A 53,938-nucleotide genomic window follows, 5' to 3' on the forward strand; every position below is an offset into this window, starting at 1 on the left:
CGGGGGGGGGCCGCTGGCTTCTTCTAGTCCTTGGACTGGCCCAAGCCAGGAACTGCTAATGCATGTGGCTGCCACCGTTGATGTCAATGGTGGTGCCGGTCAGGTAGGAAGCACCTTCTGAGGCTAGGAAGCCAATGACCGATGCGACTTCCCCGGTGGCTGCGGTGCGCCCAATGGGGATGCCCGCGGCAATGGCCGCCTCCTGCTCGTCGGTGCTGCCAACACGGATGTTGGTATCCACAGCGCCCGGCGCAATCGCATTGACGGTGACGCCGCTGGCCGAGATTTCGCGGGCCAGCGCCTTGGTGAACCCGAGGATTGCCGCTTTCGCCGAGGAATAGGGGACTTTGCCGAAGACTCCGCCGCCCCGCTGGGCAGAAACAGAGGACATGTTGATCACACGTCCCCATCCGCTCTCGATCATTTCCGGCAGGAATGCCTTAGTCACCAGGTACGTGCCCGTGGCGTTGACGTTCATGATCTTGTTCCAGATCTCCAAAGTCGTATCCAGGAAATCCACCGGGGAGGTAATCCCCGCGATGTTCACGACGGCACCGGTAGGAGGCAATTCCCCCGCGGCGACGCGGGCTGCCACCGCCGCCTGGGCCGCGGCGACCGAGGATTCGTCGGCAACGTCGATCTGGTGGCCGAATGCCGGCACGCCAAATTCCTCTGCAATCTCCGTGGCTACGCGCTCGGATGCGGAGTGGTCCAGATCCAGAATTGCTATGCCCCAGCCTTCCCGGGCCAGGTGCCGGGCGGTTTCGATGCCGATCCCCTGTGTCGAGGTGGCACCGGTTAGTACTGCAGTGCGCTGGGTTTGATTCATCGGATTCCTGCTTTCAATACGGCCCGCCCGAACAACGATGAGGCGAACTTGGTGGTTGCGGTGCTCAGCCTTGGACAAACGCACCAGAAGTTTGTGGTGCACACCACGATAGTTTTGTTTACTGTTGACAGTCAACTGTTAAATTTTCTCTTGACAGAACTTGTGCCGTCGCTCACACTTCTATTAGTGTTGACTGTCAACAATGAAAATTGCCCGCATCCCACAACTCACGAAGGGAGCCACTCATGAGCAGCGAAGCTCTAGAAATGCGTGGCCCGATCCACGGCACCAAGGACGCCAAGCGCGTCGCGATAGGCTCCAGCGTTGGAGCCACCATTGAAACCTACGATTTCATCGGCTTCGGCACCGCGGCCGCCCTGTATTTCGGACATGCATTCTTCCCCGGCGCTGACCCGCTCACGGGAACGCTTGCATCCTTCGCCACCTTGGGCGTAGGTTTCGCTGCCCGTCCCTTGGGCGGGATCATCGGCGGCCATCTCGGTGACAAGATCGGGCGCAAGCCGGTGCTTGTCACTTCGCTGATCGTCATGGGTCTTGCCACATTCTTCATCGGCGTGCTGCCCACCTACGAGCAGGTCGGCGTGCTGGCTCCAGCGCTTCTGGTCTTCGTGCGCATCGTCCAGGGCCTGGCCTTCGGCGCCGAATGGGGCGGGGCAATCCTGATGACCTACGAACACGCGCCATGGAAGCACAAGGGCAGGTTCACCGGGATTGTCCAGTCCGGATTCCCGGTAGGGCTGCTGCTGGCCAATCTGGTGTTCCTGGTCAGCGTGCAGTTGCCTGGCGACTGGGGATGGCGTGTTCCGTTCCTGGCCAGCCTGCTGCTGGTGATCGTGGGACTGGTCATCCGTTCGAAGGTCCCGGAGTCCCCGGTCTTCGATGACGTGAAGAAATCAGGGCAGATCGTCAAGTCGCCGATCAAGGATGTCATTCGCACCGACTGGCGCAATATCCTGCGCGGCATCGGGCTTCGCATTGCCGAGACCGCGGGCTACGCGGTCTCCATCACCTACATGATCTCCTACCTGCACACCACTGGCTTGGCCGCGAACTGGCAGACGCTGACCGCCTTGAGCATCGCCTCGGCCATCGGCATCTACGCGACCTACCGCTGGGGCCGGCTCACCGACCGCGTTGGACGTCGCACCGTCTACCTCTTCGCTTGCGCCTTTGCCGCGCTCTTCGGCATTCCGATGTTCCTCATGGTCAACACCGGCTCGTTCCTGATGATCATCGCCACGATCGTGATCTCCTATGCCATCTGCCAGAACTCCATGGCAGGTGCCCAGGGGGCCTGGTTCCCGGAGCTCTTCCAGGCCAAGACCCGCTCCTCCGGCGCCTCACTGGCTTACCAGATTTCGGCCATGGTTTCCGGTTTCACCCCGTTCATCACCACCTTGCTTTTCATGCAGTTCGGCTGGATGGGCCCGGCCGCGCTCTTCATCGGCTACGCGCTAATCGGCTTGTGGGCGGCTCTGGTAACCAAGGAAACCTGGGGCCCTCGCGAACGCCACCTTGCTGACCAAGCCATCGCCGAGAATCCGCAGAAAAGCTGCGTCTGACTCGGTTAGCCAACCCGAACCCCGACCCGTTGAATTCCTGAAAGGACTTCCCATGGCAATTGCAGCCACCGACAACCAAACGCTGACTTTGGGCCAGCGCACCGAAAGGGTCCGCGACGCCGCGTACCGCATCCGCCACCACTCGCTGAATATGGGCGAGGTGCAGGGCCAAGGCTATGTAGGGCAGGCATTGGGCGCCGCGGACATGTTCGCCGCCGTCTACGCGGACCAGCTGGACTTCCGTCCGGCAGAACCGGACTGGGAAGACCGCGACCGCTTCCTGCTTTCCACCGGCCACTACGCCATCGGCTTCTATGCCGCATTGGCCGAAGCGGGCATCATCCCGGTGGAAGAGCTGGAAACCTACGGGTCGGACGATTCGAGGCTTCCGATGTCCGGAATGTCCACCTACACCCCGGGCATGGAAATCTCCGGCGGCTCGCTGGGCCACGGCCTGTCCATCGCTGTGGGCATGACCCTGGGGCTGCGCCACCAGAACAGGACGCAGCGGGTGATCAATTTCCTCTCAGATGGCGAACTGGATGAAGGCTCCACGTGGGAAGCGGCCATGGGTGCCGCCCACCACCAGCTGGGCCAGCTGACGGCCATGGTGGACATCAATGCCCTGCAGGCCGATGGCGCGACCGCCGGGGTCCTGCGCACCGAACCGGTCGCCGAAAAGTGGGAGGCCTTCGGCTGGTATGCCCAGCGGATCAACGGCAATGACCCGCGAGCGCTGCTGCAGGCCTTCGACAACATCGCGGCCCAAGCGGCCCTCGCCTCGCGCCCCTCGGTCATCCTGTGCGACACCAAGGTAGGCCGCGGCGTTCCGCTGCTGGAAAACCGCGAGAAAGCCCACTTCATGCGCATTGAAGACAACGAATGGCAGATCTGCCGCGACCAACTCACCGAAGGCTTCGAAGGGAGCAACTCCTAAATGTCTGCCACCGCCAAACCACGCTTGAAAACCTCGGCCATGATTGCCTCCTTCGCGGAGCCGGGCCAGAAGACCGCACCAGCTCCTTTCGGCCATGCCCTGGCCAAGGCGGCCGACCAGGATCCGCGCATCGTGGGCCTGACTGCCGATCTGGGCAAGTACACGGATATGCACATCTTCGCCCAGCAGCATCCCGAGCGCTTCTTCCAGATGGGCATGGCCGAGCAGCTGCTGTTCGGGGCCGCCGCGGGATTTGCCGAAACGGGCATGATTCCCTTTGCTTCCACCTATTCGGTGTTCGCGGCCCGGCGGGCCTATGACTTCCTGTGCCTGGATATCGCCGAGCCGAACCTCAATGTGAATATCGTGGGCGGCCTGCCCGGGCTGACCACCGGCTATGGCCCGAGCCACCAGGCCACCGAGGACATTGCCATCTTCCGCGGGATGCCGAACCTGACCATCGTGGATCCCTGCGATTCGGTGGACATCGAGCAATCGGTGCCGCAGCTAGCGGCTTCTGAAGGGCCAACCTACCTGCGCCTGCTGCGCGGCAAGGTGCCTACCGTCCTGGATGAATACGACTACAGCTTCGAATTGGGCAAGGCAAAAGTACTACGCGGTGGACGTGACGTCGTCTTCGTCTCCAGCGGCCTGATGACCATGCGCGCACTGGATGCCGCGAAGGAACTGTCCAAGCACAACGTGGACGTTTCCGTGGTCCACTCCCCCACCATCAAGCCCTTCGACTCGGAAACAGTTCTGAAGGAGGTGGCCGGGGACCGTCTGGTAGTCACGCTGGAAAACCACTCGGTCATCGGCGGGTTGTTCGAAACTCTGGCTTCCACCATGATCCGCGGCGGTGTTTCCTCTAAGGTCGTTCCCATCGGCCTGCCCGATGAGTTCTTGGATGCGGGCGCGTTGCCAACACTCCATGACCGCTATGGGTTGTCGATCAGCGCGATTGTGTCCAAGGTCCTCTCCGAACTCGGCTAGCTCGCCGGGTAATCCACCAGAACGATCGCCTTTGGCGGGTGCGTTGCTCTCGACGCACCCGCCAAAGGCGCTAAAATCAACAGTTAACAATCAACAGTTGATCTCCAAGATTGAGGGGCGCTTTATGGCTATGGCCGATTCTTCCTTGGTGGGGCTTCGGAAAAAGAGCCTGCGCGAGCAGGCTCTGATCGCCCTGCGCCGCGCCATCACGACCGGTGAACTGGAGCAAGGCACCCATCTGGTGGAAACAGAGCTGTCTGCCTCCATGCAGATCAGCCGCGGCACCTTGCGCGAAGCCTTGCGCCAGCTGGAGCAGGAAGGCCTGGTCTCCGCAGGCGAACGCGGCCGGTTGTCAGTTCGCCACCTGGACAACAAGGAAATCCAGGACATCTTCGCGGTGCGTGCCTCGCTGGAAACCCTGGCGGCAACGACGTTGCTGCAGCGCGAAGACCTTTCAGACGCTCTCGCGCAACTGCGCTCCGCGGTCAGCACCATGGAGCAACTCGAGGGCCATGAAATCGAGGAGCGGATCGAAGCGGATCTCGAGTTCCACCGCACTCTGTGCCGGCTGTCCGAGAATGACACCTTGCTGCATGCCTGGGAGCAGCTTGAGGGCTCCATCCGCATGTCCATCATGTTCGGCGGCTACGAACGCGGGGTGCGCAATATGGATGTCGCACGGCATTTCAAGCTGGTGGACACCATCGAAGCTGGCGACAGGGCCGCGGTCAGCGCGGAAATCTCCGAGCATATGCGCATTGCCGCCGAAACCCTGATGGGCTCATAGGAATCTTCTGCGGTCTGCCCATCTCGCTCCTCGAGGTGTTTGTGCTACGCCTCGATGCGGCGGGGCCCAACCGGACTTGTACCGGTTACGGTAATACGGTCCGGAAAGCCGGACGTTCATCGAACAAAGCGTTCAGTCGCCCCTGACAATGGTGCCGGACGGGATCGTTGATCCGCTCCTTTTTCCACGTGCTGCTCCTCGACTGGTTACGTCGCCACCACGAACCACCAAGCGGATAGTGATAGCAACACGGATCCTTACTATCATTTTCTAAGAAAGTGATAGTAAGGGGAATTCATACCATCGCTTTGGAGGGACCCATAGCCGGCTCCCTTTACGCCTGGCCTGCGTTCAGCTCCCCTATTTTGAGGTACCAAGAGCACTTCTGACTGCCGAAAATCCTCATACTCTTTTCCGGTGCTGAAGTTCGGCGATCGAGATGACCTGGACTTTGCGCAAATGAAAAAGCTCATCAAGAGCGATTTGACGCAAAAGCTTTCGCTATTGAAACCTCCCTGTTGCCCAGTGACCTAAGCCTACGCGCACGTTCATTCACATTAATCAATGTGAACAAACGTATACTTTCGTAAAAGTGTACGTATATTCACCTTCTTGATTGTGCACGTACGTTCACTTATAATAATGTGTATATACGTGCACAACAGGAGGTTTCATGAATCGCGACGTTTCGACCCAAAAGGAACTCGGAGCATTCGTGCATGATGCCCGGATGAAACTCGGCCTCACTCAAGAAGCCCTAGCCGACCGCGCAGGCGTTTCGCGCAAATGGCTTATAGGCCTGGAGCAGGGTGTACGCACGAGAGCTGAACTCGGCAAGGTGTTAGATACCTTTGAAGCACTCGGGATATCAATAAATCTTTCTTTCAATGCTGAACCCGAAATCGAGTCATCAGATGAAGACCGCTACCATTCGATAGCTCGTATCTCTCCGGCCGCGTCGGAAGCAATTAGAAAAGCCTCGAGTTTGGATCAGTCCTCTTTCCCAAGATTGGCACCCTCGAACATAGGTCAATCGGCCTTCCGAAAACTAGCCGCATCGGGGCTCGGCGAATCCTCATTCCAAAAGTTCGCCAAAGAACTGCGCAACCAAACAGGCATCCGAAACCTAGCCGCCTCCGATCTCGGTCAATCGGCGTTGCAACAGTCACTTAGAAAAGGGTTGCCTAGTTCAGATGCTTCGACTTTCGATCGCAACTCAAGCACCGCGAACGACGTAGAAAGCGAGCAGGATCAAGCACTTCTTGATAATGACGAATGCAATGAACCGGACAATAAAGATGAGAACAACGAACAGGGCCCGCGATGAAAGAACTCGTGACCTTTTTATACGGGCAGCCTGTCGGAATCCTTCAACAAGATCATTCCGGTAACAGAAAATTTCAATTCGTCCCACAAGATTCTAGACAAGCCAGATTATCCCTGGCAATGCCCTATCGAGAGACCCCTTACCAGCGCTCTATTACTGATCCGTTCATCGAGGGGCTAATTCCGGAAGGCGAAGCTGTCCGCCAGTCGTTCGCTGATGACTTTGGCATTTCGGCAAAGAATCCCTTCGCCTTACTTGAGCATATTGGGTTTGAATGTGCAGGAGCAGTGCAGTTCGTACGGCCGGATGAAATTGACGAGTTAACGCGTTCCGCAGGTGAACTCGTGGCTTGCAACGACAATGAAATCGGTCAACGCATCAGGGTTTTATCTTCGTCTCCGAAAGGATCGTGGACTGTCGGTCGTGAAAGGTGGTCACTAGCTGGAGCTCAAAGCAAATTCGCTTTGAGATGGCAGGACGGATGGCATGAAGCCACTGGCAGCGAACCGACAACCCACATTTTCAAGCCCGGCATCCAAGATTTTCGAGATCAAGCACTCAATGAGCACCTATGCCTGAAGACTTTGGGACGCATGGGATTACAAGTTGCCGAAACCAACTTCACGCAGTTTGACGGGCAATCGACAATCGTGGTGAAACGGTACGATCGGCTTATTGAGGGAAACAACGTCTATCGGGTCCATCAAGAAGACTTCTGCCAGGCCACTTCGACCTTACCTACAAACAAGTACGAGTCGAACCGAGGACCCAGCGCACTCAAGATCATTAAGACCCTTCGAGAAGCTCGTGCTCCTGAAACTGAAGTTCAAAAATTCATTGAAGGCCTAATAGGAAATTACCTTTTGGGAGCTCCCGACGCACACGGCAAGAACTACTCGATACTCCATCTCCCTGATGGCCGTGTGCAGCTTGCGCCATTTTATGACATCGCATCTGGCTTGCCCTACGAACACGTTAGTAACGACGGTTTTCCGAAGAAAAACGATGGATTGCGGAAGGCCGCCATGTCCATCGGGGGCGAGCGACAGTTCGGGAGAGTCTCATCAAAGCATTGGTCAAGATTTGCTCGTGAAGCAAAAATAGATGAAGAGTGGTTGCGGATGACAGTGAGTGCGATGACGTACGCTCTGCCTATCGCCATGGCAGAAGTTTTCGAAAACGAATCCGAGGCCATAGGCAACAGCGAACTACCGAGCAAGCTTTATCCAAAGGTCGAACATCTCTGTGCGACAACTCAAACTCTTCTAGAGCATGACGTGTAGCTCGCTGGATCTGGAGAAGCCACCGCTTCCGTTTACGAACGGAAGCGGTGGCTTCATCTAAACTAAGTCAGAAGTTTTAGAGGCTAGTTCTCCCAGAAGGGGTAGTCGATGTAGCCCTTGGGACCTTCAGTGTAGAAGGTCGCGAAATCTGGTTCGTTCAGCGGCAGCTGTTCCTTCCAGCGGCGCACCAGATCCGGGTTGGCAATCGCAGGGCGGCCCACAACAACCGCTTCGCCCCAACCTTCGGCAGCCACGCGAGCGGCTTCCTCATAAGTGGTGATCTCCGCGAAGCCGGTGTTCAGCAGCACCGGTCCGCCAAAGGCCTTGCGCAGCGACTGGACCAGCTCGCCGGCTGGGTCATGGTGCAGGATGCTCAGGTTGGCCAGCCCCAGTGGCGCGATGCCCTGGACCAGCGCGGTGTAGGTAGCCAGCACATCCGCACGATCATTTTCTACCGCGCCCTGGACATTGTGTTCCGGCGAAATGCGCAGGCCGGTCTTGCCAGCGCCAATTGCTTCAGCGACAGCGGTAACTACCTCGATGACGAAGCGGGCCCGGTTCTCCGGGGAGCCACCGTAGTTGTCGGTGCGGGTGTTGGCCGAAGGCGCCAGGAACTCGTGCAGCAGGTAGCCGTTGGCCCCGTGAAGCTCCACGCCGTCGAATCCGGCGGCGATGGCGTTGCGCGAAGCGGCAACAAATTCCTCGATGATCCTTGGGAGTTCTTCGGTGTCCAGGGCATGCGGAACCGGGTACGCATGCTTTCCGGTATAGGTGCGTGACTCGCCTTCAACCGCGATGGCGCTTGGTGCCTCGACGTAGTCTGCACCGGTGGTTTCCGGGTGGGTGACCCGTCCGGCGTGCATGACCTGGGCAACGATGAGGCCACCTTCGGCGTGCACCGCGTCGGTAACCTTCTTCCAGCCGGCAATCTGCTCCTCGGTGACCAGGCCCGGCTGGCGGACAAAGCCCTGGCCAGCAAAGCTCGGGTAGGTGCCCTCGCTGACGATCAGGCCCAGGGACGCGCGCTGGCGGTAGTACTCGACGACATCTGCGTTGGGCACGCCGTCCTTGCCAGAGCGAGAGCGGGTGAGCGGTGCCATGACCAGGCGGTTGGACAGCTTGAGGTCGCCGAGGGCGAGAGGGGAAAACAGATCCATGGGGCGGGACTCCTGAATTGGAAATTGTAGTTGCACAGCGTAACTACCTCCGCAAGCAACTTATTCCGTTTCGGCTAAAAACATGAGCTGGCTAACGGCTCCAAGGCATTGGAATCGCCTGAGGCTCATTGCTTGGATTCGCGGGCTCGCCAGGAGCAATAAACCAGCGGATGCGGCACAGCTCCGCACCGCATCCGCTTGATCCGACGGGCTATACGGCGGTGTAGCCGCCGTCGACCAGGTGGTAGCTGCCGGTCACGAAGGACGCGGCATCGCTGGCCAGGAAGGCCACTAGCGCCGCCACTTCTTCCGGCTTGCCCAAGCGGGCAATCGGGTGCTTGTCGACCAGCGCGTCATAGGCTTTCTTGGGCATCTGCTGCAGCAGCGGGGTGTCGATGAAGCCCGGGGCCACGCTGTTCACGCGTACCCCTGAGGTGGCATACTCCACGGCGGCCGTCTTGCTCAGGCCCACCACGGCATGCTTCGTGGAAACGTAGGCGGAGCTGCCGGCGAAGCCCACCGAGCCGAGGATCGAGGCCATGTTCACGATGGACCCTCCCCCGTTCTCGCTCATGGCGTTGGCCTGGGCGCGGGTTCCGCGGAAGACGGCGTTGAGGTTCACGGAGATGACCTTGTCCCAGTCCTCGTCGGTCAGCTCGCCCACCTTGGCGGCGCGGCCGCCGATGCCTGCGTTGTTGACGCCGATCTTCAATGGAGCCATGGCGTTGGCGGCCTTGATGGTTTCGTCGATGACAGCCGAAGTGCTGGCATCTCCTGCAACAGCTACAGCTTCTCCGCCTGCGGCCTTGATGGTTTCCACGGTAGCGTCAGCGGCCTCGGCATTGAGGTCCTGGACCACCACTTTGGTTCCGTTGGCGGCTAAGAGGATGGCGATAGCCTGGCCGATGCCCGAACCGGCGCCGGTGACTACTGCCGAACGATCTGCTACATCATACTGAGCCATGATGGACCCACTTTCCGTTTCAAGATGGTCACGGGATTTCCGTTGGCCTCATACCTTGGACGCTACTCCGATCCATCTCGAAAGTCGATGACGTGTCAATCAAAGGTCTATGAGCTCAGTCACTGCTCCGCAGAGCCAACCAGGCGACGCAGGTTGCTGCACGCCAGCATTTCCCGGACCTATTCCCCGGTCATCGAAACGATGCGTCGGCGGACCATCTTGGCGCCTTCAAGCAGGCCCTCGATCTTCTGCACTTCCAGCTTTTCGGTGTCCACGCGGTGGCGCGGCGCCATGTAGGCGAGCATTCCGATGAGATCGTTGCCAGCGCCGCGGATCGGGACGGCCACGGAAATGATTCCCACTTCCAATTCATCAATGGTGCTTGCCCAGCCGCGTTCGCGAATCTGATCCAGCTCGGCATCCAAGGCTTTCCATGTGGTGATCGTCTGGCCCGTCAGCTTTTCCAGTTTGCTGCCGGTAGCAATGCGGATCGATTCCTTATCCAATTCGGAGAGGAGCAGCTTTCCAGTAGCCGAGGCGTGCAATGGCCAGCGCTGGCCCTGCAGCTCGGTCATCGACATGCCAATGGCGCGGGGAGACGCTTGCTGCACGAGATCCAGGTCGTACTTCCCGTGGCGCACGCTCAGCGTTACCGTTTCGTTGAGCATCTCGGCGATCTCCACCACCACGTCGCTGACTCGGGATAGCAGTCCAGGGGTGGGATCAACGTCCTGGGCAATGCGGGCCAGATCCCACCCAAGGGTGTAGTGCGTGTCCTGGCGGTCGACGAACCCTTCTTCTTCCAGGGTCAGCAAGAGGCGGAAGACCGTGGCCCGGGCCAAGCCGATCCGCTTGGCGATCTCCGTGACCGTCAAGGGTTCCCCCCTGGCGGCAAGGGCGCGCAGCACCGCGATTGCCCGTGAAACCGACCGGTTTGCCGCCATGCCGCCAGAGGATTTTCCACTTGTTTCTCCCATGGAGGGGAACCAGCCTTTCGAATAGTCTTCTATTCAGCCTAGCCGGTTGACCGCAGGGTGAACACTCTGCCCATAAATCGAGCCAAGGCCCGATTACCCTTCGAGTGCGGCGCGCACCTCACGGGATACCCGCAACCCGCTCTCGATAGCACCGTCGAAGAAGCCGGCCCAAAGGTTGGCCAGGTCGCTGCCGGCCAGGTGCACTGCCCCTTCGGCACGCTGCAGCTCGGCTTGGCCCGTGGTGTAGGCCTGCGGCCGGTGGATGAGCCAGGTTTCCTTGGCGTAGGGATCCGCGTTCCAGTCGTGGGCCGCGATTTCCAGGACTTCCAGGTCATCGCGCCAGGCACGCAGCGCTTCCTGCACGTCCTCGATACTGGTGATGTCCAAGCGTGAGGCGTCGGCGCCGAAGGAGACCAGTACTGCATCCTCTTCGCCCACGAATTCCGTGCGTACCACCGAGAGCGGGTGCTCCTGCGTGGAGTACGCGAAGAATGGCTTGATCGGACCCTTCACCCGGATCCAGAGCTTGAGCCCCTGTGATGCGGTACCTGCCTGGCTCACCTCGCGCTTGACCGGCGACAGCGCAGGCTGGATATCCAGCTCGTGCAGGATGTTCAGCGGAACGGTGACAATGACCCGGCGAGCGCGCAAGCTCTCGCCGCTTGCCAGTACCACGGTGGCGCCCTGCTCATCGTGGGCAATCGAGGCCACTGGCGCATTCAGGCGGATCTCTCCGGGAACGTCGGATGCAATGGCCTTGACCAGCTGGTCATTGCCATCTTCCAGCCGGTAGACGGCGCTGGCCTCATGCATGACGCGCCATGCTCCGGAGGTGGCCGCGGTCCAGCGGATCGCTGCGCTGAAGCCGACCTGGTCCAGCGGCCCATTGCAATGCCCCACCCAGGCCGCTTCATTGGCCTGCCGCTCGTCATCGCTCAGATCCAGGCGGTCAAGGGCCTGCTGCAAGGTCAACTGGTCAGCCTGCGCGAACTCCACGTCAGTGGAGACCAGGTCGGGGCGCGGCAGGAGCTTCCCGCTCTCGCCTACCAGGGCGTGCATGCCGTGGTCGATCAGGTCCATGAAGCCGGCCAGGTCCCCGCGCTGCACCTTGCCATCGGCATACCAGAAGGTCTCCTCGGACTTCGGGCCGCGGCCCGCGCGCAGGCCGTAGCGGGTGACCTCGGCCCACACATGCGGCTGGGTCCAATGCAGCCAGTTTCCGCCCAGCTCCAGGTGCTTGCCCAGGCGGTCCTCGGTGTAGAGACGGCCGCCCATGCGGTCGCGTGCTTCGAGCACGGTGACCGAGTAGTCGGCTGCGCCCAGTTCGCGGGCGGCGGTCAATCCGGCCAGGCCCGAGCCGATGATGATGACGTCTGAGTCGTAGGTGTTGTCCATGGTGTTCCGATCCCTTGGTGTGTGCCAGTCGTGTACTGGTAGCCACTGTATGGTGCAATGTCTTGTAGATCACTTATGCAGATGTATGATATTCATACTGTTTTCATCACTGTGCACAAAAGGCTGGGGGCAAGATGGCGGAACTGCTCACCATCGCCAAACTCATTTCCGATCCGGCCCTGGACACCAAGGTGATTGCCGGCCAGACAGGGCTTGGCCGCATCGTGCGCTGGGCGCAGACCAGCGAATCCGCCGAGCCGTGGCGCTGGCTGGGCAACGATGAACTGCTGATGGCCTTGGGCCTGAATATCCCCGCCGATGCCCAAGACCAGGCCGATTTCATCCGCCAAGCGGACGCCGCGGGGATTGCGGGACTGATCATCGGCCAGGACGGACTCGCGCCCGAACTCACGACCCAAATGCTGCAGGCGGCCGATGAACTGGCCTTCCCGGTGCTGTCCACCGGCCCGCAAACCCCCTTCGTGGTGATCGCCCGGACAGTGGCCGCCGTGACCACCAACCAGCTGAACCGCTCGGTCCTGCTGCTCTCCCGGATGTACCAGGAAGCCGGATCGCAGAACCGGAAGGGCAAGCGCAGCGGCGACTGGGTGGAGAAGCTGTGCTCGGTGGGCATCGCGGTCCAGGACACGATGACCGGATGCCCGGTGATCGGCAGGCTGCCCAAGAAGGCGCATCGCCGCCATTCGCTGTCCACCATCCGCCCCACCCAATTGCTTGTCCCGGCCGACGCGCAACTGGATGCCCTGCTGCTGTTGCACCTCAAGCAGATCCTGGCGGTCGATGCCAATTCGCTGCTCCAGGATGCCGGCAATGCCGTCGCAGCGGCCGAAACTTCCCTGCGGCTGGGCCTGGCCGGCAAGCTGGGCGAACAGGATATCGATGGCGGTGCATGGATCGCTGGGGAGCCCGGATTCCGGGTCGCCTGCGCCCCGGGAAAGCTGCTCGATGCCGTGGCGATGTCCCTGTCCTTGCACGGGTTGATGCCGCTAGCCACGTCGTGGAAGAACAACTCCATCGCCGTAGTGCGCGAGAAGGATCTTCCGGTGCTACGGGCGATCGCCAGCGAATTGCAGGCCACTTTCGGACTAAGCTCACCGCAGCAGCGCTTCGCGGACCTCGAAGGCGCGGCGCAAGAAGCGCAGGGGGCGATTCCTTCTGAACCCCGGCCCGGAGAACTCGTTGAATTCTCCGGACTGCAGGTGTCACTGCTGGCCCGATCCGCCTCGGAAGCCGAGCGAATCGTCAGCATGGTGCTCGGCCCGCTGGCAGGCTCCAGCAACCAGGTAGCCGTGTACCGGGATTCCCTTTTCGCCTTGCTGGACCGCGACCTGCAATGGCAGCACACCGCGAATTTCTTGGGCATCCACCGGCAGACCTTGGCTTACCGCATCAAGCAAGCCGAATTGCTGACCGGGCGCAGCGTACGCAAAGTAGTGGATATCTCGGACTTCTACCTCGCGCGCAAGGCCTGGCCCGTGGTGCAGGCCTAGCCAGTACGCACCGGCTCCAGCGGATAATTCCCGCAATGCAAACCGCCCGGTGCGCGTTCCCTCCATCGGGAACGCCCACCGGGCGGTTGCTGCGAGGCATATCGAAGCTAGCTGCTTGTTTCCGGAGCACGCGCTGGCACTGGGGCGAGAAGCATGGTGGAGGTATCCAGCAGCTCATTTTCATCCTGTCCCTTGGCCAGGGCCAGCGCTTCTTCGCGCGTGCGCACCACGGGCACCGAACCTAGCAGCGGACGAGATGCCGTCTCGCGCAGCTTGAAGGTGGCAAAAAGCGCGATGACCGAGAAGAACATGATGTAGTAGGCCGGCGCGAAGTGGTTGCCGGTGGTGTTCACCAGGATCTGGCTGACCAGCGGCGTGGTTCCGCCGAATATGGAAATCGACAGGTTGTGCGTGACGCCCATGCCGCCGTACCGCGAAGCGGTGGGGAACAGCTCGGACATGACCGAGCCGGTCAGGGCCAGGAAGAAGGCGCTGGGCAGGGCCACCATGAACAGCGAGAGGTACAGCGACCACATGGTTCCCACATGCATCAGCGCGAAGGCGGGCACCAGCAGAACCAGGTTGCCGATGGTTGCCATCATGTAGATCGGGCGCCGCCCGATCTTGTCGGACCAGATGGCCACCAGCGGGATCAGCGCTGCCTGCAGGACCAGCACAATTACCGCAGCCACTGCGGTGTGGACCGCCGGCGACTCGATTTCCGCTTCGAGGTAGGTGGGCATGTAGCTGGTGAGCATGTAGGAGGAGGTGCCATCCGCGGCGATCAGCGCGCAGCCGATGAGAATCTGTGGCCAGTAGTGGCGGAAGATGTTCGGCAGATTGTGGCGGACGAACATTGGATGGACCTTGCCGACCTCGGCAGCCTCGCGGGCCGCTTCGAAGGTCGGGGATTCCGGGATCTTGCTGCGCAGCGAAATCGCCACGATTCCCAGCGGCAGTGCCACCAGGAACGGGATGCGCCAGCCGCCGGCGAGCATCGCATTCTCGCCCCACGCCGAGGTGGTGATCGCGGAGGTGGCAGCGACAACTGCCGCACCGGCAGCGAAGCCGAGCATCGATCCCGAGTTCAGCAGGGAGGTCATGAATCCGCGGCGGTCATCCGGGGAGAACTCAGCCACGTAGGTTGCGGCGCCGGAGTACTCGCCGCCGGTGGAGAAGCCCTGCAGCATCTTGAGCAGGTACAGCGGGACGATCACCCACAGGCCAACCTTCCCAGCGGTGGGAAGCAAGCCAATCAGCGTGGTGGCTCCGGCCATCAGGGCGATGGTGAAGAACATGACCTTGCGCCGGCCGATCTTGTCCCCGAGCGGGCCCAGGATCATTCCGCCCAGCGGGCGGACAATGAAGGATACGGCGAAACCGAACAGCGTTACCAGCAGGCCCATGCTCTGGTCCATGCCTTCGGTGAAGACCGCGGTCATGGTCACTGCCAGATAGCCGTAGACCCCGATGTCATACCATTCGATGAAATTGCCAATGCCCGCGCCGATCTGTGCGCGGCGCAATTCCTTCTTGTCGACGACAATGCAGTCATCGGCGCGGAGCCTGCGCGATACCTTGGGCAACGCGGGGCGCTGCATTCTCGATGATTCGCTCATCGTATTCTCTTTCCTGCCGGGAATTGGTTTCGAGATCTGATGCTCTCGCTGCGCATGAACTGCTGTGGAATTTTCACTTGCAATAGCGAAACAAGAACTTCATAACGTTCACCAGATGATCATGCTAGTTATCTAGTGAACACGACACTCCGGTGATGCACAACACATTCAGCAAAACATTTCATCGTCGGACCCAGCTCCGGGGCCCGGAAATTCAATGAGTTCAGCTGCACGAACGGAGCTGACAAGGAGACTGAGATGATTTTTGCCGCCCTGGGCGTTGCGCAGAAATGTCCCGGATTAAACCCGCGATGGCGCAGGAGCATTGCCCATATGACCGGGCCCATAGCGGCACGAGGGCACCAAGGCAGCGCCACAAAGCCGCGCGAGACAGCGGGATGATCCCGCGGAGATTCGCGCGGCTTAGTTGGAGAAGGTACCAAGAATTTTGCCGACGGCGCGTCAGTGCCGCGGCGTCCAGCGCCTGGGAGCCAGGGGCCCACTCCAGCGCGCCCGGTCGCTGCAGGAAGCTACTTCCCGCTGTCCATGTAGTGGATGCAACGGCGGGCCAGGCTCTTGCTCACCCCGGCTTTTTGCGCGATGCGCTTGGCATCGCGGATCGGCACCGGGATGCCCTGGCGTTCAATGACGGTCGCCACCCGCTGCACCGCCCAGGACGGCGGCGCAGCCGGGGGCGCCATTGCGATCCCGCTCATGCAAGGACGCTTTCCCGCAGCTGTGCCGCGCGTCGCGTCTCGGCCACATCCCGATGCAGCTGCTCCACCAGGGTTCCAGCATCCGCATATTCAACTTGCGGGCGCTGGAATTCCAGTAGGCGCACCATCAGGTGCTGGCCGTAGAGGTCCCCGGAGAAGTCGAGCAGATGCGCTTCGAGCAGCACCTGCCCGCCGGTGCGGTAGAACGTGGCGCGCCGGCCGATGGACACGCAGGCAGGCACCTGGCGCCCATCGGGCAGCAGCACTTCGGCACCCCACACGCCATCGAGCTGGTCATCTTGCAGCATGGGGATATTCGCGGTGCGGAAGCCGAGTTCTCGCCCGCGGGCGTCTCCGTGCTCGACGATTCCTTCAATGGCATGCATGGGCTATTCCCTCGTGTTGGTACTTCGCGGTTCCGCTCAGCGGCCGCGCGGCTGGCCGTTGACCAGCTGCGGAACGCTATCCGGGTTGGCATCCTGCAGCTGTGCCGGGAGCAGATGCTGCGGGAAGTTCTGGTAGGCCACCGGGCGCACGAACCGCTCGATGGCGGCGGCACCGACCGAGGTGGTCCCCACCGCGGTGGTGGCCGGGTAGGGGCCGCCATGCTGCTGGGCGTAGGTCACCGAAACCCCGGTGGGCCACTGGTTCCACAGCACGCGTCCGGCCTTGTTCGCCAGCACCGCGACCAGCTCTTGGACCTGGTCGCCGTCTTCGCCGTGGATGGTTGCGGTCAGCTGGCCCTCGAAGGTGCGCGCCGCAGCCACCAGCTGCTGCTCGGAGTCGTATTCTACGACCAGTGCGGTCGGTCCGAAGCACTCGGCCTGCAAGGCCCGCGGATCTGCCAGCAGCTCGTCGATGCCGGTGATCAGCAAGGTGGGCGATGGCTGCTCGCCCAGCGGTTCGCCGCCCTGCGAGAGCACCTCGACACCGGGGTGCGCGGACAGCTGGTCCAGCACCTGCCCGTAGCCTTCGTGGATACGTTGGTTCAGCAGCCCGGCCCCGGCCGGGAGCACGGCCGCTGACAGCAACGGGCGCAAGCCCGAGCCGCGCGGGATGAACAGTGTTCCGGGCTTGGTGCACAGCTGGCCGGCGCTGGTGGTGAAGGAGCCGATGAACTCGGTGAGGAGCTGCTCCCCGCGCACGCTGGCAGCCTGCTCGGTGACGAACACCGGGTTATTGCTGCCCAGCTCCCCGTAGAAGGGAATAGGTTCATCGCGGGAAACAGCCAGGTCCATCAGGGCCCGGCCCCCGGGGATGGAACCGGTGAATCCTGCGGCCTTGATCCGCGGATCCAGCAGGACGGCGCGCCCGGCTTCGGTTCCGAAGACGACCTGGAATAGCCCGTCCGGCGCGCCAGCCCCGGCCAAGGCCTCGTTGACCACCTGGGCGGTAAGTCGCGAGAGTTCCAGATGCCCATGGTGCGCCTTGACGATGACCGGGTTGCCCGCCGCCAGCGCCGAGGCGCTGTCGCCGCCGGCCACCGAGAAGGCGAAGGGGAAGTTGCTGGCCGCGAAGACCACGACCGGACCGAGCGGAATGCGGGTGCGCCGCAAATCCGGGCGGGCGGCACCCATGGGCCACTGCGCATCGGCATGGTCGATGCGCGCGTCGAGGTATCCGCCATCGCGCAGCAGGTCCCCGAAGAAGCGCAGCTGGAAGGTGGTTCGCTTCAGTTCCCCGCGAAGGCGCGGCTCGGGCAGGTTGGTCTCGGCCATGGCTACCGGAACCAGCTGGTCCGCGGCGGCATCCAGCGCGTTGCCCACGGCGTCCAGGATATCGGCTCGCTGAGCCGGGCTGGTTGCGGCCCAGGTGCCGAAGCTGTCCTGCGCAGCGGCCAGATAGGCTTCCAGCTGCTCGGTGCTGGTGTTTTCGGTAGTTGGCGCAATGCTCACGGCCATTTTCAAGCTCTTTTCTGCTCTGTGGAGCGGTTCAGGAATGCGTTACGGAACTGGATTCCGGCGTGTAGTCGAAGGAGATTTCTCCCCAGCCTTCGAAGCGGCCGGTGATCGATGTGCCGGGAACCATCTTCTCGGCGGCCAGGCAGCTGCCGGGCAGGATGAATTGGCCGGCCTTCAGGGTGATGCCGTATTCGGCGATGCGCCGGCAGAGCCAGGCGATGGCCGACATAGGATTGCCGTGGATGGCATTGGTGTTCCCGCGGGCCACTTCTTGGCCATCGAATTCAATGCAACCGGGCTGGTTGGCGAGATTGAGCTCGGACAGCTTGCGCGGCTGCCCGCCGAGAATCACTCCGCCCACCGATCCGTTATCGGCCAGGGTATCGAACAGCCCGATCTTCCAGTCCTTGATGCGCGAGTCGATGATTTCCAGTGCGGGCACCACGAAGTCGGTGGCCGCCATGACGTCTGCCGCGGTGACATGCCTGCCACCCAGGTCCTTTTTCAGCACGAAGCCCGGTTCCAGCTCGATGAACGGCTCGATGAATCCGGCGGCGCTGATCGGCAGGTTCTCCGGGTAGAACTGGCTGGCCAGCAGGTAGCCGTAGTCCGGTTCATCCACCCCGAACTTGCTCTGCATGGCCTTGGCGATGTTGCCCAGCTTGAAGCCGGAGATGCTGTCTCCCGCTTCGACATTCAGCCGGATGATCTCCTGCTGCACGCGGAAGGCATCGGCCACCGTGGGGCCTGCGGAATGATCGATCAGGCTTTCCAATGGCTGGCGTGATTCCTTGGCGGAAATCAGGCGCTGGGCAGTCTGGGTAATGTTGATTGGCAAAGGGATCTCCATCCTCACCTCGGGCGGCGCGGGCCGCCGGAATGTCTCGGGCAGACGGGGCGGCGGCTTGCCTGCCGCCCCGTCGCTGCTGCTCGCTACTTCTTGATCCGCTGGTCGCCCAGGTGCCAGATGCTCATGGCCGAAAGCATTTCGCGTGGATCCCAGACCACCGATTCGTCGGTGACCTTGCCATCGCAGTGGCTGATGAAGGTCGCGCCGGTCACGGTCACCGTGCGGCCGGTCGGCGGGACGCCCATGAATTCGCCGGTGTGCACCCCGGTGCTGCGCCAGTGGATTGCTGCCAGGTTGTCGTCCTCGATGGCCCGCAGGATTTCCATGTTGAAGTCGCTGAAGGCCTGGTGGGATTCGGTGATCTGGTTCAACAGGTCATCGATGCGCTCTTCGCCGGTCTTGGAGTAGCGCACGTAGTCTTCGGATACCAAATCCGCAAAAGCCGCGGTATTGCCCTTGCTCCACGCCTCGGTCCAGGCGGAGGTGATGCGTTCCAGGATTGATGCCATGATGCTAGGCCTTTGCAGTTGGGGCCGGTGCCGGCCAAAGGTTGAAATCTCCGAATTTTCCGCCGCGGAAGAGCAGCGCTTCACGCTCTGTGGCTTCCATGGTTTCCACTCCGCCGACAATCATGTAGTGGTCTCCGGCGACGACTTCCGAAAGCACTTCGCAGTCGATCCAGGCCGAGGCCCCGGCGATGCGCGGGGTGCCGTTGGCACCGATCTCGTAGTCGATGCCCTCGAACTTGTCCACGCCCTTGCGGGAGAGCGCCCGGCTGACCGGAAGCTGCTCGGTGGACAGGATGTTCGCGGTGAAGCGGCCCAGAGAGCGCAGGGTCGGCCAGGTGCTCGAGCCCTTGTCGACGCAGAAGGTGACCAGTGGCGGTTCCAGCGACAGGGACATGAAGGTTCCCACGACGAAGCCCATGGGCTTGCCGGCGGCGGTCATGCCGGTGATGGCGGTGACGCCGGTGGGCAGGGCGCCGAAGACCTTGCGGTATTCGGCCGGATCAATCCCCGTGTTCTGCGGGGTCACAATGATGGACATGGGGAACTCCTAGCTGGCTTGTGCGGTGGTCTGCTGGTTCAGTGCTGCGCCTGGGTGGTCCAGGGGCAGCCGGGCGTTGCCTTCTCCGAAGAGCGTCTCGCGCAGGGTGGACCCGGCGAAGGAGGTGCGCATGGCGCCTCGGCGCTGCAGTTCGGGAACGACGAATTCGGCGAAGTCCTTGATGTCCTGGAACTTGATGGCATTGGCCAGGTTGAAGCCGCTGGCCCCGGTCTGCTCCATCCAGGAAATCAGCTCATCCGCGCAGGTTTCCGGTCCGCCCACGATGACTGGCGAGGTGCCGCCGATGCCGATGTACTCGGCGATGTCGCGGGTGGTCCAGTCCTTGGACGGGTCCATCTTCAGGAAGAAGTTCAGCATGGTCTGCCCGGCGTTCGTATCGATCTCCTTCAGCGGGACATCCGGGTCGAAGGCCGACAAGTCCACCCCCGCCCAGCTGCTGTAGCGGGCCATGGCCCCGTCGTAGGAGACCAATTTGAGGTACTCCTCGTATTTGGCCTGCGCCTCTTCATCGGTGGCAGCGCTGATGACGGTGATCATCTGCAAGGTGGCGATGCTCTCCGGGTTGCGCCCGAATTCCAGCGCCTTGGCCTTCAGCCCGTCGACCTGCTTCTTCAGCGCTTCCTTGGTCATCGCATTCAGGAAGACAGCCTCGGCTGTCTTGGCGGCCAGGGCCACGCCGCGCGGGGATCCGCCAGCCTGGAAGATCACCGGGGTGCGCTGCGGCGAAGGTTCGCACAGGTGGATGCCCGGAACGCTGAAGTGCTCGCCTTGGTGCTCGATATTGTGCACGCGACTGGGGTCCACGTAGGTGGAGGTCGCGGCATCGCGCAGCACTGCGTCTTCGTCCCACGAAGTCTCCCAGAGCTTCATGGCCACGGTGATGAATTCCTCGGCGCGGGCGTAGCGGTCGTCATGGGCTTCGGCGGCTTCGAGCCCGGCGATGTTCCGCGCTGCGCTGTTGGTGTAAGAGGTGACTACGTTCCATCCCACCCGGCCATCGGTCAGGTGATCCAGCGTGGAGAACTTGCGGGCCAGCTTGTACGGGGCGTCGTAGGCGGTAGAGGAGGTGACGCCGAAGCTCAGGTGCTTGGTTACCGCGGCCATGGCCGGGATCAAGTACGAAGGATCATTGGCCGGGATCTGCGCGGCGTCCTTCAGGGAATCGTTCACCGAGCCCTTGTAGGTCTCGTGATAGCCGTCGTTGTCGGCAAAGAAAATCCCGTCAAAGCAGGCAGCTTCGAGGAGCTTCGCATACTCGACCCAGTAGCCAAGCGACTTGTATTCACCACCCCGGTCCTTCGGGTGGCGCCAAGTGCCAGCGGAAAGATGCGCCGGGCCGTTGAAGTCGAACGCGAAAACGCGCATCTCCTTTGTCATGTTGAATCCCTTCAATGCGTTCACTAGGTGAACTATATGTTTATTCAGTGATCACAGACTAGGGTGTCGAAGGCCACACCGTCAAGCGGTAAAGGAGTTCTATTTCACATGGGTCGGCAATTGTGACAAGCAAGCGGGCAGGCGGGCTTTGCGGCAACAGCCAGCCGCTTCCGATTCCTCCACGTCACTTCGCGTACGCGTGGGTTGAAGGCATGAAATCTGGTGAGGCCAAGAGAATGTTGGTGCGAGGAGGAACCAGCGGAGCAGCCGGCGCAGTTCTCTCGATGAGCTGACCTACGACTGCGTTTTTACCTTGGTTTGGGGACCAATTCCTTGCACGGCCGGAATGATGACTCAGCTCGCGAGGTGCAATAATGGCTGACCGAATAGACGAGTACCCACAATCCACCGGGGCAGAAGGGTGTGAATTCACCGTACGGCGTGCATGGCGCAGAGACTTGATTACCTTGGAGCGCACCGGGAATAGGCTTGGCCCAGACGCGGGCGCCTATCCCGCAGCAGAAAAATTACTACGACAGCTGGCGCACCCTGTGCGCGGTGGACGACATGAACCGCTCATCGTGGGAGGAGAACAGCACCGCTCCCCCGCGTTCGAGTACCGAATCGATGGCCCCGTGCAGGCAATGAAGCCCAGCCGAATCCAGCGCCTCGGTTGGTTCGTCGAGGAGGAGCAGCTGCGGTTCGCGCACCAGCACGGTGGCCAAGGCAACGAGCCGGCGGGCCGAAGCCGGCAGCTCATAAGGGTGGGTCTGCGCGTAGGATTCCAGGCCCAGCTGAGCAAGCACCAACGGCACGCGGACACGTTGGATGCTCTTCTTGGGAAGGCCGAAGGCGACCTCCCGGGCTACGGTACGTTCGAAGAGCTGGTCCGAAGGGTTCTGCAGGAGCATCCCAGCATCACCTGCCACCCGCACTTTTCCGGCAGCTGGCTTGATTAGCCCTGCGGCGGCTTTGAGCAGTGTCGTCTTGCCCGTTCCGTTAGCGCCGGCCAGCCCCACGCATTCTCCGGCACTGACTTCGAGGTCAAGGCTGGAGAGGACCGGGGCGCTGGCGCCTTTGTATCCGAGTTGCACGCCGGAAAAGCCCACCAAGGGCTTTGCAGATGCAGCGGGGACAGATGGTCTTTTTGACTTGGAAAGCAACGCAGTGGTTGCAGCGCCTGCAGTTGCCCGCTGCAAAGTACCGTCCGCCAAGTTCCACAGTGAATCCGCTTCTGCGTCCCATGCTTCTGCCGTCCGGCTCAGCACCACAAGTGCAGTGCCTTCAGCACGCAACCTGGTGATCATCGAGGTCACGGCCTGAGTTGCCTTGGAATCCAACCCGGCCAACGGTTCATCGAGCACAATGATGGAAGGTTTGGCTGCGGACAACGCGGCCAGTGCGACCAGGCGTTCTTGGCCTCCTGAAAGCTTGGCGGGATCGCGTTCAAGCAGATGTTCCAGGGACAGCCGCGTGGATAGCTCGGCGATGAGCTCTGCCATCTCTTCACGGGGCATTCCTTCGTTCTCCCGCGCGAAGACCAGCTCTTCTGCAACCGTCTGGCGAATCCCCGAGAGGTAGAGCCCGGCATCTTGGGGCAGCAGTCCCACGTGCTTGGCCCAGCCTGCGACGTCGATTCGTGGCGAATGCTCCGGAGAATAATCGATCCGTTGCCCCGCCAGGGTGACCGTTCCCTCGCATTGGTCCGCTCCTGGCCGCGGAAGCATGCCAGCGAGTACTCCGCCCAGCGTGGACTTTCCGGATCCAGAGTCGCCGGCAATGACAGTCAGGGAACCCGGGGAGAATTCCAACTCGATCTCGCGCAAGGCCTCGGCGTGCGCCTCGGAGTAGCGGAAGCTTCCCAGCCTGAGGTGCAGCGCCGCGGTGGTTCCGGCAGGTGCACGGTGTTCCATATCCATCATGAGGCTCCCCCGAGTGGCACCAGAATCGCTACCGGCACCAGCACCGAACACAGCAGGGCAACCCAGCGGACGCCCCTCTGGATCTGCGAGTCTGCGACACGGCGCAGCCTGCTGTGCTCACCGCTGGCGGGGAAACCGCGCGCGGCCAGATGCACCGAACGGTCATGGGCATCTTGCACCGAGGAGAGCACCAGCGGTACTGCTCGCAGCCTCAGGCGCTGCAGCCAGCCGGCCAAGCCCCGGCCGGTTCCTGCTTTCCGCAAGGCCTGGGCTTGGCCAATGGCATGCTGCCTTTCCATCATCTGCGGAAGAAGGAACAGCGTGGATGCCAACAGGTATCCCGCCTGCGGCGGAGCCGGAGACAAGTCGATAGCTGCCACCAGCTGGTGCTTGTCGATCAGCAGACCGCAAAGCAAACCCGCCACCACCAGCACGGCGGTGCGCAAGGCCAGGGCCATGGCGATTTCCATTCCCCCAAGCGTCAGGCTGACTGGCCCCCAGGCCGCGATCACCGCCGAAGAATCCTGTGAAGCCAGTCCATGGATCATCAGCAAGGACAGGAGGGTCGGGAGCATGATGGCACCGCTGAGCGCCGCGAGCTTGCGGGCCTTGCCCGCAACTGCGCCAATGGCCAGGCAAAGCACTATTACCGCGCAGCTCAGCCACCAGCGGCTGGCAGCCGTGGCCACCGAAACGGTGAGCACGGCTAGGCAAAGCACGGTAAAAGGATGCAACTCAGCGATGCGGCGCTTCATAGGTGGCCTACTTGTTTCCGCTCTTGCCCAGCACCTTGTAGCGGCGGATGAATTCGAAAGAACCGCTCAAGCGCTTCGGCAAGGCGAAGACCAGTAACGCCGCGATGAGGAAGACAATTGCCTTGTCTCCCGGGTCAGAGATCAGGGCCTGTTTGGTGACCGCGGAGAGCAGCGAATCCCCCATGGAGCGGAAGGCCGCAACCACTGCGCCGGTACCGACACCCGAGGTGCCGCCGTAGACGAAGGCAGCCACCGGGGAGGAGACTACGCCAACCAGTACACCGGAAACCAGGCCCGCGATTGGGGCAAGGTATGGCCGGCGCAGGGCGCCGTAGCGAGCGGCGGTTCCCGCAAGGAAACCGACCAGTGCGGCTCCGGCAGCGAACGGCAAAACGGTGGGGGCAAACAGCGACCAGATCAGCGTGCTGAGCACACCGGTGGCGGCACCAGCACGGCGGCCGGCCAAGAAGCCCACGAGAACAGTACCGATGGAATCCAGGTAGAGCGGGACCATGACGGACCCGACGAATTGGCCCAGGATGATGTTCAGTGCCAGCGCGACCGGGATCAGTGTCAGGGCGGAGACCGGCAGATCCGGCAGCACGGCGAGCAGCAGCAGGACGGCAGCGATCAGGTAGGCGGCGAAAGTTGCCAAGGCAACTCCCTGGCCCAGGCCCTCGACGATTCCCGCGGGTTGGGTGATGACCAGGAAGAGGTAGGTTCCAACGAGCAGCAGGGTTCCAGCTGCGCCGAGCACCCTGCGGCGCAGGAGCTCGGTCGCTGATGCTTCGGGCAAGAGAAGGTTCGGTGACATGATGAGGCAATCCTGGGGATACGAGTTTGGCTGCGCGCAGGATTGCTCCCGCAACGCGCGAATGGCGGGTCTATGTCACCTCGACCCGGTAGACGATTCTAGCCCACCTGCCTGCGCTCAGGAATTCTCGTTGAGTTTCCTTGCCAGCACACCGAGGCGCTGGACCAGCTCGGCAAACCCTGCTTCGGGGTCATTTGCTACGACTATCTGGGCATTCGCCGGCTTGCCCCACAGCCCTCGGAAATCGGCCACCGTGGTACCGAAGAGCAATTGCGATTCTGTCTCTACGTCCACCGTTGCGGGGCGGGTTTGGTATTCAAGTGTCCCTGCGGCAACGCCAGCGGCAAAGAAATCGTGCACATGGGCGATATAGCCCTGGTCGTAGTGCCTGTGGAATTCGAAGTAGAAGCGCAGGGCATCGGAGAGATAACGCACCAGCGGATTGGAGGACTTGCTCAGCGTTCCTTCCGGGTCGCTGGCCTGGACTATTTCCGGTTCAGCGCATCCAGCCTCAATGGAGAGCTTCGTCAAGAAGCCCGGCTGCATTTCGAAGCGTTCCGTGGTGTCCAGCGAGCAGATAATCGGCAACTTCGAGGAATCCAATCCTTGTTCCGCGGCAGCAGTGTAGGCAGCAAAAACTTCCTTTGCCGCATGCGGGTCCACGTGAGTGTTCCACTCAGCGGTAGGCGTGGTGTTGCCTTGGTAGTAGAAGGCGCCGCCCATGATCACTACCTTGCGCAGCAACCAAGGAAGACGTGGTTCGCGTCGAAGTGCCACAGCGAAGTTTGTCAGCGGCGCAGTCAGGAGCACTGTAAGCTCTCCTGGGTTGGCGCGTGCTGCATGGATCCAATAGTCAACGGCGTCATTGTCTGTAGCTGAGCCTGAGCCAGGATCGGGAAGCGTTGCGTAGCCAACCCCCTGAGGCCCGTGGGTCTCCGGAGTGGTCACGAGCTGAATTTCAAGTGGCTCTCGCGCACCGACGAGCACCGGGACGTCTGGCTTTCCGCAGAGTTTGAGCAGAGCGCGATTATTCGCAGCGACTTGATCAACACAAATGTTCCCTGGGGTGCTGGTGACTGCCTCAATTTTCACGTGATCGAGCGAGCAGAGATACGCCAAGGCCAGAGCATCATCGATGCCGGTGTCGCAGTCGATCAGCACTTGCGTGTCAGGCTGAACCATTTCAATTACTGTGCGTCGCGAATCGCTTTTACCTCGTCATAGAAGTCTCCGGCGTTAATCCGTCCAAGAATCCGACCTGTACCCGCAGTCCAGTTTCGCCGGAGCCCCGCTGGAACGCCCTCTTCAGAATAGAAATGAATCCGCTTCTCCGAAGCCCAAGCACCTTGTTGTTCGTTTGACTCGAAACGAAATTCAACATCGTCTGACGCAACCAGGTAGTCAACAGCCTCCTGCTTATCCTGTTCGCTGTCGAATACAACTTGTCCCTTTTTGCCGTATACAAGTTTGCTCAATTCAGGCTCCATTACTCTATTGAAATTACGCACCTTACTGAAACCAATAAAATCACGTCTAAGTCCTAGCGAGGCGGGTTTTCCACCAATGTGATTGATTGTTACGTAGTTGACTCAACAGAGTTTTAGGATCAACAGACAAGACGACGGCACCATAGCGAAGCGCTTCGAACACTTTAGCAGGGTAAGATCATGACAACTTTCCCTGAGGCCAATCTCGACAGTCAACAATAGAGACGGAATCCCACACTGCAATTCATCGAAGCGCGGCTTGCGAGATCCGTCACTCCTGCGTCGACGGCAAGCGCCTTAGATAACTGTCTGTGCTTCAGGGCCCGCAACCAAAATCGGGCAATTAATCGTTCAGCAGACCCCCTTTGCCAAGGCAAAAGACACTCCATCAAATCGGGGCAGCCCAAGTGCGAGAAGAGAGAGTCGCTTGTCTTTGCCTGCCAGCCTGCGCCCAGAAACCACGGCCCCGCCCCACCAGGGTGAAAACCACAGAGGAAAGACCATTCGGTCGCTGTCCATCCCTATACTAGATATATGTCGAACAACCTCTCATACGTGTCGCTATTCAGCAGTGCCGGACTTGGCTGCTACGGCTTCAAACAGGCCGGTTTCAATTGCCTAGCGACAGTTGAATTGCTTGAACGACGAATAAACGTTCAAAGGGCGAACCAGGTCGCTGACATGCCAAGCGCATACATCTCAGGCGACATCACCAAACCCGAAATACATGGAATGGTCATGTCTCGGGTTAATGATTTTAAGTTCAGAAACCCTGGTGAGGACGTCACCGCCGTCATCGCAACGCCACCGTGCCAAGGAATGTCAGTTGCCAATCATAAGAAACACGACAATGAGATTATTCGCAATTCTCTAGTCCTGGAGTCGCTAGACCTTATCGACCAAATTAGGCCTAAGGTCTTTGTGCTTGAAAACGTACGAAGCTTTCTTTCCTCCCTGTGCAACCGAGCGGGCGAAAAACCGATCACCATCGCGCAGGCAATTCAGGAAAAGCTGGGTCCCCGTTATTTAGTCCATTCAAGAGTCGTGAATCTTCGTGACTTCGGTTCACCGTCCAGCCGCACGCGAACTTTGGTGATAGGTACACTAAAATCGATGCAAACCGTCCCGGCGGACCTGTTTCCTGCTCGGTTACACGCCGCTTCGCTGATCGACCTCATCGGCCATCTCCCCTCACTATCTACAATGGGGGAAATCTCTGACACGGACCACTTGCATGGATTCCGCCGGTACAAAGAACACATGCGCGATTGGATCCACAACTTAAACCCTGGTGAATCAGCTTTCGACAATGCCGATCCGCAAGAAAGACCGCACCAGATCATCAATGGCAACCTAGTCGAAAATAAGTCATCAAATGGCGACAAGTATCGCCGCCAGCTTTGGGATAAGGTACCTCCATGCGTCCATACGAGAAATGATATTTTAGCAAGTCAGAATACTGTTCATCCAGTTGACGACAGGGTCTTCAGCATCCGGGAACTAATGTTATTCATGGGCGTTCCTGAGACATTCCGCTGGAGTGAAGACGAATCACCAAATCCAAATGCGTGGCCCCTCGAAAAGAAGCAGGAATTCTTACGGACGCATGAGATGAACATCCGGCAATGCCTGGGAGAGGGTGTCCCAACACCAGTCTTCAGATCCATCGCAGAGAACATACGTGCAACTCTTCATGAAGCTCCGAACGTGGACGAAGAGATCTACAAGTACACCGATTCGATCGATCCCAAAAAACTTGATTCGTTCTACACTTCTCGCGTCGCTGCTTTCTGCTTATCGCAAGACCTGCCAAGTTTCACCAAAAAGAAGATCAAAATTCTTGAACCATCCGTGGGAACAGGAGCCTTACTACGTGCCATAGGGGAAAAATACAAAGATAAAACGATCGACTTGACGATTGTCGACGTCGACGTCGATGCTTTATCTATCGCACAATCCATTGCTGACTCTTACGGCAATATAACTCTGACCAGCCTAAACTCTAGTTTTCTAGACCTTGAATTCAAGGAAAACGAATTTGATCTCGTTATTGGTAATCCGCCATTCAGTGTTAAATTACCCGCTAGGCAGCTATCGGACTATAGTTCAAAGAAAGCGTTTGCCGTCTTCCTCGAAAAGGCATGCCGTGTCGGACGGAACATATCTTTCATAATCCCGAAATCGTTCTTGTCTGCACCGGATTACTGGTCCCTTCGAAACAAGCTGTCAGCTCATTTCCACGTTAGGTCAATTTTTGATTTTGGGATGTTAGCTTTTAGTGACGTTAAAATCGAAACTATCGGACTTACCCTTTACCAAAGACCGAAAGACCAGCTGGCACGCGATCTGGGCACTAGGGTCGCTTCGTTCATTATTGACCATGATTTAAACGCTCCACAGTCGTACATTACAGACCCATCATTCCCTACTTGGGTAATCTATAGAAACGATTTTTTTGATCAGATCGTTACACAATGCAATTTAGGTGCATTTGATGTTTACCGCGACAGAAGCATCACCAAGAAGAATTCTTCGTCTGAACATGGAATTCCGGTACTTAAAGCAAGAGACATCGCGAAGGGCGAAATCCATCCGGTGTCCGAACCTAGTTTTATTGCGGAAAAAGATCTCCCAAATGCGTGGAAGAAGATTGCAGACAATGAAAACCTAATTGTCGTACCAAATCTTACTTACTATCCAAGGGCAGCTTTCCTTCCGGACGGAGTGGTTCCGGACGGTTCCGCGGCTGTTCTCGTACCTCGGAACAGTGTCCCCATTTCTGGCGAAACATTACTTTGGTTCAGCAGCGAAACTTTCTATTTCTTCTACCGGATCGCTAGGAATTTTTCTACACGCACCCTTAACGTCGATAGATGCTCGGTATTCTACTGGTGCATCCCCAAGAACCTTGAATTCTCGCATATTCCGCAAATGCAGAACAACCCTCGTTCACTATTTCCTAGTCATGAAATCTATCAAAAGCAGCTCAGTCTGATTAGCTTGAAGTAACCTAAGAAAATTCTCTTGAAACAGGAGCTTTCATGTCGTCATATTGGGAAGATGCGCTAAGCGATCGGAACCTCAACCTACGTAAGCGTAATTATCGATACATGGACCAAAAGTGCGCGCCAGATGTCGTTCACAGCGTGGCCCAAATGATCAACAATCTTGATCCCGGCGAAAAATCATTTACTCGCTTCGACCTTCAATCCAGCAAGTTCTGCGAAACTGAGCTGACTTTTCGCTTTGAAAAACCAACTCCCGATTCCGCCTCCCAACGAAATGAAATCGACAAATTTATTGGTCAACCCCTCAAGACTCTCGCATTCGCAGGAATTCTTGAAGAAGACCTCTCTGCCAGAATCAATTCATACAGAGTGGCGTCTTCGGATGAAGTGCAGCTTCTCGCTGCAAGCGACTCTTCCTGTTTAGAGTTCCTGATCGCTTTCAATGAGGAAGTCGTGAAGCAAAGCGGGCTTACTCATATGTTTGAGCGATACGTACGCAGCGATCACTCAAAAGCCTCCTACGACGAGCTTCGAGACGAGTTTTTCCGTTTTTTTCGAAGCAATACTAACCTCGGAAATAGGGGCTCCAGTGGAGAAACCGAATTTCGTCGAATCTTTCCGAAAATCCTCAATCCTTTGACCGTCAAGTGGAACGTACCGGGTGCAATCGGTGGCCGACCATCAAAGGATCTGCTGACTTATTCTGATCTACGCTACAACCGAGTGAATTTTCGCGACCTCAAGAAGAAACGAAGTGAGAGCCGCACAGAATTCGCACTTCGACAAGATCGCGTAAAGACGTTCTCAAAGACATCGACGCGACTGGCTATGAATAAAGTCAGAGAATATCACCAGGGCATTTCCGAAGTTCGGGACTCGCTCTCTTCGGGAGCTGCAACACAGGTACACCACATCTTTTCGCAATCCGCCTTTCCTGAGTTAACAGACGTTCGTGAAAATCTGATTACTCTGACACCGTCACAGCACATGACGAAAGCTCATCCTATGAACAGAACTCATGTTTCAGACCCCGAATACCAACTCGTATGCCTTCTGGCAAAGTTCGATTCCGTAGAAGCATCAATGGCTTTGGGCGACGGATTTTACGGATTAGGGTCAATAAAACTACTCGTAAATGAAGCTTTAGGAATCGTCATCCCCCAAGACCTTAACTGCTCGCAGTCGAAAATATTTGTACGGGCAGAATTGAGGAACAGATCTGCGTAGCCACGCAAAGATGGGTTCTCGCAGAGCTGCGAAGTTCAGCACCTCCACGACCTCGCACGCTCTTCGAATTTGGAAGCCTAACTGCAACTATCGAGGAACGTCATTAGCCGATATCTGACGACTTTCAGAGTTATCTTAGAATCTAAATTCAGGCTTTCACCCCATGCGTGCGCTGCCGCGTCGTACCGGAAATCTGATTTTCGGAGGTTGAAGAGGTCTGCCTGAGCACAGCCTGAATCAAGACCAGTAAATACTAGCCTGATAGCATTACTCTCCCTTATTTATACGGTGGAATAATGTCTGGACCGTTGATAATCCTATGCAACGCCAATAGCCTTAGGTCGTCGCCCCGATTATCCCGTATGTCTCCTACGATGAGTCAGACTGTCTGAGCTGCATGAGCAGACTCAGGCATGACTGAACTTGCATATATGACCCGAGAAGTCTGGGCGCAGGGTGGTACTTCGATGATGGCTCAAAGCACCATTATTCGCAAATGGCTCGGAGAGCCCCCAAATTTATTCGTCACTTCCAACTCGAAAATTCTTCAAGGGCCAAACAGCGCCGTTAGAGAGTTCGTAGATTACGTTGCGCTAAAGAACGACTCTCGAGGAATCGTGAGTGTTCAGGAGCTGCGGGCTCGTACACAGCATGGCGAACGGTTCAACGGCACTCTCACTGTCATGTATCTAAACAGGATAGACGACGATGACCTGCTGAGAAAGTTGGTTGATGAAGATCTTGTTGCTCGCCTGTTCGTAATCGTATGGTCACCTTTAGACATGATTCGGTTATGGCTTGATGGCAAGCAGGCCTGCGATCTAGGTATAGGTTCGGCCCACGATGCACCCGATGCGGTCCAGTTGTAGGTTGCCATGTGCATGGTTGACGAACAGTACAACGGGCTCTCGCCCGGCATTGGGAAAGCCGTCGTTGTCCAATTAATCCGTGCCTTCATTGCGGGCGGTTACGTATTAGAAAAAGAGCCTTGGCTACGAGCATTCTTTGCTGCGGGAGGACATTTCCGACATGCTGGTTCGATCAACTGCAGAATAGCGCTAAAAGGTACTTGTGTTCTTGCAACCGGGTGTGAAATCTCGGGACATCGTGGACACTGGATCTCAATACTTTGTATGTCCTGTCTCATCACTTTGTGGACACACGATCTCATGATTTCGTGGACGGCATGTCTAAAAAGTGCGTGGACAAATCAAGACAGCTTTCTGGCACTGTCGAGAACATGACAAGTGCCCTTCGACCACGAGTGCGTTCCATGATCATCAACTTCGACCGCACACAACCAGATGCGCTGAGCATCAGCGAATTCTGCAAGACTCAGAAAATCTCCCGAAGTATTTTCTATCGACTTCGACACCGGGCAATCAACGAATCAGCGGCGGCTCTCCACCCGCAATCCAGAGCACCGAGAGAACCAGCTAGGAAATACGGCCCAGCAGTGATCAACGAGCTGGTGAAGATCCGCCAGAAACTCAAAAGGATGGTTGGGACTACGGCCCCAAAGTCATTCATTACGAAGCAACGACTAACGAAGACACGTTCCCAGGCGGCAAGATTCCGTCTATTGCTACGATAGGCCGCTTACTGGCCAGCGTCGGTCACGTGGACCGTAACCCTCGCAAGCGACCTAAATCGTCTTATGTTCCCCTCGCAAGGTCAATTGCCATAGCCTTGTGGCAACTTGATGCTTTTGAATACCGAACCGCCAAGAATCAGCTCATCACCGTGTACCAGCTCATTGATGATGCCAGCAGATTCGATGTCGGCTCCCGAGCGTTCCAACGCCACCAAAAGAGCCAGGATGCCCAAGAAATGCTCGTGCGAGCCATCGCGGAGTACGGTGCACCCCAAGAGGCCCTCAGTGATATTTCCAAAGCGTTCAACCAGTTGCGTAGCGGAAGATTCGGTTCAGTAGAAGTCTTTCTCGCATCTAAGGGAAGCATGCCGATCACTGGGCTTCCGGGACGGCCTACAACTCAGGGGAAGAACGAACGTTCACACCGTACGTTGCAGCGTTTCTTGACGGCGAATAAGCCACAGGTTCTGGCCGATGTACAGAGGCTATTGAAATGGTAACGGGAACACTACAACAAACGACGTCCACATCAATCGTTGAACCAAGCTACTCCACAGTCTGCTTGGGACCTGCTAGAGCATACGCCAGCTACCGAACCGATTCACTTATCAGTGCTGGAAGCGAAAGCCGCCGAATATCTCAGTAAACGTCGATTAGCCTAGTCTTCGGTCAGTAGGTTGGATGTGGTGGTGTCGAAGTCGGATGAAATCATGAAAAGCACTCATGACGAATCGGATCCAGCGCCCCTGTTGGAATCAAATCAGATGCTTGCGGAAGTGACGAAGGAAAACCGCAGAACGTTCTATCGAGGATTCCACATTTCGTTGCCCACATCGTTTGCTCGCCGTCAGTTCGTCAGGACGATTACGGACACAGAATTTTTGTTGTCGGACCCTGAGACTAGTGAAGTTGTCATGTCGTTCCCGTTACCGATGGTGGCCTTGAAAGTCGAGGGGAAGTTCGTTTCGTCGTATTCAATCAGAGGTATTCAGATGGCTCTGACGTCTCGTCAATGTGAGAAGAAAGCTGAGCAGTATCGTGCTGTCATCCAAGCTCGTGAGGATCAAATGCCGGCGTGCTTTGACCATCAGTAGTCGTTTGACAGCTACCAACAGTTCCGGTCTGTTGGTAGCCGTGTACAAAGTATTGAGATCGGTTGTCCACGATGTCCCGAGATTTCACACCAACAAGCAGGAATGAAGGTACCCGGTTAGGAGATGGCATCGGTACCGACTCTTAAGAACAGGAGTACCCTTTCGCGCTATTCGGCATCAAGGAATGGTTCATCCGGTGGATCAATGAGAAGAAGTACTGAGAACTAGCGTTGGACGCTGACGGTGGTCAGCGTGATGACGCGTGGGTAATCGACGAGTCCAAGGTGTTGGAGCTGAAGGACTACCCGCCAGGCACGAGGATTTATTTACGGTATGGGCCCTTGCATCCCGGGGCGAAAGCGTACTTGTTTGGTACGGACGGGAACCGGGTGACAGCGTTCTTGACCAACAGCCCGCGGTTCAACCTGGCGTTCCTTGATGCTCGGCATCGCGCGCGGGGCCGGTGCGAGAACAGGGTCAAAACGCTCAAAAGCGCGGGGTTGGGTAAGCTGCCATATTGGTCTTTCGCAGCGAACCAGGCATGGGCTGACTTGGCGATGTTCGCAGCGAATTTGGTGCTTTGGCTGCAGCTGGCTGCGCTGTCTGGTGTCCATGAGGCCAGCTGCTAATCCCGGTGAGAGCGCCTGAATCACAGTTGCTTTGCCAGTTGCAAGAACGCGTCGGTACTTTGTTCCAGCGATGGCGGCACGGTGAGCTGGCTGCTTGAATGGGTGGTGCCTGTTCTCTTGTTTCTTAGGTTTTGAAAGGCTATTTTAGTCAGGACTGGTGGGGCCTAGCATTGCGCACCGGTGGTTCAGGTGCTTTTTGGCGTGGGCGGAATTAGGAACGGCCACCGTGATTCCCCTGGGAGTGGACTTCGGTGACTTTCAGAGCCTTGATGAAAAATCTGGGTTAGGGCGATCATGTCCAAAGAACCGATCGACATGAGATTTGGCTTCCTGATGCTGTACCAAATACTTTGGTGAGATTGAAGAGTATCTCGGCATATCACGCACTAGCTCCCCAACATATTCGCACGACTTCGTACCACTGCAATATCACAATTCCACATAATGAGCAGACGATCGTGGAATAGCCATATTATTGCCATCCACAGCAGTTCGAAGATAAGTCCTAATATTCACGTTGTGCTGGTCGTCGTGGATACATCCAATAGCGAGGTTTAGTCAGATATTCATTTTCAATTAGAGCTTGGAAGACCCGCCCATATTTGCCACTGAGATTTCGGCATTCTTTTGAATATCTGAAAATGATAGTTAACTAGGAGATCTGAGATTTATTTTAAATAACTTGAACTTTTTATTAGTTCAAATATTATCCGCCCCGTCAAGCCTACGCCACAAATGCGATACCAGGCTTAAAATATCTAGGCAGTCACTGTCTGTAAGTAGATGAGTATCTTCCAAAATCGAGCGTTGATTATGGGCTGCCGGATTGCGAAATGCAGCAACTGCTCCTTTTGAGAGGAAATGTTGCCCTTCCCGAACACTATTTAGCGTATCCTCCGTAAGTACTCCAGAACCAGCAGCACGGCTAAAGACCGCTGCTACGTCCAAGACCGGAGCCGCGCCACTGAACGCCGCACTCATGATTTTCGAGTCAAGGGTAGCGTCCACTTTCGACTTCATACGAACGGCGGCTGAGTATGCTTTCATTGCTTCGTCTAGCGCACGCAAATAGTCGCCTCGCTGGTAATCGCTCTCCGCTGCGCTCTGAACTTTTGCATGCAGGTGCCGCCAGTGCAACCGCGCATACTCAGGGATAAGAGCTTCAACACTGTCAAGAATGCTGTCAAGTACCGGCTCAGACATGTCAACCTCTGATGACACAATCTTTTCCAGAAGATCATTTAGACGAGCACCGTCGCCGTCACGTTGTTTCGAAGTCCATTCTGAAAAATCACGACCCGTCCGACGCTGCGCACGTTGTGACTTGGCAGCGTCTCTTTGACGTCGCCAGTCTCTCGAAATCCACGTAAGAGCCTGAATGATGTGATTCTTTAATTCTCGTGTTGCAGACACGTCCCAATTTATTGAGGCTCGATCGCTTGCGATCACGTCTATCTCTAGATCGTCAAGGTAATCTGCTTCCAAGGTTCCCGATAAATAAGAAAAAGCGTAGCTTGATTCAGAAGCGCCGTAGAAACCGGCGGCATTGGCTCTTCGACCGTTCACAAATACTATCACGCCCCGATTTTCATCCTTTTGCGTGCGCTTCGTTCCATAAACAACACCGGTAATTCCCTTACTTTGGAAATATCGTCTAGTATCGTCGTCATTAGGCAAGCTCTCCGGGATTCGCCACGTAAATTGAATGTCATCATCATCGAATCTCAGATCGCTTGTAATGGCTTTTCGGTTCTTCCCCTTCTCCACAAACAGTTCAAAATTACCGTCGTAATTAAATAACCGCGCAAGACTTTTCGCCAGGTTGTCAACGGATATTGAGCTGCTTCTCGTCAACTCACGGATTTCGATGCGGGTTCCATGCAAACCAGATTCTTCCAAGGCCTCGGTTGCCCCTGGGTGGTATTCCCCGCTCCCTAGATCCATCATGTCGTGCCAATTGAGCACGATGTCAATACGCGAATCGCTGCCCATTCGTGTGGTTGACACCCTGATAAGTCGACCAATACCGAAGAGTGCCAACTTGCCGATGCCTTTCTTACCAGACACTTTTCGACGCCCGCTTTCACTTAGCACTCCTGTTTCTTCTGGAGCTCTGCGATTACGACCTATTCTGAGATACTTGTTGTTTAGATCATCCCTGGACATCCCATGACCGTCATCCACGACTGCTATGTATTCGCGCCCGGATTCGTGATCATGTTCAATCGAAACGACAACGGTAGTAGCATCAGCGTCATAGGCATTAGCGATCAGTTCTGCAAGTGCTGCTGGGAGTTGCGAATACATTTGCAGCCCGAGGTGCTCAATCGTGCGCGCTTCAAAAGAAAGCGTTAATTCATCAGGCATGATTTCCCCTCGATACTCGAAACACCGATAATTTAATAATATTCAATCACCGTCTGCTTCATTGATTAACCACGTTCGGCTCAAGCCAACAACTTATTGATATCTTGCCACCTTCCCTGCTTCTTGCGGTCATCGAAGTAATCAATGGTCTCTCAAGAGTGGAAACGCTTAGCAATTCGAGGCGTTACTCCGTTGAGAGATAACCGGCGCATTCATTCTCAAGGATCACCAGACCCCATGGGAGCTTGGGCAAAAATTTAGTTAGCTTACACCCGGAAATTCTCCTATGATGAGGGATCATGAATGATCGCAAGATTCGGGTAGTCGATCTCTTTGCAGGTGCAGGTGGTCTCACGGCTGGCTTTCATCAAGCATCCCCAAAATTTGAGACTGTTGCGGCAGTTGAGATGGATACAGCTGCCGCAGCTTCATTTGAAGCAACATTTGGCGACGGCATTGTATATGCTGGACCGATCCAAGAATGGTTGAAATCGACGGCGATGCCACAAGATATTGATGTCATTATTGGAGGCCCCCCGTGCCAGGGCTTCTCCACGCTTGGCAAACAAGATACTGAAGACGAGAGAAACACACTTTGGCAGCACTATGCTGCGGCGATTCGTCAGCTACGTCCAAAATATTTTGTGGTCGAAAACGTAGCAGCCTTCGCTTCCTCGCCTCAGTACCATGAATTCCTCGAGCTTACGAAGACTGGCAGCTTGAGGGACTACAAGTTTCAGCACAGGATACTGAACGCCGCGGACTACGGGGCACCTCAAGCACGCCGCCGCACAGTGATCATTGGCCACCACCGCGAATTAGAATTTCCAGGTTTCCCCGAGCCCACCCATACCGTTCACCGGACTGTCGCTGAAGTTTTCATAAACATTCCAACAGTTGTCGATGGCATCGATCTGCCAGGCGACCGCACTTACAACTTCCTCGGCAAGTTGTTCGCTGGTCCGTTTGCACCACGCGACTTACACCTTGGGCGACGTTACGAACAGCTTTCGCTGAAGCGGTTTGCTACAATTCCGGCTGGTGGAAATAGATTCGATATTCCCGAAGAATTGTTATCTAATTGCTGGAAAAATCATAAGTCGGGCTCTGGGGATGTAATGGGTCGACTCCACGCTAACAAACCGTCCGTGACCATACGGACAGAATTCTTTAAGCCTGAGAAAGGGAGATACCTTCATCCTAACCCAGCCGTCATGCGTGCAATCACTCACTTTGAAGCTGCGACACTTCAAGGATTCCCGGACGATCACCAGTTCGTCGGTTCTAAAACTGCAATCGCACGTCAAATTGGAAACGCAGTCCCCATTCCGTTGGGGAAGGCAATAGGGAAACAAATTCTCGCCAGCTTAGAACCCTGACAAAGTAGTTGCAAACTGACACCGTGCTAATTCAACGAACGTTTTCTTGTCGACTAATCCATAGTATTACAGGGATTTCAACATATTGAGTAGTGAGAGATCCCAAGCGAACTTAATCACTATGCTTAACTTGAAGAACAACGCATCACCCTTAATACACCTTCTCAATGTCGCTAAGTTACCTATTTGACGTTCCCTAAGCGGTCATTGCGGATAGTCTCTGTCTACGCGAAAAGTGCGTGGTTATTACCCCTCGACGCGCTGAACCTTTCCTGCCAAGAAGACGTAGGAGAGGACGCCAACTGCGGCGATAACCGTCATGTAAATGAAGGCTGGGCCGAAATCGGTCGCCGAGACCAGTAAGCCAATCACGATTGGGGTGGCAATCGAGGACAGGTTGCCGATGAAGTTGAACATGCCACCGGTCAAACCAATCAGCCGTGACGGTGCCAGCGCAGAAACCAACGACCAGGTAATCGATGCCAGACCATTGCCGAAGAAGACAACGGACATGAACGTGATAACCAGAGCAGTGCTGTCGGTGAAGATTGCACCGATCATGCTCATGGAGAGCAACAGCCCGGTGATGATTGGTAGTTTGCGCGAAGGCCCGAGACTTACTTCACGCTTGAGCATGAAGTCATAGAGAACACCACTGATCAATACACCCACCAACGCTGCAACAAACGGAAGCGACGTCAAGAAACCGGTTTTGATGTAGTCCATGTGGCGGTAGGTCACGAAGTAGGCTGGGAACCAGGTCAAGAAGAACCACAAGGTAGAGGTCAAGCAGAACTGACCAATGTAGATACCCCAGAGCTTGCGTCGGCCCAGTACCAGAGCGAAGTCTGCTTTGCTCAGCTTTGCTGCTGGAGCTTTGGCCTGCGCGCTGCCCAAATCAACCAGTCCGCCACCCTCTCGGATCTACTGCAGTTCAGCAGCGTTGGTCCGCTTGGAGTCCACAGGATTACGGTACATGAAGAACCAGATCAAGCCCCACACAATGCCAACAGCATCGGTGACAACAAATACCCAGTGCCAGGTCAGCGGTGTTGCAACCACAGAAGAACCGGGGTCAGCAGCGCAAGACCAATGAACTGGCCAGAGGTTTAGAAGCCAATGACTGTGGCTCGTTCAAGCTCTGGGAACGAAGCAGTGACTACCTTGTTATTGATTGGATACGCAGGTGCTTCAAAACCACCAACGGCCAAACGCAAAACGCTCAAGGCAATGAAGCTTCCAGCCATGCCCATGAAGATGGTTGCTACAGACCAGAGCACTAGGCAGATTGGGTACAGCAGGCGGGGCTGCACCCGGTCCACCAACCATCCGCCAGGCAACTGCATTGCAGCGTAGGTCCAACCAAAAGCAGAGAGCAGCAGACCTTGTTGTGCAGTATCGAGACCGAATTCCTCGGAATTCAGTGGAGCTGCAACCGAAAGGTTTGAACGATCCATGTAGTTGATTACTACGGTAAGGAACAACATCAATGCTACGGCGTAGCGTATCTCTGTTGCTTTGTCAGTGCTCCTAAGTGTGGCAGCTGACGACACTGTCGACTGAGACATTCGATTTACCATTCTGCGAAGGATCCGTCCTTGTGACGCCAAATTGGGTTGCGCCAGCGGTGACCTTCAGCTGCGCGTTCAATGACGTACTCTTCATTTACATCAAGGCCCAGGCCCGGACCCTCAGGGATGGCGACCATGTCATCCTTGTAGGCGAAGACCGACGGATCATTGACGTAATCAAGGAGATCGTAGGATTTGTTGTAGAGAATTCCCAGGGAGTGCTCCTGGATAAAGGCGTTGTGCTCACCGGCATCAATCTGCAGGTTCGTTGCCCGAGCGATTGAGCCCAGGGGGCAGTGCAAGTCGACTGCAACGTCATAGGCTTCAGTCATCGTCGCAATCTTACGGGCTTCGGTGATGCCACCGCAGTGCGAAGGATCCGGCTGGATGATGTCCACCGCTCCGCTGGCCAGTACGTCCTTTGAAGTCCCAGCACGAGAACAGGCGCTCGCCCAAGGCAATCGGAGTACTGGAATTGCGCAATGTCTCCAGCATGGGGTTCACGTTTTCACTAAGTACCGGTTCTTCAATGAACATCAGCTTGAATGGCTCTAGTCTCTTGAGCAGAACCTTGGCCATTGGCTTTGACGATTCAATTGACGCTCCTCCTCCGGACAAGCTCACGCTTGCTCGCGGGGTAGATATTCTGCGCGCTATAGGCCGTGGTGCAACTAATCTGAATGAAGTATCTGTTGCCGCGAATATCGGAATGAGCGCTGCGCAACGCATGGTGAAACTCCTGGTGCAGCGTGGATTCCTGCGCAGTACCCATGGCACCGACTTCAGCCTGGGGCCGGAACTGATATAGCTGGGTTTCCACGCCCTGTATCAAAGCCCGGTCCCTGTTATTGCGAAGCCAATCCTGGAAGAGCTCGCCCGCAAGTACCAAGACACCGTGGACCTGGCGGTGGAAGACGAAGCCCAAGTGCTTTACGTCGACAAAGTCCCCCGGTACTCGCGACGCGCATGGCGCTGGGGAGTGGGACAGCGCATGCCTCTGAGTCGCACCGGCATTGGCAAGACGCTGCTGCTTGATACTCCCCAGCGCTGGGAATCCACCTTTGATTCCGAGTCGCCTGTAGAACAGGCTTCGCATCAAACCAAGGAGGCCTTCCTGTCCAGAATGAAAGCCTATGCAAAAGAAGGTATCGCTTTGGATCGGGAAGACAATGAGACTGGCCTCCGATGCGTCGTCGCTCCGATTCGCAATGACAGCGGCCAGATCATCGCCGCTATTAGCATGTCGGCCACCAATACCTACATGCCTGACGAGCGGATGATGGTGCTCAAGTCCGTGATGGGTTCTACCGCCACACAAATTTCGCGCAAGTTGGGCTACTCGGGCAAGACCTTCTAGGACGCTTCGCATTTAGAGCGCGAAACGGTAGCCATATCTAGTTCGGCGAGGAAATGACGGGGGTGGGAGGATTCTGGATCCAACTTGGTGCGCAGCTGCTACTGAATAGGGTTTGTTGGTGCCTGTCATCCGGTTGCACGATATTTAGCGTTGGAGCTTCGTGGACATTGCGTCTCAACGCTGTCACTCCGATTCGCCGGAGCAGAGGTGTCACTTCACGCTATTCAACACGCCTCATCCGAACGCCGCATGAATATACTGAGGAAATTTCGCGCGTTCAGCCAATACCGTGCACGCAGAATGTTCTTGAGTTAAATCTAGAATTCCCAATTTAAACATGTAGATGCAGCGGGTCTAGTAGCACCGCCCCCTGCCAAAGACAACCGCGAGACAACCGCAAAACGCGTTCAGTAGACAGCTAGCAGGGTTGCCACACCTTCCAGACACTATTCCATTAGCTGCTTCGCCGACACGGCATCACTCGACCGATGCCACCGATAAGGAAGGCATCAAGGGCCAGTTCGCCACAGCCAAGGAGACCTACGGCTCGGTGGATATCGCATTCAACAACGCGGGGATTTCCCCTACAGGTGGCGCTTCCATCCTGGATACCGGCATCGATGTCTGGCGCAAGGTGCAAGAGGTCAACCTGACCAACGTGTACTACTGCTGCAAGCACGTGTTGCCTTACATGCAGGAACAGGGACGGGGCTCCATCATCGACACTGCTTCCTTCGTCGCTGTCATGGGTGCGGCTACCAGCCAGATCAGCTAGTCGGCTTCCAAAGGTGGAGTGCTGTCCATGAGCCGCGAACTCGGTGTCGAGTTCGCCCGGCAGGGCATCCGAGTCAACGCGCTTTGCCCCGGTCCGGTTAACACCCCGTTGCTCAAAGAGCTCTTTGCCAAGGACCCGGAACGAGCGGCACGCCGATTGGTGCATGTACCGCTTGGTCGCTTCGCAGAACCGGATGAGCTGGCGGCCTCGGTAGCCTTCCTTGCTTCCGATGATTCTTCCTTCATCACCGCAAGCCAGTTCCTGGTGGACGGCGGCATCGCTGGAGCCTACGTTACCCCGCTATAAATTACTTGCTTTGCTCATCCACGAGGCGTGAGCCGCAGGCAAACGGAATGCCTCCCGGAAGACCCAATCTTCCGGGAGGCTTTCAGCTGCAAAGGCGGATCTATCGGGAAGGAAAAGCGACCATTCCCCGCCAAACCATGTCAAAGGCTTTTTCAAGCCTGGCGCGGGTTTCCGGCAAGCGGAAGCTCTCGCCGCGCACCACCAGCTGGTAGTACGCGGCTCCTGCCAAGGTGTCGAAACAGGATTCGATATCCAGGTCGCTGCGCAGTATCCCGCTTTCCATCCCCGCTCGCAGCGCATCTTCAATTGGCACCCTGCGCACCTTCACGTGCGATTGCCAATAAGCGCGCTGGAGCTCGCGGTCAGCCATCACCAGGCGGATGCGCTGCCTGAATCGGGATTCCGAGTACATCTCCACTGTCTGTTCCGCTCCGTGGCCAAAGAGCGCCTCGAAGATGTTCCTTCGCAAATCCCCGTCGCCGGAAATGGCCGGCGGCACGACTCGTCCGGTGTTCAGTGCCGAAGCTATCAGCAAGGTCAGCGACGGCCACCTGCGATAGAGCGCAGCACGGCTGACTCCGCTGCGCTCCACCAGCTTGGATATCGTGATCTCCTGCTCCGCATCGATCAATTCCAGCGCTGCGTCCAGTACCTTCTGCTCCAGCTCCTCGTGCCGCGGGCGTCCCGGTCGCCGGCGCACCGGAGCCTGCCCAACTGCCGGGGCGCTCACCGTTGCACTGCGCGCTCGGACAGGCGCTGGATGGTGTCCTCGCTCAGCCCAGCGGCGCGCAGCGGAGCCAGCGGATCGCCATGGCGTGCCCGCAACTCTCCGAGCATCATTTCCATGGCCACGTCCATGGGGCCGTCGAACAGCTGCGAGGTGTCGACCTTGGAGAAGTCCATGCCCAGGGCCCGCCACATCTCGCCCATTACCGGCCGGTTGCGCTCCATGATGGCGCGCATGTTCTGCCCGGTCAGCGCGTAGTCCGCCACGATGTCCTCGTCGCTGGCACCCAGCGCGAGCAGCAGCATGGCCGCCAGCACGCCGGTGCGGTCGCGTCCTGCCGCGCAATGGAAGGCCGTGGTCCCCGGCGAATAGGCGATGATGTTCAGCGCGGTGACCAGCTGCGCCGCGGAGTTCTCCACCATGTCCAGGTACATCCGGCCCATGGCCTCATGGGTGAACCCTTCTGCGCCCTTGGGCGTCGACCGCGAGACATCGCTGATCAGCGGAAGGTTGTGATAGGCCACCGGGAACTCGGCCAGCGGTCCTCGCCCGGTGGTTGCGACTTCTGCCGGCGAGCGCAGATCGATAACTGCGGCCAATCCTGAGCCCACCAATTGCTGTGCGACTTCGCGGGTGGCATAGGCGATGTCATCGGTGCGGATGACCAGCTGCGGGCGCAGCGTGCCCCCGGCAATCCGGATTCCGCCCAGGTCCCGCAGGTTGACCGGTGCGCTGAGCTCAAGTTCGATGGCTGGTGCACTCATGTGATTCTCCTTCTTATCAGGGCACTGCCCTGGTCGATGATCGTGACGAGCACGATGATGCAGATGATGATGGCGCTCAGGTGGCCGTAGTCGTACATGCGCATGGCGGTGGTCAGTTCCAGCCCAATGCCGCCGGCACCCACCAGCCCCAGGATGGTTGCGCCGCGCACGTTGCCCTCGAAGAGCAGCAGCGTGTAGGAGACCAGCAGCGGGGCGGCCTGCGGCAGGATGCCGTATTGGATGACCTGCCGCTTGGACGCGCCGACGGCCTGCATGGCGGTCATCGGCCCCTTGTCCACCGACTCCATGGCCTCGGCGAAGATCTTGCCGATGGACCCGAGCGAGCCCAGGGTCATGGCCAAGATGCCGGCGAAAGGCCCCAAGCCCACGGCCGAGACGAACATCAGGGCGAAAACCAGGTCCGGCACGGCGCGGATCACGTTCATGGCCCAGCGCGATGGGTAGTACAGCCATGGAGGAGCGATATTGGAGGCCGCGCCGAAGGCGACCAGCAGCGAGAGCACCACGCCCAGCACGGTTCCGACGATGGCCATTTGCAGGGTTTCTAGCAGCAATTCCAGGATGGTCGAGATCTTCGAGAAGTCCGGCGGAAACAGCCGGGCGAGGAATTCTCCCATGTTCAGTGTTCCCTGGCCGAGCTTCAGGAAATCGAAGCCCACACCGCCCGCGGACCACAGCAGAATCAGCAGGGCAACGGGTATGCCCAGCAGGAAGCGTGCGCGCGGGATGGAGAAGGCACGTTCCAGGCGGGTCCTATCGGAGGCCGGCAGCTCATTGTCCGCCAGCGGAACGGTTCTGGTTTCAGTGGACATCGGTATCACCGTCCTCGTAGATCCCCTCCAGCGACTGGGCATCCAGTTCGCTGCTCTTTCCGGAAAACAGCATCTTGCCCTGGCGCAGCCCCACGATGCGATCGCTGTGGGCTAGCGCGAGCGGCACCACATGCAAGCTGACCAGCACCGGGATGCCGTCTTGCTGCGCGATATCCCGCAGCAGCTGCAGGACCGAATCGGCGAGCTTCGGGTCCAGCGACGCGACCGGCTCATCGGCGAGGATCAGCCGGGGCCTCTGCATCAGCGCCCGGGCGATGGCCACGCGCTGCTGCTGCCCGCCGCTGAGCGAACGGGCCGGTTCCTTTGCCTTGTGCGCAATGCCCACCCGGTCCAGCAGTTCCATGGCATATTTGCGATGAGCGCTGGAGAAGCCTCCCACGAGATTGATGGCCCCGGCCTGGTGCAGGGCACCGGTGAGGACGTTGGACAGCACGCTCAATCGCGGGATCAGGTTGAACTGCTGGAAGACCTGGCCCACCTCGGAACGCAGCTGGCGCAGTTCGCCGCGCTGGAGATTGCGCAGGTCATGGCCGGCCACGCGCACCGTGCCAGCTGTCGCCGGGGCGAAACCGGTCAGGCTTTTCATCAAGGTGGACTTGCCCGACCCCGAGGCACCCAGCAGGGAGACCATCTCGCCCGGGAACAAGTCCAGGTCCACGCCGTCCAGCACGGGCACCGGCATCTTCTTCTCGTAGCAGACTTCCAGCCCGCGCACGGTGGCCAACGGCAGCGCCCGGCGCAGTTCGGCGGTGCTCATCATTTCGGTGGGCTGCGCAGATGCTGCCGTTTTGAGAACGGGACTCATTTCAGGTCCTCGAGCTCAACGCCGGCCACCTCGGCAATTTCGGCGAAGGAGGCATACCGGCTGGGGTCGGGGCCGACCTCGACGTCCAGTCCGATGAATGAGGAGTAGCCGGCCAGGGCTTCCTTGTTCTCTTCGGAGAAGATCTTCGGAAGGGCTTCTTGCAGTGCGGTGCGGGTTTCCTCATCCAGCGACTGGCGGGCCAGCACGCTGCCCATGATTTCCATGGACGGGCTCTGTCCAACCCCGCGCCATTCTCCCTCGGCGAAGGGGAACATCGGTGCGCCCATTTCGGTCAGCACATTAGCGGTGCAGGCCGCGTCCACCTGGCCTTGCTCCAGGGCGGCAAAGCTGCCCTCGTGCCCTCCGGCGAAGATGGCCTCGTAGTCCTTGCCCTGCTCCAGCCCGGCCTGGTGCAGCATGTACACCGGCATGAAGTAGCCGGAGCTCGAAGCCTGGTCCGCGAAGGCGATGGTCTTGCCACGGAAGTCTTCCAGGGTCTTGACCGGCGAGTCTTCAAGCACCACGCACGTGGACACCGGTTCATCGCTGCCCTCCCATGCCAGCAGGGAATCGACTTCACCGGTGTTCAGCGCGAGCGCCGAGGGGAAACCGCTCATGATCCCCATGTCCACATGGTCAGCGCGGATGGCCTCGACCACGCTGAGATAGTCGGGCACGTCGGTGACTTCGACCTCGCGGCCGGTTTCGGCTTCGAGCAGTTCCACGAGCGCTTCATTGGGATTGACCGCGGTCGGGTCATCCGAGACGGGCAGGGTGGCGATCTTGATGGGAGCATCGGCCGCGGTGGCAGAAGCTTGGCAACCAGTGAGGGCCAGGGCGGCGAGGCCGAGCAGGCTCACGGGAACGAGTGCAGGGTAGCGCATGAGGCGGACCTTTCAAATCGGTGCGAGTGCCCTCGATTTCGAGAACACCATTACTCAAACACCGGAAAGTGACAGCGAATTACGAGACTGCCGTACTCGTTAGGAAACTTGGAATGAACGATTGGTAGCCACCCCGCCAGGCAGCACTGCGATCGGCTCAATCCTGCGCCGGGGAACTACTGATGCGCGGCGATGGCTTCGGCCAGCTCGTCGAATCCGAGCCGGCGCGCATTCTCCAGTGCGGTGCGCCCCTGCGGGTCGGTGATCCCCGGATCCGCCCCGGCGGCCAGCAGCAGCCTGGCGACCTCTTGCTGGTTCGGTCCTCCATCGCCAAGCAAGACGGCTTCATGCAGCGCGGTCCATCCCGGATTGTTCACATGGTCAAGCGGAACACCTGCCTCGATGAGCATCTTCACGGTCTCCACATGGCCGTGCTCGCTGGCCGGAATGAGCGCCGTTCCGCCATAGCGGTTCAAGCTCTCCACATCCGCGCCGTGCTCCAGCGTGAGCTCAAGGATCTCGTTGAAGCCTTCGGCCCCGGCATAGAGGAACGCCGAATCCTGGAGCGAATCCTTGGCATTCACATCCCCGCCGGCGGCGATCAGTTCCCGGACCTCATCCGCGTCATTGGCTTTGGCCGCGCGTACCAAGCGCTGGTCCAGTTCCGCCTGCGCTTGGGCGGACAGACCGGATTCCGGCACGGCAGTTTCCGGTGCCACCGAGGCAACAGAGGACGGTGCGACGGAGGCAGGTGCCGGAGTTTGCGTTTCTGATTCGGCCGCTGCGCACCCGGCCAGGACGAACGCCGTGGCAAGGCACAGAATACCCAGGGCCGGGCCGCGTCGCGCGAGCTGCGCCATGTTCGGCATCGCGGTGGCTGCTATTTTCTGGTTTGTGGTCATGGGCACTCCTTGATCGTCTTCTTCCCATCTTGCAGTACCGTTCCCGGTTGCGGAATCGGCCAAGAGGCCATGAAAACCAGCCAGATGGCGGAGCACAAGACCCGCTTCAAGTTCTAGTATGGGGAAACCACCCCTAACCGTTCCCGCGTCGGACTGCACACCGGCTCCCATCTCGACAAAGGCCCCGACATCTCTTCCGCCAACGCTGCTTCCGAACCCATGCTCGCACCCAAAACCAACATCGACGCCCTGGTGCACATCGGCTTTGCCGTGCTCATGCTCATCGCGCTGATTCGCTACGTGCTGCGGCATGACCCGGCAGAGAATCTGTGGATCATGATGCTCGCTGCCGTGGTCTGCGCCCTGTACCTGGTCACCGCCTTCCTGCTGAACCGCGGGCAGGCCCGGACCTCCTGGGTCCTCGTGCTGGTTGCGACAGCTTCGGTGCTGGTGGTGCTCGCTCCGAGCTTTGCCTGGTGTTCCTTCGGGTTGTTCTTCCTTTGCCGCCGGGCGCTGCACGGGCTCATCGGCTACCTGGCCGGCGGGCTGACGGTCGTGGCCGCCGCAGTGAGCTGGTTCCTGTTCAGCGACGGCGCCGATATCGTGATGCTTCTCGGGCCGCTGGCCATTGGCGCGATGCTGACGCTGATCTTCGACCGGATGGAACAGGATGCGGCAGAGCAGCGCCGGCTGAACGAGGAACTTTCCAGCGCGCAGCAGCAGCTCGCGGCGAGCGAGCGCCGGGCCGGGATCACCACCGAGCGTGAACGTGTTGCCCGCGAAATCCATGACACCGTCACCCAGGGCCTGGCCAGCAGCCTCTTGCTCCTGGAGGCAGCCAACCGGAATTGGCCTGCTGCGTCCGCCCGGGACGAGGTCCTGCGGGCCAGCGGAATGCTCAGGCAGAATCTCCTGGAGACCCGGCGCCTGGTCCTTGACCTTGCCTCGCCTGCCGCAGATTCCGGCCCCCTGCCCCAAATGCTGTCCGACGCGGCCTGCGCCTACGTCCCCCATGTCCAGCTGCACGTTATCGGCAGTCCGCGCAAGGTATCCACCGAGACGAGGCACGCCCTGCTCCGGGTGGTGCAAAGCGCCGCGGCCAATGTGAAGCTGCATTCCGGGGCCAAGCAGGCCACCATCACCATCGGCTTTTTCCAGGACACCGTCACGCTGGACATCCACGATAACGGCCGGGGATTCGATCCGGAGGAAATCATGTTTCCCTCCGAGTCCGGCGGTTACGGATTACGCGCCATGCGGCAACGCGTGGAGCAGCTAGGCGGCGTATTCTCGGTGGAAAGCACCCCCGGCATGGGGACCATCGTGGCAGCTCAGATTCCCAGCGAGGAGGAACTTTCATGACCGCAATTACGGTACTGCTGGTCGATGACCACCTGGTGGTCCGCAGCGGGCTCAAGGCGCTGCTCGACACCCAGCCGGATATCGAGGTTATTGCCGAGGCCGGCTCCGGCGAAGCGGCCCTGTCCATGCTCGATAGCCTCGCCCCGGAGGTGGTTGTCATGGATTTGGCGATGGGCACGGGAATGGACGGCATCGAGGCAATCAAGGAGATCCACCAGCGCAATCCCAAGCAGGCGGTCCTGGTTTTCACCACCTACGACTCGGATGCGGATATCGTCCGGGCGGTGGACGCCGGTGCCATGGGCTATCTGCTCAAGGACGCCGCGCCAGAGGAGATCTTCAGCGCGGTGCGCGGGGCATCGCGCGGCCAGAGCATCATGAGCGCACCGGTGGCCTCCAAGCTCTTCCGGCGGCTGCGCAATCCCGATGAGGCTTTGACGCCCCGGGAAGCGGAACTGCTCAGCTTGCTCGTCGAGGGGCTGGGGAACAAGGAACTGAGCCAGCGGCTGTTCATTTCCGAGGCGACGGTCAAAACCCATCTGGCCCACATCTACGCCAAGCTGGGCGTGGAGACGCGGGTCGAAGCGATCACCACGGCCATCCGCCGGGAGGGCATGCGCTAGGTTCCCGGCCTCAGGGATCTCATCTGGCAGGCAAGCAAGCCCAGCTTGATGGCCGATGCCTCGCGTGGTTCGAAAAGTCAGAATTGATTTACCACGGTGCTTCACCAGGCAACCGCGGATATCAACTTCTTTGAATCGAGGCTGGAACCATGAACAAACGCATCAACTCCCCCAAGCTGCTTGCCGCGCTGGGCAGCGCAACCCTGGCGATCGGCCTGCTGGCCGGTTGCACCGCAGGAACCGGTGCTGGCCAGTCCGGCACGGGCAACACCGCCGAAACCCAGGAGAACGCGTCGCCGGCCAGCGATCCCATGACCCCCTCAGACGTCTTGTCTTCCACCGCTTGGGAAACCACCGGTGCGCAAGACGCCGAAGGCGAGCCAGTGGAGCTCAGCGACAAGGACGTCAGCAACTTCGTGGGCAACGCCTACTTCCACGGCGATGGCACCTTCAGCATGTACACCCTGGATGGCGCGCCGAAGATGCAGGGTGATTGGACGGTCTCCGCGGATGGCAAGACCCGCACCATCATCGCCAAGGATGGTTCCGGGGCCGTCCAGTTCACCCGCGATTCGGACATCGTGAAGCTGACTGGCGACGAATTCACCTACCGGGTCTTCCCCGATCCGGAAAAGACCGACGTCTACTTCGACATCATCCACACTCCGACCGGCACCCCTGAACCAGCAACCTCCTGAGCGGCTTATCAAGCAGCCCATCAGCCCGCCACTGCCAGGAGCCCTCCGGAAATGGCGGGCCTGTGGAGGGCTGGCCCTACCAGTTGCAGAAAGCCATGGCATGGTGCTGTCTTTGCCTGAAGCGCGGCACCGCCGAATTCCGCCAGGCAGTCTTCTGCCAGTGGCTGCTCCATGAATATCCGGCAAGCAAGCGTGTTGAATTCAGACCTCGCTGTCATGCCGGCGTGGCCCGGAAACGACCGAATTTGGTGTCCTTCATGGCCTTTGGCTCTGCGGGTACAAGGATTCTTGGCAGTGCCCTGCCCAAGAGCTAGTTCAGTTCAAGGATCCGGGTCATGTAGATGCTGTTGGGGTCCTCCTGATAGGAGCCGAAGGGCTGGCACTGCTTGAAGCCGTGCTTCCGGTACAGCGAGCGTGCAGGTGCGAAGAACTCCATAGCTCCCGTTTCAAGGGATATGCGCGATAGCTTGCGCTGCGAGGCATCCTCCAGAGCATGGAGCAGCAACCGGGAAGCGACGCCTTGCCCGCGGAAGTCCGGGTCCGTCCGCATGCTCTTGAGCTCCTCGTGGCCCGGCTCCAATACCGCCAACGCACAGGTGCCCACTATGCGATGGTCCTTCTGCGCTGTCCAGAGCCGGACGGTTGGCTGGCGTAGCGCAGCCGAGTCCAAGGCATGCTGGGACTCCAGCGGCGACTGCGGCGCCATGTCAGCAAGGTGGGCTTCGAGGAAGGCTCGCAGGGAGGGATCCTCGAAGTCTGCAGGTTCAATGGACAACGTCATGAGCGACAAGATATCAGCAGTTTGTATCGGAGATGTTACACGCAGCTAGTTGCCCTTTCTCCACCAGCGCTCACAAATGCTCGGGCCCGGCTTCTTCTGTGTGGCCTCCCGCTTCTCCGGTTGACCCCTCATGCGGATACAGGTCCGCACCGGTGCGGTCCTCCAATGTCAGCGTCGCGATCAGCGAAGCGCCCACCCAGATGAACAGGTAGGTGGAGACCGCCACGGTGGTATCGAACTTGCCCACCAGCGCGGCGGCAATGGTCGGGGCGAACGCGCCACCGATCACCGAGCCCAGGGCGTAGCTGATCGAAGAACCGCTCAGGCGGATACGGGCCGGGAACAGCTCGGCATACAGCGCCGGCAACGGGCCGTAGGAGAATCCCATGAAAGCGCCGAAGACCACCAGGGACACGGTGACCCAGGCCAGGTTTCGTGTCTCGATGAGCAGGAACAGCGGGAAGAGCCAGGCCAGCAGCAGCACCCAGCCGATGATGAACATCTTCTTGCGGCCAATGCGGTCCGAGACCACTCCGCCGATCCAGGTGGAGATCAGCCAGGCCAGCGAGCCGATGGTGATGATGTTCAGGATGTCGCCAGCCTGCAGTTCCAGCTTGTTCGTTGCATAGCCCAGGATGAAGCCGCCGGTGAGCATGTACCCGGCAGTGTTGTTGCCCATGAATACCAGCGTCGCCTGGATGACTTTCTTGGGGTGCTTGCTGAACAGCGTGGACAGCGGGGCCGACTCGGTCTGCTTGGTCCGGGCCATTTCCTCGAAGACCGGGGATTCCTCCACGCGCTGGCGGATGTAGTAGCCGATGAGGATCAGGACGAAGCTGAGCAGGAACGGGATGCGCCAGCCCCAGGCCATGAACTGCTCCGGGGAGAGAACGGCGGCGATAATGGCGCTGACCGCGGAGGCCAGCAGCATTCCGGCCGGGACGCCGAGCTGAGGGAAGGCCCCGAATTTGCCGCGGGCATGATCCGGCGCGTGCTCCACTGCCATCAATGCCGCACCGCCCCACTCGCCGCCGGCGGAGAAGCCCTGGACGATGCGCAGGAAGATCAGGAGAATCGGAGCCCAGATGCCGATGCTCGCATAGGTGGGCAGCAAGCCCACCAATGTGGTGCCGACGCCCATCAGGACCAGGGTGATGATCAGCACCGCTCGGCGGCCGTACTTGTCGCCCACCCGGCCCATCACGATGGCGCCCAACGGGCGGAAGAGGAAGCTGATGCCGACGGTGGCGAAAGCGATGATGGATCCCAGTGACGCTTCGGCGGGAGTGAAGAATTGAGGGGCCAGGACCAGGGCCGCCGCATTGGCGTAGATGAAGTAGTCGTACCATTCCACGGTGGTGCCCACCATGGTCGCTCCCGCGACGCGTTTCTGCTCCTTGGTCATGCGCCCAGGTACTGCAGCTGGAGTGCTCATGATTCCCCCTCGTTGTTGCGAGTATGCAGGAATCACTTTCCTCCGCCCCAGCACCCCCGTGCTGGCCGTTCATGCAGGATCGACTCCTTGCCTTGATAGTAGGCCTCTGCCGAACCCGCTACAAGCGGTATTTCTCCTTGCGCGCCGCTCCCCTGGTTGTTCGCTTTGCTCCTGCGAAAACCTGTCAGGCTTGTGCGAACAGCTTGGCGGCATCAGCCACGACCTGCTTCGCCCCGCCCAGGTTCCAGCTCTCGAGTTGGCGCGTGGCACCATTGCCGAGATTCGCGAGCGAGTCCAGGTAATCAGCCACGAACTGTTCATCGCCATTGCGCTGCAATTGACGGCCCGCGTAATCGAGCACCCGCTGGATCATGGCCTTGGCAGGCACGGGAGTCCTGGCTTCGCTATCGAAATAGGTGCCTTCCACTCCCGACTTCGCCGCTTGCCACAGGCCCAGGTCGAGAACCTCGGACGCTGCCGTGGTGGCAGGGCTGTCCGTTTCCGAAGCGGTATCCACAATGGCCCGGATGAGCAGAGCCAGGGCCACCGATTCGCCGGCTGCCATCTGCGTGTCCGCCGCGCGGACTTCAATGGTCGGATGGTTCACCGACAAGCGGGCGAACCAGCCGATATGCCCCGGATCAAGCAACGCCCCGGAGGTGATCATGTCCTCAATGCGCTGCTGGTATTCCTGCGCTGTCGCAAAAGCCGGCGGGATGCCTGCCGCAGACCATCTGCGGTAGTGCACCGTCCGCCACGAGGCGAAGCCGGTTGGCTCCCCGTTCCAGATGGGAGAGTTCGCGCCAATTCCCGCAATCAGCGGCAGCCAGCCGCGCAAGGCATTCAGCGCCCGGACTCCGGCGGCGGCATCAGGGACATGCACATGGATGTGCAGTCCGTTGATGAAATGCTCTCGGGCGATCCCCGGGACGAACTCGTGGATGGTTGCGTAGCGCTGGCCCTTGGTGAACTCCGTAGTGCTCGGAAGCCCCAGCGCCGTTCCCGACGCAAAGGGAAGCACCTGGTGTTCGCGGCAGATCCGCTCAATGGCGGCGCGCCGCCGCACCAGCGCTTCCACGGCTTCTTGCGCGGAGGTGCAGATTCCGGTGACGATTTCCAGCTGGCTGGCCAGAAGTTCGCGGTGGACCGTGGTGCCCTGCAGTTCGAGGCCAAGCAGCTGGGCGCTGAGCTCATCGGCCATCGGCACCGGGGCGGCAGTTTCCGGATCCACGAGGAAGAACTCCTCTTCGATCCCAAAGGTCCTGGTCATGGATGCTGGTTCGCCTTCCCTGGGCAGCAATACGAACTGAACATTAGACGGCAGCTGGCCCCGACGGCCGTTCCCCGGCAGGAAACCCAGCGATTTTCCAGCTTCGCAGCAGTTGCGGACGCGGCTGTCCGCAGCCACCCGTTCATCTTCCTCGCCCTACGCCCGCTAGCTGCCCCGGGCACCTGCTGATCGCTTTTCACAGCTGCTACTGAGCTTGCGGCCATGCAAGCACAAGCCCCGGCGCAAGGGCTTGCAAAGTGTGCCACGCTCTAATCACCGCGGCTCGGCAAAGCACCGCAAGAAGCCAAGCTGGGGGCCGTCACGCCCACTTGGAGGCGCAGCTTCAGCCGGCCGGCCACTGGCCAGCCGGACTGGAATTACTGGATTGATCCGAAGTCGAACGCAGCAGGAGGACAGACCCATGATCAGCACAGAACAGCTTCAGGAACTCAGCGCAATTGGCGGCACCGTCATTGGCCCCGACGGCCAGAAGATCGGCAAATTCGGCCAGATTTTCCTTGACGACCGCAGCGGGCAGCCGGAATGGGCGACCGTCCGCACGGGCCTCTTCGGCCTCTCCGAGAGCTTCGTTCCGCTCAGCCAGGCAACCGTCGCCGGCGATACGCTCTCGGTGCCCTATGACAAGCAGACCGTCAAGGACGCCCCGAACATCGATCCGGAGGGCCAGCTCACCCCAGAGCAGGAGCAGGAGCTCTACCACTACTACAGCCTGTCCTACCAGGAAGCTGACCAGGCTGCCGTGCAGCCCGGCGTCCCGGAGACTGATACCCGCGCCGAGTATTCGCGGGAAGACGAACGTGATCCGGGGGACGGCACTTCCCAGGCCTCTGCCATCCGTTCCGAGGAGCGGCTGCATGTGGGAACCGAAAGCGTGGAAACCGGCAAGGTACGCCTGCGCAAGCACGTGGTCACCGAGGATGTGGCCACCACGGTGCCGGTGAGCCATGAGGAAGTGCGGCTTGAGCGCGAGCCCATCACGGATGCCGAAGCCACCGGCACCAGCGGAGAACTGGCTGAAGACGAGCAGGAGGTGACCTTGCACGAGGAGCGTCCCGTCGTAGAAAAGACTGTTGAGCCAGTTGAGCGGGTCAGCCTGGAAAAGGAAACAGTCATCGAGGAAGAGCGCCTCGAAGCGCAGTTGCGCAAGGAACAGGTGCAAGCCGAGGGCTGGGAAGGCGGCCGGCAAACCCGCTAGCGCCGGCGCGCTGGCTTTGCACAGGAGCCGAACCTGCACGCAGCGGGATCGGGGGGGG

Annotated in this window: 50 protein-coding genes and 3 pseudogenes; 20 read left to right on the plus strand and 33 right to left on the minus strand. The window is 58.9% G+C overall.

The window, feature by feature from the left end:
• Positions 1-55: 55 nt before the first annotated feature.
• The gene (locus ACNPN0_RS14145) at positions 56-829 is read right to left on the minus strand and encodes an SDR family NAD(P)-dependent oxidoreductase (RefSeq protein WP_448937974.1); all 774 of its coding nucleotides are present in this window, start codon (positions 827-829) and stop codon (positions 56-58) included.
• Between the two features lie 245 nt (positions 830-1,074).
• Here ACNPN0_RS14145 and ACNPN0_RS14150 point away from each other — a divergent pair, with 245 nt between their 5' ends.
• The 6 genes from ACNPN0_RS14150 to ACNPN0_RS14175 all read left to right on the plus strand — a co-directional run bounded on the left by ACNPN0_RS14150 (position 1,075) and on the right by ACNPN0_RS14175 (position 7,739).
• Positions 1,075-2,412, plus strand: coding sequence for an MFS transporter (locus tag ACNPN0_RS14150; protein ID WP_448937973.1), 1,338 nt, complete (start codon positions 1,075-1,077; stop codon positions 2,410-2,412).
• 52 nt (positions 2,413-2,464) lie between these two features.
• Positions 2,465-3,349: a transketolase gene (locus ACNPN0_RS14155; protein WP_448937972.1), complete on the plus strand. Its 885-nt coding sequence runs from the start codon at positions 2,465-2,467 to the stop codon at positions 3,347-3,349.
• Positions 3,350-4,342 (plus strand): transketolase family protein, encoded by a 993-nt coding sequence (locus tag ACNPN0_RS14160; RefSeq protein ID WP_448937971.1) that lies wholly within the window; start codon positions 3,350-3,352, stop codon positions 4,340-4,342.
• A 124-nt stretch (positions 4,343-4,466) separates the two neighbouring features.
• Positions 4,467-5,129 (plus strand): GntR family transcriptional regulator, encoded by a 663-nt coding sequence (locus ACNPN0_RS14165; protein ID WP_105656053.1) that lies wholly within the window; start codon positions 4,467-4,469, stop codon positions 5,127-5,129.
• 673 nt (positions 5,130-5,802) lie between these two features.
• Positions 5,803-6,456, plus strand: coding sequence for a helix-turn-helix domain-containing protein (locus ACNPN0_RS14170; protein ID WP_105656052.1), 654 nt, complete (start codon positions 5,803-5,805; stop codon positions 6,454-6,456).
• Complete coding sequence (locus ACNPN0_RS14175) at positions 6,453-7,739, plus strand: type II toxin-antitoxin system HipA family toxin (RefSeq protein ID WP_332489288.1); 1,287 nt, start codon at positions 6,453-6,455, stop codon at positions 7,737-7,739. Before ACNPN0_RS14170 ends, ACNPN0_RS14175 begins: the two co-directional genes overlap by 4 nt.
• Before the next feature lie 83 nt (positions 7,740-7,822).
• Here the strand turns inward: ACNPN0_RS14175 and ACNPN0_RS14180 are convergent, their stop codons facing one another.
• The 4 genes from ACNPN0_RS14180 to ACNPN0_RS14195 form a co-directional block, all read right to left on the minus strand.
• A complete protein-coding gene (locus tag ACNPN0_RS14180) occupies positions 7,823-8,896 on the minus strand; it encodes an alkene reductase (protein ID WP_400341459.1) in 1,074 nt (357 codons plus the stop codon).
• Between the two features lie 211 nt (positions 8,897-9,107).
• Positions 9,108-9,860, minus strand: a complete 753-nt coding sequence (locus tag ACNPN0_RS14185) for an SDR family NAD(P)-dependent oxidoreductase (RefSeq protein WP_448937970.1) — start codon at positions 9,858-9,860, stop codon at positions 9,108-9,110.
• A 179-nt stretch (positions 9,861-10,039) separates the two neighbouring features.
• On the minus strand, positions 10,040-10,837 hold the full coding sequence (locus ACNPN0_RS14190) for an IclR family transcriptional regulator (protein WP_448937969.1): 798 nt from the start codon (positions 10,835-10,837) through the stop codon (positions 10,040-10,042).
• Positions 10,838-10,930: 93 nt separating this feature from the next.
• On the minus strand, positions 10,931-12,232 hold the full coding sequence (locus ACNPN0_RS14195; RefSeq protein WP_448937968.1) for a flavin monoamine oxidase family protein: 1,302 nt from the start codon (positions 12,230-12,232) through the stop codon (positions 10,931-10,933).
• A 134-nt stretch (positions 12,233-12,366) separates the two neighbouring features.
• Here ACNPN0_RS14195 and ACNPN0_RS14200 point away from each other — a divergent pair, with 134 nt between their 5' ends.
• On the plus strand, positions 12,367-13,743 hold the full coding sequence (locus ACNPN0_RS14200) for a PucR family transcriptional regulator (RefSeq protein WP_448937967.1): 1,377 nt from the start codon (positions 12,367-12,369) through the stop codon (positions 13,741-13,743).
• A gap of 107 nt (positions 13,744-13,850) precedes the next feature.
• On the opposite strand, the gene ACNPN0_RS14205 is transcribed toward ACNPN0_RS14200, so the two are convergent.
• From ACNPN0_RS14205 to ACNPN0_RS14265, 13 genes are all read right to left on the minus strand, one after another.
• Positions 13,851-15,362: an MFS transporter gene (locus ACNPN0_RS14205; protein WP_448937966.1), complete on the minus strand. Its 1,512-nt coding sequence runs from the start codon at positions 15,360-15,362 to the stop codon at positions 13,851-13,853.
• 530 nt (positions 15,363-15,892) lie between these two features.
• Positions 15,893-16,078, minus strand: coding sequence for a hypothetical protein (locus ACNPN0_RS14210; RefSeq protein WP_105659169.1), 186 nt, complete (start codon positions 16,076-16,078; stop codon positions 15,893-15,895).
• On the minus strand, positions 16,075-16,464 hold the full coding sequence (locus tag ACNPN0_RS14215) for a riboflavin kinase (RefSeq protein WP_448937965.1): 390 nt from the start codon (positions 16,462-16,464) through the stop codon (positions 16,075-16,077). The genes ACNPN0_RS14210 and ACNPN0_RS14215 overlap by 4 nt, the downstream gene beginning before the upstream one ends.
• A gap of 36 nt (positions 16,465-16,500) precedes the next feature.
• A complete protein-coding gene (locus tag ACNPN0_RS14220; protein WP_448937964.1) occupies positions 16,501-17,973 on the minus strand; it encodes an aldehyde dehydrogenase (NADP(+)) in 1,473 nt (490 codons plus the stop codon).
• Positions 17,974-18,010: 37 nt separating this feature from the next.
• Positions 18,011-18,817 carry a 2-keto-4-pentenoate hydratase gene (locus tag ACNPN0_RS14225; RefSeq protein ID WP_448937963.1) on the minus strand — a complete coding sequence of 269 codons (807 nt, stop codon included), beginning with the start codon at positions 18,815-18,817 and terminating at the stop codon, positions 18,011-18,013.
• Positions 18,818-18,912: 95 nt separating this feature from the next.
• Positions 18,913-19,338, minus strand: a complete 426-nt coding sequence (locus ACNPN0_RS14230; protein WP_448937962.1) for an ester cyclase — start codon at positions 19,336-19,338, stop codon at positions 18,913-18,915.
• 4 nt (positions 19,339-19,342) lie between these two features.
• Complete coding sequence (locus ACNPN0_RS14235; protein ID WP_208294291.1) at positions 19,343-19,876, minus strand: flavin reductase family protein; 534 nt, start codon at positions 19,874-19,876, stop codon at positions 19,343-19,345.
• A gap of 9 nt (positions 19,877-19,885) precedes the next feature.
• The gene (locus ACNPN0_RS14240; protein ID WP_448938939.1) at positions 19,886-21,274 is read right to left on the minus strand and encodes an LLM class flavin-dependent oxidoreductase; all 1,389 of its coding nucleotides are present in this window, start codon (positions 21,272-21,274) and stop codon (positions 19,886-19,888) included.
• A gap of 530 nt (positions 21,275-21,804) precedes the next feature.
• Complete coding sequence (locus ACNPN0_RS14245) at positions 21,805-23,196, minus strand: ATP-binding cassette domain-containing protein (protein ID WP_402741524.1); 1,392 nt, start codon at positions 23,194-23,196, stop codon at positions 21,805-21,807.
• On the minus strand, positions 23,193-23,951 hold the full coding sequence (locus ACNPN0_RS14250; protein ID WP_448937960.1) for an energy-coupling factor transporter transmembrane component T family protein: 759 nt from the start codon (positions 23,949-23,951) through the stop codon (positions 23,193-23,195). The genes ACNPN0_RS14245 and ACNPN0_RS14250 overlap by 4 nt, the downstream gene beginning before the upstream one ends.
• A 7-nt stretch (positions 23,952-23,958) precedes the next feature.
• Positions 23,959-24,765, minus strand: coding sequence for an ECF transporter S component (locus ACNPN0_RS14255; protein ID WP_448937959.1), 807 nt, complete (start codon positions 24,763-24,765; stop codon positions 23,959-23,961).
• Between the two features lie 117 nt (positions 24,766-24,882).
• Positions 24,883-25,947: a nucleoside hydrolase gene (locus tag ACNPN0_RS14260; protein WP_448937958.1), complete on the minus strand. Its 1,065-nt coding sequence runs from the start codon at positions 25,945-25,947 to the stop codon at positions 24,883-24,885.
• Positions 25,948-25,952: 5 nt separating this feature from the next.
• Positions 25,953-26,240, minus strand: a complete 288-nt coding sequence (locus ACNPN0_RS14265) for a hypothetical protein (protein ID WP_448937957.1) — start codon at positions 26,238-26,240, stop codon at positions 25,953-25,955.
• Between the two features lie 546 nt (positions 26,241-26,786).
• On the opposite strand from ACNPN0_RS14265, the gene ACNPN0_RS14270 reads away from it, so the two are divergent.
• From ACNPN0_RS14270 to ACNPN0_RS14290, 5 genes and pseudogenes are all read left to right on the plus strand, one after another.
• Entirely contained in the window at positions 26,787-29,261 is a 2,475-nt protein-coding gene (locus ACNPN0_RS14270) for a DNA cytosine methyltransferase (protein WP_448937956.1), read from the plus strand.
• Between the two features lie 146 nt (positions 29,262-29,407).
• Positions 29,408-30,487 (plus strand): hypothetical protein, encoded by a 1,080-nt coding sequence (locus tag ACNPN0_RS14275; RefSeq protein WP_448937955.1) that lies wholly within the window; start codon positions 29,408-29,410, stop codon positions 30,485-30,487.
• Positions 30,488-30,900: 413 nt separating this feature from the next.
• Positions 30,901-31,356 (plus strand): hypothetical protein, encoded by a 456-nt coding sequence (locus tag ACNPN0_RS14280; protein ID WP_448937954.1) that lies wholly within the window; start codon positions 30,901-30,903, stop codon positions 31,354-31,356.
• Positions 31,357-31,727: 371 nt separating this feature from the next.
• Positions 31,728-33,175, plus strand: a pseudogene (locus tag ACNPN0_RS14285) (integrase core domain-containing protein).
• 161 nt (positions 33,176-33,336) lie between these two features.
• Positions 33,337-33,902 (plus strand): annotated as a pseudogene (locus tag ACNPN0_RS14290) (IS1380 family transposase); the annotation flags it as partial.
• Positions 33,903-34,503: 601 nt separating this feature from the next.
• Here ACNPN0_RS14290 and ACNPN0_RS14295 read toward each other — a convergent pair.
• Positions 34,504-36,171 carry a TIGR02391 family protein gene (locus ACNPN0_RS14295; protein ID WP_448937953.1) on the minus strand — a complete coding sequence of 556 codons (1,668 nt, stop codon included), beginning with the start codon at positions 36,169-36,171 and terminating at the stop codon, positions 34,504-34,506.
• A 299-nt stretch (positions 36,172-36,470) separates the two neighbouring features.
• On the opposite strand from ACNPN0_RS14295, the gene ACNPN0_RS14300 reads away from it, so the two are divergent.
• Positions 36,471-37,550, plus strand: a complete 1,080-nt coding sequence (locus ACNPN0_RS14300) for a DNA cytosine methyltransferase (protein WP_448937952.1) — start codon at positions 36,471-36,473, stop codon at positions 37,548-37,550.
• 246 nt (positions 37,551-37,796) lie between these two features.
• Here the strand turns inward: ACNPN0_RS14300 and ACNPN0_RS14305 are convergent, their stop codons facing one another.
• The 5 genes from ACNPN0_RS14305 to ACNPN0_RS14325 are packed head-to-tail and all read right to left on the minus strand — an operon-like array spanning position 37,797 to position 39,700.
• Positions 37,797-38,447 carry an MFS transporter gene (locus ACNPN0_RS14305; RefSeq protein ID WP_448937951.1) on the minus strand — a complete coding sequence of 217 codons (651 nt, stop codon included), beginning with the start codon at positions 38,445-38,447 and terminating at the stop codon, positions 37,797-37,799.
• A 27-nt stretch (positions 38,448-38,474) separates the two neighbouring features.
• A complete protein-coding gene (locus tag ACNPN0_RS14310) occupies positions 38,475-38,612 on the minus strand; it encodes a hypothetical protein (RefSeq protein WP_448937950.1) in 138 nt (45 codons plus the stop codon).
• A 47-nt stretch (positions 38,613-38,659) separates the two neighbouring features.
• The gene (locus ACNPN0_RS14315; protein WP_448937949.1) at positions 38,660-39,118 is read right to left on the minus strand and encodes an MFS transporter; all 459 of its coding nucleotides are present in this window, start codon (positions 39,116-39,118) and stop codon (positions 38,660-38,662) included.
• Positions 39,119-39,123: 5 nt separating this feature from the next.
• Positions 39,124-39,519 carry an enolase C-terminal domain-like protein gene (locus tag ACNPN0_RS14320; RefSeq protein ID WP_448937948.1) on the minus strand — a complete coding sequence of 132 codons (396 nt, stop codon included), beginning with the start codon at positions 39,517-39,519 and terminating at the stop codon, positions 39,124-39,126.
• On the minus strand, positions 39,464-39,700 hold the full coding sequence (locus tag ACNPN0_RS14325) for an enolase C-terminal domain-like protein (RefSeq protein ID WP_448938940.1): 237 nt from the start codon (positions 39,698-39,700) through the stop codon (positions 39,464-39,466). The genes ACNPN0_RS14320 and ACNPN0_RS14325 overlap by 56 nt, the downstream gene beginning before the upstream one ends.
• Between ACNPN0_RS14325 and ACNPN0_RS14330 the strand changes: the two genes are divergently transcribed.
• The 3 genes and pseudogenes from ACNPN0_RS14330 to ACNPN0_RS14340 form a co-directional block, all read left to right on the plus strand.
• A complete protein-coding gene (locus tag ACNPN0_RS14330; protein ID WP_448938941.1) occupies positions 39,651-39,929 on the plus strand; it encodes a helix-turn-helix domain-containing protein in 279 nt (92 codons plus the stop codon). The two genes, ACNPN0_RS14325 and ACNPN0_RS14330, sit on opposite strands and share 50 nt — an antisense overlap.
• Positions 39,930-39,944: 15 nt before the next feature.
• Positions 39,945-40,478, plus strand: coding sequence for an IclR family transcriptional regulator (locus tag ACNPN0_RS14335; RefSeq protein ID WP_448938945.1), 534 nt, complete (start codon positions 39,945-39,947; stop codon positions 40,476-40,478).
• A gap of 481 nt (positions 40,479-40,959) precedes the next feature.
• Positions 40,960-41,559, plus strand: a pseudogene (locus ACNPN0_RS14340) (SDR family oxidoreductase); the annotation flags it as partial.
• 100 nt (positions 41,560-41,659) lie between these two features.
• Here the strand turns inward: ACNPN0_RS14340 and ACNPN0_RS14345 are convergent.
• From ACNPN0_RS14345 to ACNPN0_RS14370, 6 genes are all read right to left on the minus strand, one after another.
• A complete protein-coding gene (locus ACNPN0_RS14345) occupies positions 41,660-42,289 on the minus strand; it encodes a TetR/AcrR family transcriptional regulator C-terminal ligand-binding domain-containing protein (protein WP_448937945.1) in 630 nt (209 codons plus the stop codon).
• Complete coding sequence (locus tag ACNPN0_RS14350; RefSeq protein WP_448937944.1) at positions 42,286-43,050, minus strand: tyrosine-protein phosphatase; 765 nt, start codon at positions 43,048-43,050, stop codon at positions 42,286-42,288. The genes ACNPN0_RS14345 and ACNPN0_RS14350 overlap by 4 nt, the downstream gene beginning before the upstream one ends.
• The gene (phnE, locus tag ACNPN0_RS14355) at positions 43,047-43,883 is read right to left on the minus strand and encodes a phosphonate ABC transporter, permease protein PhnE (RefSeq protein WP_448937943.1); all 837 of its coding nucleotides are present in this window, start codon (positions 43,881-43,883) and stop codon (positions 43,047-43,049) included. The genes ACNPN0_RS14350 and phnE overlap by 4 nt, the downstream gene beginning before the upstream one ends.
• On the minus strand, positions 43,873-44,709 hold the full coding sequence (phnC, locus tag ACNPN0_RS14360; RefSeq protein WP_448937942.1) for a phosphonate ABC transporter ATP-binding protein: 837 nt from the start codon (positions 44,707-44,709) through the stop codon (positions 43,873-43,875). The genes phnE and phnC overlap by 11 nt, the downstream gene beginning before the upstream one ends.
• On the minus strand, positions 44,706-45,593 hold the full coding sequence (gene phnD / locus ACNPN0_RS14365; protein WP_448937941.1) for a phosphate/phosphite/phosphonate ABC transporter substrate-binding protein: 888 nt from the start codon (positions 45,591-45,593) through the stop codon (positions 44,706-44,708). The genes phnC and phnD overlap by 4 nt, the downstream gene beginning before the upstream one ends.
• 176 nt (positions 45,594-45,769) lie before the next feature.
• Positions 45,770-46,453, minus strand: coding sequence for an ankyrin repeat domain-containing protein (locus tag ACNPN0_RS14370; protein WP_448938007.1), 684 nt, complete (start codon positions 46,451-46,453; stop codon positions 45,770-45,772).
• Positions 46,454-46,714: 261 nt separating this feature from the next.
• Here ACNPN0_RS14370 and ACNPN0_RS14375 point away from each other — a divergent pair, with 261 nt between their 5' ends.
• From ACNPN0_RS14375 to ACNPN0_RS14385, 3 genes are all read left to right on the plus strand, one after another.
• Positions 46,715-47,857, plus strand: coding sequence for a sensor histidine kinase (locus ACNPN0_RS14375; RefSeq protein ID WP_448937940.1), 1,143 nt, complete (start codon positions 46,715-46,717; stop codon positions 47,855-47,857).
• Entirely contained in the window at positions 47,854-48,480 is a 627-nt protein-coding gene (locus tag ACNPN0_RS14380; protein WP_448937939.1) for a response regulator, read from the plus strand. Before ACNPN0_RS14375 ends, ACNPN0_RS14380 begins: the two co-directional genes overlap by 4 nt.
• Positions 48,481-48,629: 149 nt before the next feature.
• Positions 48,630-49,178: a DUF4822 domain-containing protein gene (locus ACNPN0_RS14385; protein ID WP_448937938.1), complete on the plus strand. Its 549-nt coding sequence runs from the start codon at positions 48,630-48,632 to the stop codon at positions 49,176-49,178.
• A 310-nt stretch (positions 49,179-49,488) separates the two neighbouring features.
• On the opposite strand, the gene ACNPN0_RS14390 is transcribed toward ACNPN0_RS14385, so the two are convergent.
• The 3 genes from ACNPN0_RS14390 to ACNPN0_RS14400 all read right to left on the minus strand — a co-directional run bounded on the left by ACNPN0_RS14390 (position 49,489) and on the right by ACNPN0_RS14400 (position 52,664).
• On the minus strand, positions 49,489-49,959 hold the full coding sequence (locus tag ACNPN0_RS14390; RefSeq protein WP_448937937.1) for a GNAT family N-acetyltransferase: 471 nt from the start codon (positions 49,957-49,959) through the stop codon (positions 49,489-49,491).
• 70 nt (positions 49,960-50,029) lie between these two features.
• Positions 50,030-51,394, minus strand: coding sequence for an MFS transporter (locus tag ACNPN0_RS14395; RefSeq protein ID WP_448937936.1), 1,365 nt, complete (start codon positions 51,392-51,394; stop codon positions 50,030-50,032).
• A gap of 184 nt (positions 51,395-51,578) precedes the next feature.
• On the minus strand, positions 51,579-52,664 hold the full coding sequence (locus ACNPN0_RS14400) for a carboxylate-amine ligase (protein WP_448937935.1): 1,086 nt from the start codon (positions 52,662-52,664) through the stop codon (positions 51,579-51,581).
• Positions 52,665-53,085: 421 nt separating this feature from the next.
• Here ACNPN0_RS14400 and ACNPN0_RS14405 point away from each other — a divergent pair, with 421 nt between their 5' ends.
• A complete protein-coding gene (locus tag ACNPN0_RS14405; protein WP_448937934.1) occupies positions 53,086-53,880 on the plus strand; it encodes a YsnF/AvaK domain-containing protein in 795 nt (264 codons plus the stop codon).
• Positions 53,881-53,938: the final 58 nt, after the last annotated feature.

The sequence above is a fragment of the Glutamicibacter sp. AGC84 genome, from assembly GCF_053543575.1.

Coding starts and splice junctions, on each gene's coding strand:
- ACNPN0_RS14390 (WP_448937937.1), bottom strand. CDS start 49,959: ATGACGTTGTCCATTGAACCTGCAGACTTCGAGGATCCCTCCCTGCGA.
- ACNPN0_RS14170 (WP_105656052.1), top strand. CDS start 5,803: ATGAATCGCGACGTTTCGACCCAAAAGGAACTCGGAGCATTCGTGCAT.
- ACNPN0_RS14240 (WP_448938939.1), bottom strand. CDS start 21,274: ATGACAAAGGAGATGCGCGTTTTCGCGTTCGACTTCAACGGCCCGGCG.
- ACNPN0_RS14155 (WP_448937972.1), top strand. CDS start 2,465: ATGGCAATTGCAGCCACCGACAACCAAACGCTGACTTTGGGCCAGCGC.
- ACNPN0_RS14195 (WP_448937968.1), bottom strand. CDS start 12,232: ATGGACAACACCTACGACTCAGACGTCATCATCATCGGCTCGGGCCTG.
- ACNPN0_RS14270 (WP_448937956.1), top strand. CDS start 26,787: ATGTCGAACAACCTCTCATACGTGTCGCTATTCAGCAGTGCCGGACTT.
- ACNPN0_RS14280 (WP_448937954.1), top strand. CDS start 30,901: ATGACTGAACTTGCATATATGACCCGAGAAGTCTGGGCGCAGGGTGGT.
- ACNPN0_RS14160 (WP_448937971.1), top strand. CDS start 3,350: ATGTCTGCCACCGCCAAACCACGCTTGAAAACCTCGGCCATGATTGCC.
- ACNPN0_RS14315 (WP_448937949.1), bottom strand. CDS start 39,118: ATGTCTCAGTCGACAGTGTCGTCAGCTGCCACACTTAGGAGCACTGAC.
- ACNPN0_RS14185 (WP_448937970.1), bottom strand. CDS start 9,860: ATGGCTCAGTATGATGTAGCAGATCGTTCGGCAGTAGTCACCGGCGCC.
- ACNPN0_RS14275 (WP_448937955.1), top strand. CDS start 29,408: ATGATCAACAATCTTGATCCCGGCGAAAAATCATTTACTCGCTTCGAC.
- ACNPN0_RS14200 (WP_448937967.1), top strand. CDS start 12,367: ATGGCGGAACTGCTCACCATCGCCAAACTCATTTCCGATCCGGCCCTG.
- ACNPN0_RS14370 (WP_448938007.1), bottom strand. CDS start 46,453: ATGGCGCAGCTCGCGCGACGCGGCCCGGCCCTGGGTATTCTGTGCCTT.
- ACNPN0_RS14210 (WP_105659169.1), bottom strand. CDS start 16,078: ATGAGCGGGATCGCAATGGCGCCCCCGGCTGCGCCGCCGTCCTGGGCG.
- ACNPN0_RS14255 (WP_448937959.1), bottom strand. CDS start 24,765: ATGTCACCGAACCTTCTCTTGCCCGAAGCATCAGCGACCGAGCTCCTG.
- ACNPN0_RS14250 (WP_448937960.1), bottom strand. CDS start 23,951: ATGAAGCGCCGCATCGCTGAGTTGCATCCTTTTACCGTGCTTTGCCTA.
- ACNPN0_RS14395 (WP_448937936.1), bottom strand. CDS start 51,394: ATGAGCACTCCAGCTGCAGTACCTGGGCGCATGACCAAGGAGCAGAAA.
- ACNPN0_RS14405 (WP_448937934.1), top strand. CDS start 53,086: ATGATCAGCACAGAACAGCTTCAGGAACTCAGCGCAATTGGCGGCACC.
- phnD (WP_448937941.1), bottom strand. CDS start 45,593: ATGCGCTACCCTGCACTCGTTCCCGTGAGCCTGCTCGGCCTCGCCGCC.
- ACNPN0_RS14400 (WP_448937935.1), bottom strand. CDS start 52,664: ATGACCAGGACCTTTGGGATCGAAGAGGAGTTCTTCCTCGTGGATCCG.
- ACNPN0_RS14150 (WP_448937973.1), top strand. CDS start 1,075: ATGAGCAGCGAAGCTCTAGAAATGCGTGGCCCGATCCACGGCACCAAG.
- ACNPN0_RS14205 (WP_448937966.1), bottom strand. CDS start 15,362: ATGAGCGAATCATCGAGAATGCAGCGCCCCGCGTTGCCCAAGGTATCG.
- ACNPN0_RS14300 (WP_448937952.1), top strand. CDS start 36,471: ATGAATGATCGCAAGATTCGGGTAGTCGATCTCTTTGCAGGTGCAGGT.
- phnC (WP_448937942.1), bottom strand. CDS start 44,709: ATGAGTCCCGTTCTCAAAACGGCAGCATCTGCGCAGCCCACCGAAATG.
- ACNPN0_RS14260 (WP_448937958.1), bottom strand. CDS start 25,947: ATGGTTCAGCCTGACACGCAAGTGCTGATCGACTGCGACACCGGCATC.
- ACNPN0_RS14215 (WP_448937965.1), bottom strand. CDS start 16,464: ATGCATGCCATTGAAGGAATCGTCGAGCACGGAGACGCCCGCGGGCGA.
- ACNPN0_RS14175 (WP_332489288.1), top strand. CDS start 6,453: ATGAAAGAACTCGTGACCTTTTTATACGGGCAGCCTGTCGGAATCCTT.
- ACNPN0_RS14350 (WP_448937944.1), bottom strand. CDS start 43,050: ATGAGTGCACCAGCCATCGAACTTGAGCTCAGCGCACCGGTCAACCTG.
- ACNPN0_RS14145 (WP_448937974.1), bottom strand. CDS start 829: ATGAATCAAACCCAGCGCACTGCAGTACTAACCGGTGCCACCTCGACA.
- ACNPN0_RS14190 (WP_448937969.1), bottom strand. CDS start 10,837: ATGGGAGAAACAAGTGGAAAATCCTCTGGCGGCATGGCGGCAAACCGG.
- ACNPN0_RS14375 (WP_448937940.1), top strand. CDS start 46,715: ATGCTCGCACCCAAAACCAACATCGACGCCCTGGTGCACATCGGCTTT.
- phnE (WP_448937943.1), bottom strand. CDS start 43,883: ATGTCCACTGAAACCAGAACCGTTCCGCTGGCGGACAATGAGCTGCCG.
- ACNPN0_RS14235 (WP_208294291.1), bottom strand. CDS start 19,876: ATGTCCATCATTGTGACCCCGCAGAACACGGGGATTGATCCGGCCGAA.
- ACNPN0_RS14380 (WP_448937939.1), top strand. CDS start 47,854: ATGACCGCAATTACGGTACTGCTGGTCGATGACCACCTGGTGGTCCGC.
- ACNPN0_RS14245 (WP_402741524.1), bottom strand. CDS start 23,196: ATGATGGATATGGAACACCGTGCACCTGCCGGAACCACCGCGGCGCTG.
- ACNPN0_RS14295 (WP_448937953.1), bottom strand. CDS start 36,171: ATGCCTGATGAATTAACGCTTTCTTTTGAAGCGCGCACGATTGAGCAC.
- ACNPN0_RS14385 (WP_448937938.1), top strand. CDS start 48,630: ATGAACAAACGCATCAACTCCCCCAAGCTGCTTGCCGCGCTGGGCAGC.
- ACNPN0_RS14325 (WP_448938940.1), bottom strand. CDS start 39,700: ATGGCCAAGGTTCTGCTCAAGAGACTAGAGCCATTCAAGCTGATGTTC.
- ACNPN0_RS14165 (WP_105656053.1), top strand. CDS start 4,467: ATGGCTATGGCCGATTCTTCCTTGGTGGGGCTTCGGAAAAAGAGCCTG.
- ACNPN0_RS14230 (WP_448937962.1), bottom strand. CDS start 19,338: ATGGCATCAATCCTGGAACGCATCACCTCCGCCTGGACCGAGGCGTGG.
- ACNPN0_RS14330 (WP_448938941.1), top strand. CDS start 39,651: ATGAACATCAGCTTGAATGGCTCTAGTCTCTTGAGCAGAACCTTGGCC.
- ACNPN0_RS14180 (WP_400341459.1), bottom strand. CDS start 8,896: ATGGATCTGTTTTCCCCTCTCGCCCTCGGCGACCTCAAGCTGTCCAAC.